This window comes from Streptomyces sp. NPDC023838, assembly GCF_040639555.1.
Lineage (GTDB): Bacteria > Actinomycetota > Actinomycetes > Streptomycetales > Streptomycetaceae > Streptomyces.
Genome location: NZ_JBFAAD010000008.1, coordinates 108,912 through 164,737, shown reverse-complemented (window position 1 = coordinate 164,737; position 55,826 = coordinate 108,912). Strand labels below are relative to the sequence as shown.

At 70.6% G+C, this 55,826-nt stretch carries 53 protein-coding genes and 2 pseudogenes (2 of these 55 cut by a window edge); 24 read left to right on the top strand and 31 right to left on the bottom strand.

Annotated elements, in window-relative coordinates:
- The 3 genes in view from AB0G17_RS13350 to AB0G17_RS13340 are tightly spaced (each overlapping or abutting the next) and all read left to right on the top strand, a layout consistent with a single transcriptional unit that may run on beyond the window.
- Positions 1-776 carry the 3' portion of an alpha/beta fold hydrolase gene (locus AB0G17_RS13350; protein ID WP_361380347.1) on the top strand. Its footprint begins 16 nt before the window's first position, so the window shows 776 of its 792 coding nt (coding positions 17-792); its start codon lies off the left edge, out of view; the stop codon is at positions 774-776.
- A complete protein-coding gene (locus AB0G17_RS13345) occupies positions 773-1,963 on the top strand; it encodes an acyl-CoA dehydrogenase family protein (protein WP_361380344.1) in 1,191 nt (396 codons plus the stop codon). The genes AB0G17_RS13350 and AB0G17_RS13345 overlap by 4 nt, the downstream gene beginning before the upstream one ends.
- A complete protein-coding gene (locus tag AB0G17_RS13340; RefSeq protein WP_361380341.1) occupies positions 1,960-3,201 on the top strand; it encodes a benzoate/H(+) symporter BenE family transporter in 1,242 nt (413 codons plus the stop codon). The genes AB0G17_RS13345 and AB0G17_RS13340 overlap by 4 nt, the downstream gene beginning before the upstream one ends.
- Positions 3,202-3,226: 25 nt before the next feature.
- Here the strand turns inward: AB0G17_RS13340 and AB0G17_RS13335 are convergent, their stop codons facing one another.
- The gene (locus AB0G17_RS13335) at positions 3,227-4,369 is read right to left on the bottom strand and encodes an SRPBCC family protein (protein ID WP_361380338.1); all 1,143 of its coding nucleotides are present in this window, start codon (positions 4,367-4,369) and stop codon (positions 3,227-3,229) included.
- A gap of 215 nt (positions 4,370-4,584) precedes the next feature.
- On the opposite strand from AB0G17_RS13335, the gene AB0G17_RS13330 reads away from it, so the two are divergent.
- Positions 4,585-5,901 (top strand): cation:proton antiporter, encoded by a 1,317-nt coding sequence (locus tag AB0G17_RS13330; RefSeq protein WP_361380335.1) that lies wholly within the window; start codon positions 4,585-4,587, stop codon positions 5,899-5,901.
- A gap of 170 nt (positions 5,902-6,071) precedes the next feature.
- Positions 6,072-7,913: a serine/threonine-protein kinase gene (locus AB0G17_RS13325; RefSeq protein WP_361380332.1), complete on the top strand. Its 1,842-nt coding sequence runs from the start codon at positions 6,072-6,074 to the stop codon at positions 7,911-7,913.
- A gap of 19 nt (positions 7,914-7,932) precedes the next feature.
- Here AB0G17_RS13325 and AB0G17_RS13320 read toward each other — a convergent pair whose 3' ends face one another.
- Complete coding sequence (locus AB0G17_RS13320; protein ID WP_361380329.1) at positions 7,933-9,087, bottom strand: PAS domain-containing protein; 1,155 nt, start codon at positions 9,085-9,087, stop codon at positions 7,933-7,935.
- Between the two features lie 377 nt (positions 9,088-9,464).
- Between AB0G17_RS13320 and AB0G17_RS13315 the strand changes: the two genes are divergently transcribed.
- From AB0G17_RS13315 to AB0G17_RS13305, 3 genes are read left to right on the top strand one after another with little or no spacing between them, the layout of a single operon-like run.
- Positions 9,465-10,838, top strand: a complete 1,374-nt coding sequence (locus AB0G17_RS13315) for an ATP-grasp domain-containing protein (protein WP_361380326.1) — start codon at positions 9,465-9,467, stop codon at positions 10,836-10,838.
- A complete protein-coding gene (locus tag AB0G17_RS13310) occupies positions 10,835-12,853 on the top strand; it encodes a PEP/pyruvate-binding domain-containing protein (RefSeq protein ID WP_361380323.1) in 2,019 nt (672 codons plus the stop codon). Before AB0G17_RS13315 ends, AB0G17_RS13310 begins: the two co-directional genes overlap by 4 nt.
- Positions 12,850-14,217, top strand: a complete 1,368-nt coding sequence (locus AB0G17_RS13305; protein ID WP_361380320.1) for an MFS transporter — start codon at positions 12,850-12,852, stop codon at positions 14,215-14,217. The genes AB0G17_RS13310 and AB0G17_RS13305 overlap by 4 nt, the downstream gene beginning before the upstream one ends.
- Here AB0G17_RS13305 and AB0G17_RS13300 read toward each other — a convergent pair.
- From AB0G17_RS13300 to AB0G17_RS13280, 5 genes are all read right to left on the bottom strand, one after another.
- Positions 14,108-14,728, bottom strand: coding sequence for a hypothetical protein (locus AB0G17_RS13300; protein ID WP_361380317.1), 621 nt, complete (start codon positions 14,726-14,728; stop codon positions 14,108-14,110). The two genes, AB0G17_RS13305 and AB0G17_RS13300, sit on opposite strands and share 110 nt — an antisense overlap.
- 103 nt (positions 14,729-14,831) lie before the next feature.
- Positions 14,832-16,127, bottom strand: coding sequence for a phosphatase PAP2 family protein (locus tag AB0G17_RS13295; RefSeq protein ID WP_361380619.1), 1,296 nt, complete (start codon positions 16,125-16,127; stop codon positions 14,832-14,834).
- A 328-nt stretch (positions 16,128-16,455) separates the two neighbouring features.
- Complete coding sequence (locus AB0G17_RS13290) at positions 16,456-16,839, bottom strand: STAS domain-containing protein (protein WP_361380314.1); 384 nt, start codon at positions 16,837-16,839, stop codon at positions 16,456-16,458.
- The gene (locus AB0G17_RS13285; RefSeq protein WP_361380311.1) at positions 16,821-17,111 is read right to left on the bottom strand and encodes a hypothetical protein; all 291 of its coding nucleotides are present in this window, start codon (positions 17,109-17,111) and stop codon (positions 16,821-16,823) included. Before AB0G17_RS13285 ends, AB0G17_RS13290 begins: the two co-directional genes overlap by 19 nt.
- Positions 17,112-17,209: 98 nt before the next feature.
- A complete protein-coding gene (locus AB0G17_RS13280; RefSeq protein WP_361380308.1) occupies positions 17,210-17,434 on the bottom strand; it encodes a DUF5994 family protein in 225 nt (74 codons plus the stop codon).
- 475 nt (positions 17,435-17,909) lie between these two features.
- Here AB0G17_RS13280 and AB0G17_RS13275 point away from each other — a divergent pair, with 475 nt between their 5' ends.
- The 3 genes from AB0G17_RS13275 to AB0G17_RS13265 all read left to right on the top strand — a co-directional run bounded on the left by AB0G17_RS13275 (position 17,910) and on the right by AB0G17_RS13265 (position 21,263).
- The gene (locus tag AB0G17_RS13275; RefSeq protein ID WP_361380305.1) at positions 17,910-19,289 is read left to right on the top strand and encodes an ice-binding family protein; all 1,380 of its coding nucleotides are present in this window, start codon (positions 17,910-17,912) and stop codon (positions 19,287-19,289) included.
- Between the two features lie 266 nt (positions 19,290-19,555).
- Positions 19,556-20,143, top strand: a complete 588-nt coding sequence (locus AB0G17_RS13270; protein WP_361380302.1) for a DUF5819 family protein — start codon at positions 19,556-19,558, stop codon at positions 20,141-20,143.
- Complete coding sequence (locus AB0G17_RS13265) at positions 20,133-21,263, top strand: HTTM domain-containing protein (RefSeq protein WP_361380299.1); 1,131 nt, start codon at positions 20,133-20,135, stop codon at positions 21,261-21,263. The genes AB0G17_RS13270 and AB0G17_RS13265 overlap by 11 nt, the downstream gene beginning before the upstream one ends.
- Before the next feature lie 134 nt (positions 21,264-21,397).
- Here AB0G17_RS13265 and AB0G17_RS13260 read toward each other — a convergent pair whose 3' ends face one another.
- The 4 genes from AB0G17_RS13260 to AB0G17_RS13245 form a co-directional block, all read right to left on the bottom strand.
- Positions 21,398-22,270, bottom strand: coding sequence for a helix-turn-helix transcriptional regulator (locus AB0G17_RS13260; RefSeq protein WP_361380296.1), 873 nt, complete (start codon positions 22,268-22,270; stop codon positions 21,398-21,400).
- 324 nt (positions 22,271-22,594) lie between these two features.
- On the bottom strand, positions 22,595-23,056 hold the full coding sequence (locus AB0G17_RS13255) for a hypothetical protein (RefSeq protein WP_361380293.1): 462 nt from the start codon (positions 23,054-23,056) through the stop codon (positions 22,595-22,597).
- Positions 23,056-23,679 carry a hypothetical protein gene (locus AB0G17_RS13250; RefSeq protein ID WP_361380290.1) on the bottom strand — a complete coding sequence of 208 codons (624 nt, stop codon included), beginning with the start codon at positions 23,677-23,679 and terminating at the stop codon, positions 23,056-23,058. Before AB0G17_RS13250 ends, AB0G17_RS13255 begins: the two co-directional genes overlap by 1 nt.
- A 91-nt stretch (positions 23,680-23,770) precedes the next feature.
- Positions 23,771-23,935, bottom strand: a complete 165-nt coding sequence (locus AB0G17_RS13245) for a hydrophobic protein (protein WP_361380287.1) — start codon at positions 23,933-23,935, stop codon at positions 23,771-23,773.
- A gap of 475 nt (positions 23,936-24,410) precedes the next feature.
- Between AB0G17_RS13245 and AB0G17_RS13240 the strand changes: the two genes are divergently transcribed.
- The 3 genes from AB0G17_RS13240 to AB0G17_RS13230 all read left to right on the top strand — a co-directional run bounded on the left by AB0G17_RS13240 (position 24,411) and on the right by AB0G17_RS13230 (position 25,582).
- Positions 24,411-24,854, top strand: a complete 444-nt coding sequence (locus tag AB0G17_RS13240) for an STAS domain-containing protein (RefSeq protein ID WP_361380284.1) — start codon at positions 24,411-24,413, stop codon at positions 24,852-24,854.
- A 184-nt stretch (positions 24,855-25,038) separates the two neighbouring features.
- On the top strand, positions 25,039-25,215 hold the full coding sequence (locus AB0G17_RS13235) for a hydrophobic protein (RefSeq protein WP_361380281.1): 177 nt from the start codon (positions 25,039-25,041) through the stop codon (positions 25,213-25,215).
- A gap of 178 nt (positions 25,216-25,393) precedes the next feature.
- A complete protein-coding gene (locus AB0G17_RS13230) occupies positions 25,394-25,582 on the top strand; it encodes a hypothetical protein (protein WP_361380278.1) in 189 nt (62 codons plus the stop codon).
- Positions 25,583-25,877: 295 nt separating this feature from the next.
- Here the strand turns inward: AB0G17_RS13230 and AB0G17_RS13225 are convergent.
- A pseudogene (locus AB0G17_RS13225) lies at positions 25,878-26,075 on the bottom strand (CorA family divalent cation transporter); the annotation flags it as partial.
- A 199-nt stretch (positions 26,076-26,274) separates the two neighbouring features.
- Here AB0G17_RS13225 and AB0G17_RS13220 point away from each other — a divergent pair.
- From AB0G17_RS13220 to AB0G17_RS13205, 4 genes are all read left to right on the top strand, one after another.
- Positions 26,275-26,469, top strand: coding sequence for a hypothetical protein (locus tag AB0G17_RS13220; protein WP_361380275.1), 195 nt, complete (start codon positions 26,275-26,277; stop codon positions 26,467-26,469).
- A gap of 236 nt (positions 26,470-26,705) precedes the next feature.
- Entirely contained in the window at positions 26,706-27,992 is a 1,287-nt protein-coding gene (locus AB0G17_RS13215) for an RNase A-like domain-containing protein (RefSeq protein ID WP_361380272.1), read from the top strand.
- 29 nt (positions 27,993-28,021) lie between these two features.
- A complete protein-coding gene (locus tag AB0G17_RS13210; protein WP_361380269.1) occupies positions 28,022-28,579 on the top strand; it encodes a hypothetical protein in 558 nt (185 codons plus the stop codon).
- Positions 28,579-29,277: a contact-dependent growth inhibition system immunity protein gene (locus tag AB0G17_RS13205; RefSeq protein WP_361380266.1), complete on the top strand. Its 699-nt coding sequence runs from the start codon at positions 28,579-28,581 to the stop codon at positions 29,275-29,277. Before AB0G17_RS13210 ends, AB0G17_RS13205 begins: the two co-directional genes overlap by 1 nt.
- 577 nt (positions 29,278-29,854) lie before the next feature.
- Here the strand turns inward: AB0G17_RS13205 and AB0G17_RS13200 are convergent.
- The 6 genes and pseudogenes from AB0G17_RS13200 to AB0G17_RS13175 form a co-directional block, all read right to left on the bottom strand.
- Positions 29,855-31,099, bottom strand: coding sequence for an SWIM zinc finger family protein (locus AB0G17_RS13200; protein ID WP_361380263.1), 1,245 nt, complete (start codon positions 31,097-31,099; stop codon positions 29,855-29,857).
- Positions 31,096-33,915, bottom strand: a complete 2,820-nt coding sequence (locus tag AB0G17_RS13195) for a DEAD/DEAH box helicase (protein ID WP_361380260.1) — start codon at positions 33,913-33,915, stop codon at positions 31,096-31,098. The genes AB0G17_RS13200 and AB0G17_RS13195 overlap by 4 nt, the downstream gene beginning before the upstream one ends.
- A 125-nt stretch (positions 33,916-34,040) precedes the next feature.
- On the bottom strand, positions 34,041-36,284 hold the full coding sequence (locus AB0G17_RS13190; RefSeq protein ID WP_361380257.1) for a plasmid pRiA4b ORF-3 family protein: 2,244 nt from the start codon (positions 36,282-36,284) through the stop codon (positions 34,041-34,043).
- A gap of 344 nt (positions 36,285-36,628) precedes the next feature.
- Positions 36,629-37,298 (bottom strand): annotated as a pseudogene (locus AB0G17_RS13185) (nucleotidyl transferase AbiEii/AbiGii toxin family protein).
- Between the two features lie 5 nt (positions 37,299-37,303).
- The gene (locus tag AB0G17_RS13180; protein ID WP_361380254.1) at positions 37,304-37,696 is read right to left on the bottom strand and encodes a hypothetical protein; all 393 of its coding nucleotides are present in this window, start codon (positions 37,694-37,696) and stop codon (positions 37,304-37,306) included.
- A gap of 330 nt (positions 37,697-38,026) precedes the next feature.
- Positions 38,027-39,196, bottom strand: a complete 1,170-nt coding sequence (locus AB0G17_RS13175; protein WP_361380251.1) for a magnesium and cobalt transport protein CorA — start codon at positions 39,194-39,196, stop codon at positions 38,027-38,029.
- Between the two features lie 318 nt (positions 39,197-39,514).
- On the opposite strand from AB0G17_RS13175, the gene AB0G17_RS13170 reads away from it, so the two are divergent.
- Positions 39,515-40,627, top strand: coding sequence for a winged helix DNA-binding domain-containing protein (locus tag AB0G17_RS13170; protein WP_361380248.1), 1,113 nt, complete (start codon positions 39,515-39,517; stop codon positions 40,625-40,627).
- Positions 40,628-40,689: 62 nt separating this feature from the next.
- On the opposite strand, the gene AB0G17_RS13165 is transcribed toward AB0G17_RS13170, so the two are convergent.
- Positions 40,690-41,106 carry an SAV_915 family protein gene (locus AB0G17_RS13165; protein ID WP_361380616.1) on the bottom strand — a complete coding sequence of 139 codons (417 nt, stop codon included), beginning with the start codon at positions 41,104-41,106 and terminating at the stop codon, positions 40,690-40,692.
- A gap of 397 nt (positions 41,107-41,503) precedes the next feature.
- On the opposite strand from AB0G17_RS13165, the gene AB0G17_RS13160 reads away from it, so the two are divergent.
- Together AB0G17_RS13160 and AB0G17_RS13155 are read left to right on the top strand one after the other, a co-directional pair.
- The gene (locus tag AB0G17_RS13160; protein ID WP_361380245.1) at positions 41,504-43,192 is read left to right on the top strand and encodes an AMP-binding protein; all 1,689 of its coding nucleotides are present in this window, start codon (positions 41,504-41,506) and stop codon (positions 43,190-43,192) included.
- A 41-nt stretch (positions 43,193-43,233) separates the two neighbouring features.
- Entirely contained in the window at positions 43,234-44,853 is a 1,620-nt protein-coding gene (locus AB0G17_RS13155; RefSeq protein WP_361380613.1) for an AMP-binding protein, read from the top strand.
- 91 nt (positions 44,854-44,944) lie between these two features.
- Here AB0G17_RS13155 and AB0G17_RS13150 read toward each other — a convergent pair whose 3' ends face one another.
- Entirely contained in the window at positions 44,945-45,625 is a 681-nt protein-coding gene (locus AB0G17_RS13150; RefSeq protein WP_361380610.1) for a hypothetical protein, read from the bottom strand.
- A gap of 499 nt (positions 45,626-46,124) precedes the next feature.
- On the opposite strand from AB0G17_RS13150, the gene gcl reads away from it, so the two are divergent.
- From gcl to AB0G17_RS13135, 3 genes are all read left to right on the top strand, one after another.
- On the top strand, positions 46,125-47,906 hold the full coding sequence (gene gcl / locus AB0G17_RS13145; protein ID WP_361380242.1) for a glyoxylate carboligase: 1,782 nt from the start codon (positions 46,125-46,127) through the stop codon (positions 47,904-47,906).
- Between the two features lie 227 nt (positions 47,907-48,133).
- Positions 48,134-48,355, top strand: a complete 222-nt coding sequence (locus AB0G17_RS13140) for a hypothetical protein (RefSeq protein ID WP_361380240.1) — start codon at positions 48,134-48,136, stop codon at positions 48,353-48,355.
- A gap of 590 nt (positions 48,356-48,945) precedes the next feature.
- The gene (locus tag AB0G17_RS13135; RefSeq protein ID WP_361380237.1) at positions 48,946-49,185 is read left to right on the top strand and encodes a helix-turn-helix transcriptional regulator; all 240 of its coding nucleotides are present in this window, start codon (positions 48,946-48,948) and stop codon (positions 49,183-49,185) included.
- 170 nt (positions 49,186-49,355) lie between these two features.
- Here the strand turns inward: AB0G17_RS13135 and AB0G17_RS13130 are convergent, their stop codons facing one another.
- The 11 genes from AB0G17_RS13130 to AB0G17_RS13080 form a co-directional block, all read right to left on the bottom strand.
- Positions 49,356-49,568 carry a hypothetical protein gene (locus tag AB0G17_RS13130; RefSeq protein WP_361380234.1) on the bottom strand — a complete coding sequence of 71 codons (213 nt, stop codon included), beginning with the start codon at positions 49,566-49,568 and terminating at the stop codon, positions 49,356-49,358.
- Between the two features lie 180 nt (positions 49,569-49,748).
- On the bottom strand, positions 49,749-49,919 hold the full coding sequence (locus AB0G17_RS13125) for a hypothetical protein (RefSeq protein ID WP_361380231.1): 171 nt from the start codon (positions 49,917-49,919) through the stop codon (positions 49,749-49,751).
- A gap of 193 nt (positions 49,920-50,112) precedes the next feature.
- The gene (locus tag AB0G17_RS13120) at positions 50,113-50,376 is read right to left on the bottom strand and encodes a hypothetical protein (protein WP_361380228.1); all 264 of its coding nucleotides are present in this window, start codon (positions 50,374-50,376) and stop codon (positions 50,113-50,115) included.
- Positions 50,377-50,387: 11 nt separating this feature from the next.
- On the bottom strand, positions 50,388-50,882 hold the full coding sequence (locus tag AB0G17_RS13115) for a hypothetical protein (protein WP_361380225.1): 495 nt from the start codon (positions 50,880-50,882) through the stop codon (positions 50,388-50,390).
- Positions 50,879-51,499 (bottom strand): hypothetical protein, encoded by a 621-nt coding sequence (locus tag AB0G17_RS13110; RefSeq protein WP_361380222.1) that lies wholly within the window; start codon positions 51,497-51,499, stop codon positions 50,879-50,881. The genes AB0G17_RS13115 and AB0G17_RS13110 overlap by 4 nt, the downstream gene beginning before the upstream one ends.
- Positions 51,500-51,602: 103 nt before the next feature.
- A complete protein-coding gene (locus AB0G17_RS13105) occupies positions 51,603-52,787 on the bottom strand; it encodes a helix-turn-helix transcriptional regulator (RefSeq protein WP_361380219.1) in 1,185 nt (394 codons plus the stop codon).
- Between the two features lie 820 nt (positions 52,788-53,607).
- A complete protein-coding gene (locus tag AB0G17_RS13100) occupies positions 53,608-53,907 on the bottom strand; it encodes a hypothetical protein (RefSeq protein ID WP_361380216.1) in 300 nt (99 codons plus the stop codon).
- Positions 53,908-53,924: 17 nt separating this feature from the next.
- Positions 53,925-54,182, bottom strand: a complete 258-nt coding sequence (locus AB0G17_RS13095; protein WP_361380213.1) for a hypothetical protein — start codon at positions 54,180-54,182, stop codon at positions 53,925-53,927.
- A gap of 39 nt (positions 54,183-54,221) precedes the next feature.
- Positions 54,222-55,106 (bottom strand): endolysin, encoded by an 885-nt coding sequence (locus AB0G17_RS13090; protein ID WP_361380210.1) that lies wholly within the window; start codon positions 55,104-55,106, stop codon positions 54,222-54,224.
- A 60-nt stretch (positions 55,107-55,166) separates the two neighbouring features.
- Positions 55,167-55,418 carry a hypothetical protein gene (locus tag AB0G17_RS13085; protein ID WP_361380207.1) on the bottom strand — a complete coding sequence of 84 codons (252 nt, stop codon included), beginning with the start codon at positions 55,416-55,418 and terminating at the stop codon, positions 55,167-55,169.
- A gap of 8 nt (positions 55,419-55,426) precedes the next feature.
- Positions 55,427-55,826: the 3' portion of a hypothetical protein gene (locus AB0G17_RS13080; protein WP_361380204.1), read on the bottom strand. The gene runs 104 nt beyond the window's last position; only the last 400 of its 504 coding nucleotides appear in the window; the start codon falls outside the window, past its right edge; its stop codon occupies positions 55,427-55,429.

Genomic DNA, 55,826 nt, shown 5'->3' with positions numbered 1-55,826 from the left:
GCTCCGCCGCGCCGCCCGGGACCGCGACGGGCAGCCCGTTCGCCCGGTTCTCCGGCGACGCCGCGGTCACCACCCGGCTGTTCTGCTTCCCGTACGCGGGCGGCGGCACCCAGGTCTTCCGCGGCTGGCAGGAGCGGGTGCCGCCGGGCGTCGGGGTGACCGGCATCCGGCTGCCCGGCCGCGAACAGCGCTTCCGTGAGCGGCCCTTCGACTCGTGGCCGCAGGCGCTCGCGGCGCTGACCGAGGCCCTGGCCCCGGAGACCGCGCGCGGGCCGTACGCCTTCTTCGGCCACAGCCTGGGTGCGCGGCTCGCGTACGAACTCACCCACCGGCTGACCGCCGACGGCCACCGCCCGCCCGAGCTCCTCGTCGTCTCGGCGTGCCGTGCGCCGACCGTGGCACCGCGCACCCCGCCCATGCACACCATGGATGGCCCCACCCTGCGCCGACGGCTGCGCGAGATGAACGGCGTCCCGCCCGAAGTCCTCGCCAGCCGCGCCCTGATGGAGCTCCTCGAGCCGGTGCTCCGGGCCGATCTGCGGCTCGCCGAGACCTGGGAGCCCTCGCCCGGCCGGATCGCGGCGCCGGTCCTGGCGCTGTGCGGCGAGCACGACGACATCGACCCGTACGAGTCCATGGTGGCCTGGAAGCACCACACGACGGCGGAGTTCACGATCCGGGCCTTTCCCGCCGGGCACTTCTTCCCGCGCGACGAGGAGGAGGCCGTGCTCGCGACCATCTGCGGACGGCTGGGGACGGGGGGCGGTGCGCGGTGACGGACCCGCTGAGCAGCCCCTCGCCCCACCTCACCCCGCGGCACGAGGAGTTCCGCGCCTCGGTCCGGACGTTCTTCCGCAAGGAGGTCGTGCCGTACGCGGCGGAGTGGGAGCGGCGGCGCGCGATGCCCCGCTCGGCCTGGCACGCCTTCGCAGCCGAAGGCCTGCTGGGCCTCAACCACCCGGTGTCGGTGGGCGGTTCGGGCCTGGACTTCTTCCACTCGGTGGTCTTCCTGGAGGAGCTGGGCCGGGCCGGCTTCGGGGGAGTGCGGTTCGCGGTGGCGCTCCACGCCTATATGGGCACCAGCTACCTCGCCACCAACGGCTCGCCCGAGCTGCAGCAGCGCTATCTGCGCCCCGCCGTCGCGGGCGATCTGATCGCCGCCCTCGCGATCACCGAACCACAAGCGGGCTCGGACCTCTCCCGGCTGGAGGCGACGGCGGTCGAGGACGGCGACCACCTGGTGGTCGACGCCGAGAAGCGCTTCATCGTCAACGGGGGCTTCGCGGACTTCTTCGTGACGGCGGTACGCACGGGGGATCACACCGGGGAGCGCCAACCACGCTCGAACCAGGGCAATGTGTCGCTCCTGGTCGTGGACCGCGCCGCCGAGGGCGTCCACGTACTCCCCAACGACTCGATCGCCTGGCGGGCCTCGGGCATGGCCGACATCAGCATGCGCGGCGTGCGGGTGCCCAGGGAGAACGTGATCGGCCGCCGCAACTCGGGCTTCGTGCAGATCATGAAGAACATGCAGCTGGAGCGGCTGGCGGCGGGGATCTCGGCGGTCGGGGACGCGGCCAACTGCCTGGACACCACCTGGAGGTATCTGAAGAGCCGCGCCATGTTCGAGTCGACGCTCAGCGCCAAGCAGGCCGTCCGCCACAGGATGGCGGACCTGCTCACCGAGGTCGAGGCGGTCCGTCAGCTCGCCCACCACGCGGCCTGGAGCTACGTCCGCGACCCGCTGTCGATCACCGCCTGCTCGATGGCTAAGCTCAAGGCCACCGAAGTGGCCCGGACCGTCGCCGAGGAATGCCGCCATCTGCACGGCTCCGAGGGCTTCCGGGAGGGCGCGCCGATCGTCCAGACCGTGCATGACGCCCAAGCCGCCACCGTCGCCGCCGGAGCGAGCGAGGTCATGCGCGACATCGTCGTACAGAGCGGTTACGAGGAGTTGTCTTGACCACGTCCGAGATGGAGGCAGCGAACGCCGGCGGTCCACCGGGCCCGGGCCCGGCCCCGCAGCCCGGCCCGAGCCTGGTGTCCGAGCTGGTCAGGGCGGGAACGGTCGGGCTGATCGCCGCGTTCGTGGGGTTCTCCAGCTCGTTCGCGATCGTCCTCGAAGGCCTCACCCGGGTGGGCGCGAGCCGCGCCGAGGCGGCGTCCGGCCTGATGGCGCTCTCGGTCGCGATGGGCGCCTGCGCGATCTTCCTCAGCCTCCGGCTGAAGATGCCGATCAGCGTCGCCTGGTCGACACCGGGCGCGGCGCTGCTGGCCGGCTCGGCCTCGGTGGACGGCGGATTCGGCGCGGCTGTCGGCGCGTTCCTGGTGACCGCCGCGCTGATCGTGGTCACCGGACTGTGGAAGCCGCTAGGCCGCTGGGTCTCGGCCATCCCGAAACCGCTGGCCAACGCCATGCTCGCGGGAATCCTGCTGCCCCTGTGTCTGGCCCCCGCCAAGGCGGTCCAGGAGAAACCGGCGCTGGGCCTGGCGATCGTTGCCGCCTGGGCGGTCGTCGGCACCTTCAAGAAGCTGTACGCGGTACCGGCCGCGGTCGTCGTCGCCGTCGTCCTGATCACCGCGACCACGCACATATCCGCCGCCGACCTCGGCCCGCTGTGGCCGAAGCCGGTCCTGGTCACCCCCGACTTCACGGCGGCGGCCGTCATCGGCATCGCCCTGCCGCTGTACGTGGTGACGATGGCGTCGCAGAACATCCCGGGCATCGCGGTCCTGAACGTCAACGGCTACGAGCCGGAGCCGGGCCCGCTGTTCGGCTGGACCGGCGCCTTCGGCCTGGTCTCGGCGCCCTTCGGCGGCCACGCGGTCAACCTCGCCGCGATCACCGCGGCCCTGTGCGCCGACGAGAACGCGGGCCCCGATCCGCGCAAGCGGTACCGGGCGGCGGCGATCGGCGGCGGCGCCTACATCCTGCTCGGCCTGGGCGCCGGCGCGGCGGTCGCGTTCGTCGGCGCGGCCCCGCCCACCCTCATCGAGGCGGTGGCGGGCCTGGCGCTGCTCGGCGCGCTGGGCAACTCGCTGGTGGGAGCGGTGACCGAGCCGGGCGACCGCGAGGCGGCGGTGGTCACGCTGGTGGTGACGGTGTCGGGGGTGCAGTTCTTCGGGGTCAGCGGTGCGTTCTGGGGGCTGCTGGCGGGGGGCGCGCTGTACGCGGCCAAGCGGCGCGTGCCGTCGAAGTGAGCGAGGCTTTCGCCTTCGCCGCGCGTCACTCGCCGAAGAGATACGCCTCGATCGCCTCGTTGTACTTCTGGAGCGCGAACTCCTGCGTACCGAAGCAGTGTTCGTCGTTGGCGCCGCTCGTCAGGCCGATCTGGATCTCACGGTAGATTTCGAGGTCCTCGTACTGCACCTGATAAGTCAGCTGCCGGTTCTCCTCCCACTGCTCGACACTGCCTTCCCGCACCGATCCCTTCGGCACGATGAGCCGCAGCTTCACGAGCGTACGTGTCGGGCCCAGCGGGTGACTGGTAATCCACAGGAAGTGGTCCGACTGGTGGAGCACGGTCTCATTGGGAAAGATGGTGTGGATCACGTTCGCCACCGACAGAAGACGCCGTTCGTCGCGTTCCGTCCTGGTGATGAAGTTTATCGATCGCTTCGGCAGGATCGACCGCAGATGGGGCCCGAAGCTGTCGAAGAAGAACGTGCTGTTCTCGAAGAGCGGGTTCGCGCTCTTCGCGTGCAGGAACGGGAAGTGGTAACCCTCCAGGGTGCCTTCCACGACCAGCTTCCAATTGATCTCCCACTCCTGGCTCTCGGCGCCGTAGATCTCGTACGAGGAGAGATCGAGATCCGCGATGTCGGGCCGGAAGTCACCCAGGAACGCGTCGAGGTCGGCCCGGCCCGGATTCTCCTCGGGCATCAGCCAGACGAACCCGTACGCCTCCACCGCCGGGAGCGCCACCAGGTTGCGCTTTCCCCGCTCGACACCGGGGAAGCAGTGCGGGCTCGGGATGGCGGCGAGGGTGCCGTCCAGGTCGTAACGCCAGGCGTGATAACCGCAGATGAACTGCTTGCGCTCGCCGGACGCGTCCTTCTCCAGGCGTGCTCCGCGATGCCGGCAGGCGTTGAGGAAGACATGCGCCACGCCGTCCTGGTCACGGCTGACGATCAGCGGCCTGCCGAAATGCTCCAGGGTCGCGAAGGTGCCGGGAGCCGGAATCTCGGAGCTGTGCACCAGCATTGAGGGCAACTTGCTGAAAATGCGATCGAGTTCCGCCCGGTACCACTGCGGTGACTGATAGCGGTCGACGCTGACCCGGGTGTCCGAGTCGGTCAGCGGAAGCCGTTTGTCGCGAAGGTGCTCCAGGGCTCGGTCAAGGATCCGGAGTTCCTCGTCGCGATCCATCCGCCAACTCCCTCCAAGTCCCGCACGGGGTTTGGGTCCTGCGGAATTCTATAGCGCTTCCCGAGGGGTGACGAGCCCTGTTCAATGTCAAAAAACGCGCGGTTGAACGGTGCGTTGAGCGATGCGTTGAGCAGTGCGTTGAACAGGAGTTGTGCGATTCCGTGAATCACCGTAGAACAGCGGGACACCCTGCGGCCCGACAGGAGTGAGCCGACGTGCAGACGCATCTCGTACTCGCCGGATCCACCGCGCCCCCCACCGGACGGTTCCTCCTCGCCCTCGCCGTCATCCTCGCGGTGGCCTTCGCCCTGGCCCGCCTGGCCCAGCGGGTGCGGCAGCCGGCCGTGATGGGCGAGATCATCGGCGGCATCCTGCTGGGCCCGAGCCTCCTCTCCCTCTTCCCGGGCGACCTGGAGACCCGGCTGGTCCCGCCCTCGACCCTGCCCTACCTCCAACTGCTGTCCCAGCTGGGCCTGGTGCTCTTCATGTTCGGCGTGGGCTACCAGTTCGACATCGGGCATCTGCGCACCCCTGCCGCGCAACGGCAGGTGGCGGCGGTCTCGCTGAGCTCGGTGGCGCTGCCGTTCGCTCTGGGCGCGGGCCTCGCGTACGGGCTCTACCCGTGGCTGAGCAAGTCCGAGCTGAAGACGGACGGCCCGCTGGGCCCGGCGCTCTTCCTCGGCACGGCGATGTCCATCACCGCCTTCCCGGTCCTCGCCCGCATTCTGGCCGAACGAGGCCTGTACAAAGACCCGTTGGGCTCGGTCTCGCTCGCCTGCGCGGCCGTCCAGGACTTTCTCGCGTGGTGCGTCCTGGCGGCGGTGGTCGTCGTGGTCCGCGCGAGCGGGCCGTGGCCGCCGGCCCGGATGGCCCTGGAGTCGGCGCTGCTGCTCGCCGCGCTCGTCCTGCTCGTACGGCCGGGTCTCGCCTGGCTGCTCGACCCGGCCCGGCCGTGGGCGGGCGGCACCGCGCTCACCCACGCCGTACTCGTCACCGGGGTCCTGCTGACCGCCGCCGCGACCGACGAGATCGGCCTGCACGCCGTCTTCGGGGCCTTCGCCTTCGGCGCCGTGGCCCCGCACCGCCAGATCGACGCGACGGCCCCGCAGGTCCCCGAGCGCATCGAGCAGACCAGCCTGCTGCTCCTGCCGGTCTTCTTCACCGTCACCGGCATGTCCGTGGACGTCTCCGGCCTCGGCGGCCGCGGCCTGGCCATGACGGCGGCCGTCCTGGTGGCGGCCTGCGCGGGCAAGTTCACCGGCGCGTTCGGCGCGGCCCGCCTCACCGGGGCGACACCCCGCGAGGCGACGGCCCTCGGCGTGCTCCTGAACGCCCGGGGCCTGACGGAACTGGTCATCCTCAACGTGGGATTGGGCCTCGGCGTCATCGACACGCGGCTGTTCACGGCGATGGTGCTGATGGCGGTCGTCACGACACTGATGACGGGCCCGCTGCTGCACCGGGTCCGCCCGCCGCACCCACCCGCCTCCGGGCGGCCCTCGGCGGTCCGGCCCGTGCGGGAGGCCGGGTGAGAAGGGGTGGTGGAGCGAGGACGCCGACGGAGGGGCGCGGCCACCGCGGGCTTCGATAGGCTCGGCGCCGTAAGCGCCGAGTAAAGGGATATGCGGGGGCAATCGTGACGGATCATCAGCATCAACCGGTGCGTGCGGGCGCAGCGGACGGGTCGGCACCGGATCCGGGAGTGTTCCAGCCTCTGGCCGAGGACGACCCCCGTTCCGTGGCCGGATACCTGCTCAGCGCTCGGCTCGGCGCCGGAGGCATGGGCAAGGTGTACCTCTCGTACACGCCCGGCGGTCGGCCCGTCGCGATCAAGGTGATCCGCCCCGAGTTCGCCGAGGACCCCGATTTCCGCCGCCGGTTCCAGCAGGAGGTGCGGGCCGCGCAGCGGGTCCAGGGCCTCTACACCGCGCCCGTGGTCGACAGCGACACCGACGGCCCGCGCCCGTGGCTGGCCACGGCCTACGTCCAGGGGCCCTCCCTGCACGCGGCCGTCGCCGCGCACGGCGCGATGCCGGTGGCGACCGTTCTGCTGCTCGTGGCCGGGATCGCCGAGGCGCTTCAGGTCATTCATCAGGCGGGCATCGTTCACCGCGACCTCAAGCCGTCCAATGTACTGCTCGCGGTCGACGGGCCGCGCGTCATCGACTTCGGCATCGCCAGGGCCGCGGACGCCACCGCGCTCACCGGTACGGGCGTCAGCGTCGGCACCCCCTCCTTCATGTCGCCCGAGCAGGCGGCCGGGACGAGTTGCACGGCGGCGACCGATGTCTTCGCGCTCGGCCAGATCGCGGTCTTCGCCGCGACAGGTGCCGCGGCCTTCGGCGACGGTTCCTCGCACGCGGTCCTCTACCGGATCGTGCACGAGGACCCGGATCTGTCGCGCCTGCCGGACGAGCTGCGGGAGATCGTCACCGGCTGCCTCAGCAAGGACCCGGCGCACCGGCCGTCCCCCGCCCGCATCATCGAGATGTGCGGCCGGGCGTCCCAGGACCCGGCGCTGCGCCGCCCGGACGGCTGGCTGCCCTCCTCGTACGCGGCCGACCTCACCCAGGCGGCCGCCCCGACCCCGCCTCCCCAGCCGGCGCACCCGCCGACGCAGGCGGCCTCGGACGCACCGCCGGCCCACCTCCCGACGCAGTCCGCCCCGCACACGCCGCCGCCCGCGCACCCCCCGACGCAGTCCGCCCCGCACACGCCGCCGCCCGCGCACCCGCCGACCCAGCCCGCGTATCCGCATCCCGTACAGCCACATCCCGTACAGCCGCAGTCCGTACAGCCTCCCGCCGCGAGCTCCTACGCCTACCCCCCGACCGCCGGCTACCCGACTCCCGCGGCGTCCGGGGCGTCCCACGGCCACCTCGGTCAGCCGGCGCCGGGGGCCGCGCCGCCGCAGCCGTCCCGCAAGCGGAACCGGGCCGCACTCGTCGTCGCGGGAGCGGTCGCCGCCGTGCTCATCGGCGTCGGCGCGTACCTGGTGGGACAACTCGCCGGGAGCGACTCGGAGGACGGCAAGGGCGGGGACCGGAACAACAGCAAGGGCAGTGCGCCGTCGCAGTCCGGCGGCTCGCCCTCGCCTTCGGCATCGGGCGCCGCCAGCGGCAGCGCCAAGGCCCCGGCGACACCGAAGGAGGCCGTGTACAACAACATCAGCATCCCCATCGGTTACTCCCTGAGCTTCGCCGACGAGCCGCCTCAGCCGCAGAAGCTGGACGTGTTCTACGAAGGCGACTTCGGTTACGCGGCGGACATGGTCAACGGAGACGCCCTCGCCACCAACCAGTCCAAGAACACCATGGCGCTGCTGGACTCCGGCGAGCCGGGGACCCTGGCCGGCTGCCGCGCCAACACCCGCTACACCACGTCCATCACGAAGGACAAGCTCGGCAAGGGCTCCCGGATCTGCGTGAAGACCGGCTCCGGGCACTACGGCCTGGTCACCGTGCGCGGCTTCGCGCCGAAGGAGTCACCGAGTCAGTTCGTCGGCGTGGACCTCACGGTGTGGCGCAACGCGGCCACCTCCTGACCGGGCCCGCCCCGGTCCGTCAGGCGGTGCTGAGCGGATGGCTCGCTGTGGCGGAGCGCGGGGGCCAGGCGCGGGGGGCGAGGATGCCGAGCACATAGGCGCGGGCGACGAGGGACGGGCGGGTCGCGGCGCCCAGGAGTTCACGCAGGCGGCTGAGGTGGTAGTCGACCGTCTGCCGGGACAGCTTCAGCGAGGTGGCGATGTCGCCGTTGCTGCTGCCCGCCGCCAGCAGGGAGAGGATGCGGACCTGCGCGGCGGTGAGTGACGGATGGGCGTCGTGGGCGAGGCTGTGGTGGGTGACGACGGCCCAGACGTGCCGGGCGCGAGCGGCGGAGTTTCCGACCGTGGTCAGGTGGAGCTGCGCGCGGCGCTGCCGCCCGTCGGCGTCGACGAGCACCGCGGACGTCTCCAGCCGTCTGGTGCGGCGCGTTATCAGACCGTTCCACCTGCGGTGCAGCCGGTCGAGGCCGGGCTCGGGGGCGAGCAGGGTGTGGGCGCGGCGGCCGACCAGCTCGGGCAGGCTGAGCTGGAACAGCTCGGCGGCCGCCGCGCTCGCCTCGACCACGCGTCCGTTCGCCGACAGCAGCGCGCAGGGCAGGCCGCTGTGGTCGCGCAGTGCCTGCAGGCTGTCCTGGGCCTCCTGCCACTGGGCCATGGCGCGGAGTTGGTCCGTGAGGTCCACGTAGATCCCGGCGACGCAGGTCCGCGTGTTCTCCCGGACGGGGAACCGGTGGCCCACCGCCTGGCCCGCGCTGCCGTCCGGGCGCCGGTAGTCGAGGGTGTGGCGCACCGGCGTCCCCCGGGTGAGGATCTCCTGGTCGAGGGCGCGGAACTGGGCGGCCTCGGCGGGGCCGTCGAAGTCCTCGATGTACTTGCCGACGAGCTCCTGCGGAACGGTGCCGTAGAGGTGCGCGTAGGCGTGGTTGGCCCACAGATAGCGGCCGTCGCCGTCCCGCAGGAAGGCGGCGGCCGGGGCGAGGTCCGCGAGGCCCGCGAAGGCGGCGTACTGGTGCGGCGTCGGGTGGGCGTCGGCGGGCGCCGTGCCCGTGTCCGCGAAGGCGCCGCCTCCCGGCTCCCGCGCCTGCCACGGCTCGTCGACCTCCCCCCAGAACACGGGGAAGTGTTCGAGCAGCGCCTTGAGACCGGCGTCGTCCACAGCGGCCCCTCCGTCCATATACGAACCGTACGCCACTGATTGACGCACAGTCACCTGGCGATGGGTATCCCGCCCCGGGCCCGCGCATGCTCGGTTCTCGGCCGAAGTGGAGGCCCGCCGTGGGCCTCGTGGAGTCCTCCCAGCGCCCCGAACGGGGCTGCTACTCAGGCATTTGCCTGAATACCAGGCACCCCCGGTGGCGTTTGGGACGCCCGATGCGTGGTCCCCTTAAGTGTGCGGGTGAACACGCCCCGACACATACGCCGGGACATTTCCCCGCGGCCCGACGCGTATCACCGATCCGTACGACGACACGTACGGCCACACATGCGACATGTGCGACACGTACCGCGCGTACGGCACGAACCGACACGGACGAATGGAGACGAGCTTCAGTGAGCAAGGTGCTGTTAGTGCATGCCAAGGGTGGTCCGCCGCTCGGTCACGTCCTTTCCCGGACGGCCGCGAGGGCGGAAGTGCACCTGCTGGCGCTCAGCGCTCTTCCTCCCACCGTGGCGGGCTCCGCCCGGAGACTGTGCGCCTCGGTCGTGACGCCCGCCGACGCGCAGCGCTCCGACCTGGTGTCCCTGATCGTCTCGCGGGCCGAGGCCGTGGGCGCGGACGCGGTGCTCACCTTCTCCGAGTACGCGGTCGTGGCCGTCGCCGAGGCGTGCGAGGCGCTCGGTCTCGCGGGAGCCGGCGGCGCCGCCGCGCTCGCCCGCGACAAGCGGCTGATGCGGCGCACCTGGCAGGAACACGGCCTGCCGCAGCCCGAGTTCCGCGCGGTCGCCACGGAGGCGGACCTGTACGAGGCGGCCGGCGCCCTGCCCTTCCCGCTGCTCCTCAAGGCGGCCTGGAGCGCGGGTTCCACCGCGCACCAGATCATCCGCTCCCCGTACGAGGTCTCGGCCGCCTGGCGCCGCTCGCGTGAAGTGATGGCCGAATCCGCGCAGTTGGGGTACGCGGAGCTCCATGTGGCGGAGGCGCAGGGGCACTATGTGGTGGAGCAGATCGTGACCGGCTCCGCGCCGGACTGGTTCGACGAGCCCGGCTGGGGCGACTACGTCAGCGTCGAGGGTGTCGTGGCGGACGGCGTCTTCCACCCCGTTTGCCTCAGCGGCCGGATGCCCACGGTCGAGCCGTTCACCGAGCGCGCGGGCATCACCCCCGCCCTGCTGTCCGACGAGGCCCAAGACCGCGTGGTGGCGCTCGCGCGGGAAGCCGTCGACGCCCTCGGCCTGCGCGACTGCGGGACGCACACCGAGATCAAGCTCGGCGCGGACGGCAGCATGTGGCTGATCGAGACGGCCGCCCGGTTCGGCGGCGCGATGACCGTGCCGCAGATCGAGGAGGTCTTCGGGCTCGACCTCGTCGGCATGCTCGTCGACCACCTCGTCGGCCGCCCGGTCGCGTGGCCCGAGCAGGCCCGCACCCCCGCGCAGGCGCGCGGCGCGGCCGGCTCCCTCGTCGTCCTCGCGGTCGACGGCGGGGGCGAGGCCTGGCGGGACCGCAGGGTCTGGGACTTCCCCGCGGTCGCGGCACGCGTGCCGCTCAGCAGGGGCAGCGAACTGTCGGTGGTCGCGGAGAGTTCGCTCGCCAACGGCAGTGTCGTGCCGGTCTACGACCCGGCCGGGGGCGCCAACACCATGGCGGCCCTGTGCCTGCTCTCCGCCACCGACGCGCGCACGGTGCTCCGCGACTTCGAGACGTTGGTGGACGCCCTGCCACGAGTCCTGCCCGCCGCGCAGCCCGAAGAGGTCTCCGTATGACCGCCCAGCTGTTCACCGAAGCCCCCGAGCCGGCCACCGACCGTACCGTCGTCGGCGAGAACCTCTCCCTGCCGCTCTTCCGCACCCTCTCCGGGGTCCTGGCCGGCCACCCCTACCTCAAAGTGGTCGTCGACCGCGCCGAGAACACCTGGCACCTGCTCGACACGGCCGTGCACCCCTTCCACGTCAACTACATCGCCACCCGCGTCCTGGGCATGGAACTGGACGAGCTGGACGCCGACCTGGACGGCTTCAACGCCTCCGTGTACATGGACCCCCGGCGCCGCTTCCTGCTCGGGGTGCTGTCGCTGCACACCGGGGAGGACGCGGAGGGCCGCGAACGCACCTTCCTCGTCCTGGAGACGACCGAAGCCGACACCATGCACGGCGAACTGCTGGCGTTCTTCTACGAGTTCGTACGGGCCCGGGTCGACGGCAGGCTCCCGCTGCTACTCAAGCCCGCCAACCACGGGCAGGAGGAGGAGCTGGCGGCGATCAGCGAACGGCGCGTGCCGCGCATCCTGAGCCACGAGCTCTTCGGCTCCAGGACCCGTACGCCGCTGAACCCCGGCGAGGCCATGGGTCGGCTGCGGTTTTTCCGTACGAACGAGGCGTACGAGGCGTACGCGGCCGCGGAGGCCGGGCTCGGCTGGGCGGACATCGTGGCCATGCCGTGCCTGCCGGACGACGTGCCCCGGGTGGCCGGCTTCCTCAACACCGCGCCGATCACCCCGCTTTCGCACACCAACGTCCTGGCGTCGGGCTGGGGGATACCCAACGCGATCGTGCTCGACCTGGAGCAGCTCGTCGAGCGGGACGGCCTGGACGGCGCGTGGGTGCGCTACCGGGTGCGCGAGGACGAGATCTCGCTGGAGCGGCTGGATGGGGAACCGGTCCTGCGGGCTCCCGACTGGCACCAGCAGCGCATACGCCTGGAACCGCCCCTGCTGGAAAACGTTCCCGTGCTGGCCCTGCACCGGCTGCGCGGCGCCGACCGCGACCGGTACGGCACCAAGGCGGCCAACCTCGGCGAGCTGCACCACGTACTCGACAGCCGTACGGCCGACCTGACCGCCTTCTACGGGCGGCCCCGTCCGCCGCGCGACGACCTCTACGGCCACCTCGCCGCCCGGCTCGGCCTCGACGCGCCCTCCACGGCCGAACTCCGCGCCGGGGCGGCGGACTTCGTGGCCGCGACGGTCGGCGCCCCGGAGGGCGTCGCGCTCCCCTTCTCCCTCCAGCAGCACTTCCTCGCCTCCTCGCCCGCCATCCAGCAGGGCATCGGCAAGCTCAAGATGGCACTCGAACTCGACGCCACCGACGTCCTGGACTCGCTCTGCCTGCAACTCCAGCAGCTGATCCGGCACACGCCCGTGCCCGACTCCGTCACCCGGCAGATCACCCAGGCGTTCCCCGCCCCGGCGGCCGCGAGCGGGCGCCTGGTGGTGCGCTCCTCGTCCAACGCCGAGGACCTTCCGGGCTTCTCCGCCGCGGGCGTCTACGACTCCGTCACCACCGTCCACGGCACCGGTGAACTCCTGGACGCGGTACGCCAGGTGTGGGCCTCCCTGGTGTCACCGCGCAGCGTGCGGCTGCGCCACCAGGTGGGGATCTCCCTCGACGACACCTACATGGGTGTGATCATCCAGGAGTACGTGCCCGCCGCGCTCGGCGGTGTCCTCGTGACCTGTGACCCGACCCGCCGCGAGGACTTCCGCAACGTCTACCTCAACTGTTCCCCCGGCTCCCCGGAGCGGGTCGTCGAGGGCTCGGTGCTGCCGCAGCAGTACCTGTACAACACGGTGGAGGGCGGCGGACGCACCGTGGCGCTGGGCTCCTGGGGCGACGGGCTGCCCGCCGCCACCCTCGCCCGGCTCGCCGACCTGTCCCTGACCGGGCGGCTCCTGCAGTCCCACTTCAGCGCGGACGATCTGGACCGGCCACTGGACATCGAGTGGCTGATGACCGACCGGGGCGACTTCCGGCTGGTCCAGATCCGCCCGTACGCGCTGTGAGCGCGGGCCTCGCGTCGGCGCGCCCCGGCAAGGGCGCGCTGACGCACACTGCCCGCCGGGTCATCCGCCTCAACTACGGCTTCCAGCTGCTGTTCAACCTGCTGTGGTGGATGCCGGTGTTCTACGCGTACCAGAAGGAGGCCGGGCTCTCGGACGGCCAGATCTTCGGCATCCAGAGCATCTACTACGTGGCCTTCTGCCTGTTCGAGATCCCCACCGGGCTGATCGCCGACCGGATCGGCACCCGCAACTGCCTGCGGGCCGGGGCGGTGGTGATGACGGCGGCCAACCTGGCCCCGGTGGCCAGCGCCTCGTACACCGGCTTCCTGGTCCACTTCCTCGCCATCGCGCTGGGCCGTTCGCTGACCTCGGGAGCGGCGAGCGCCTATCTGTACGACGGGCTGCGGGCCGAGAAGTGCGACGAGCACTATCTGAAGGCGGAGGGCACCGCACGGGCCCTGGGGCTGGCGGCGAAGGTCGTGTGCTGGCCGCTGGTCGGGCCCCTGATGGCCCTCGCCCACGCCGCCCCCTACGTCCTCAGCGCCGCCAGCGCCGCGGGCTCGCTGGCCTGCGCCGTCGCGCTGCCCCGGCTCGCCGGGACGGGGAAGGAACCCGGGCGGGCGGCCGGGCGCCGGGGCGGCGCGTTCCTGCGGGACGCGGGCTCCGCCCTGCGCTGCGTCGCCTCCTCGCCGTGGCTGGCCCTGGTGATGGTGCAGGGCGTGGCGGTCTTCACGCTCTCCCGGATCTGCCAGGTCAACCTCTTCCAGCCGATCCTGCTGCACCACGGCGTCGGAGAGGCCTCGCACGGCTCGGTGCTGGCCGCGATGACGGTGGCGGAGGCGGTGGGTTCGGCTCGTCCCCAGTGGCTGAGCCGCCGTCTGTCACCGGTCGCCTGGGTGTCGATCCTCAGCCTGGCGCTGGCGGGCACCCTGGCGGCGATGACGCTGGGCGGCCCCTGGGCGGTCGTGGCCCTGCTCTGCCTGTTCGCCGCGGCGACCGGATTCGCGTACCCGGTGCAGCGCAAGCTGATGAACGACGCGGTGCCCGCCGACGCCCCGCGCGCCACGCTGCTGTCGATCGAGAGCATCGTGGACCGCGCGGTGTGCGCGCTGGCCGCGGTGGCCGTGGGCGCCTACGTCGCCGCCGGCCACCTGGACGCGCTGCTCTGGCACAGCGCGCTGGCCACGGTGGTGCTGCTGGGGGCGGTCCAGCTGCTGCTGCGGAGCGGGGTGGTGACGGCCGCGCGGACGCCGGTCAGCGGGACCGGCGGCCCAGCAGCTCGACCAGCCCGACCGGGAGGAACGCCGGCCGATGAGCCTGCTCCACCTGGTACGGCACATAGCCCAGCGAGGCGGCGACCTTGACCTCCTCGGCCGTCTCCGCCTGGTAGACGAGCCGGCAGCGCCCCGAGCCGGCCTTCGCGCGCTCCCAGAGAGCGGGCGCGGGTTTGCGTTCCGCGTCGGTACGGGGGGTCAGGATCCGGTCGCCGAAGTCCCGCCAGGCGAAGGGCACGGAGCCCGTCCACGCGGCGTCGACCTCCTTCCTCAGCCTGGCGGCACGCTCGGCGTCGGTCGCGCCCCAGGAGGGCGGGACGTTGGTGATCAGACCGATGCTGATGTGGCGCCGGCGGAGGGCGCCCAGATAGGAGGCGGCGCCGGCCTGATAGCCGATGCCGCCGTCGTCGGCGGTGTGGACGAGGGTTTCGCCCAGGTCGAAGTAGACGACGGGGCAGCTGGGTGCGGCACCGGGACGCGCGACGGAGTCCGCGTCCCCGGGCACCGCGGCGTCCGCCGGGACGCACCACGTGGTCGCTGCCAGGACCGCGCCAAGCACGAGGCCCACCCGGCCCCAGCCCGCGGAGGAGGATCTGTTCATCGCGTCGTCACCCTTCTCGTCGCACACCGCGCACCCCGAGGATGCACGATGTCCGGCCCGAGGGATACGGCGCGGGGCGACCGCGAACCGACAACCGCACGACTCAGACCAGTTCGGGCTGCGGTTCCGGTCGGAGCGCCGGCGCGGCCTTCGGCTCCCACTCCCTGGTGGTCCGCAGGTAGCCGTGGATCACCGAGGCCATCGCCAGCAGGACAAGGGGTCCGAACACCCACGGATGTGCGGCCATCCTCATCGGCAGCCAGCGGTACGCCACCAGGAGTGCGGCGAAGACCGCCGTGCCGTGAGCGACCAGCCGGATCCCCGACCGGTCCCAGCCGCGGTCGAACGTGCGCAGACCCGCCTCGACGGTGAGCGCGAACACCAGGCCGGCGACGAGGTCCACGCCGTAGTGGTAGCCGAAGCCCAGCGTGGCGCTGACTGTGGCCACCAGCCAGAACGTCCCCGCGTGGCGCAGCAGCCGGAGGGCCCGGCGGGAGTGGATGAAGATCGCGGTGGCCCACGCCGTGTGCAGGCTGGGCATGCAGTTGCGCGGGGTGATCCCGTCGTACGGCACCGGGTGCGGGAGGGTGACCGGCGGCGGCGTGTGCGGCCACAGGTTGGCCACCGCCCACTGCACACCGCCGGTGCCGGAGGCGCCCGGGCCGTAGGCGAAGACCGGTCCGACCACCGGGAAGATCATGTAGACGGCCGGCCCGAGCAGGCCGATCACCAGGAAGGTGCGCACCAGATGGTGGCGCGGGAAGCGCCGCTCGGCCGCCACGTCGCGCAGCTGGTACAGCGCGACGACGATCGCGGCCACCGCGAGCTGGGCGTAGACCGAGCCGAGGACAAGGCTGCCGACCGGGCCGGTGGCGTCGAGCATCCGGCCGGCCACCCACGACGGGCTGCCCAGTGCGTGATCGGCCATGGCCACGTACGGGTCGAGCACGGTCGGGCGGGCCTTCGACGTGATGAGCAGCCAGGCGTCACCGGTCTTGCGCCCGGTCACCAGCAGCAGGCCGAGGCCCACGCCCTTCAGCAGCAGGACGCGTTCGCGGCCGGTGCGGCGCGTGATCGCGAAGACCGCACAGCCCAGCATCGCCCACAGCGCGCCATTGCCGAAGAGGTGCCCCTCCGGCACCTCCGCGCCGGCCGCCCACCGCACCAGCACGAAGACGACGTCGATGCCGATCGCGGCACCGGCCGCGATGAACCGCTGCCGCCAGGTGAGCACCACCATCATCAACGCCAGCCCGCCGTACAGCGGCCCCGGCTTGGGCGGGAACACCAGTTCCCGCGCCTGGGTGGTGATCGGCCCCGGCACGCCGTAGCGACGCGCCACGATCTCCACGGTGAGGAGGAATCCGAGGGTCACCACACCCGCCGTGGCCCACAGGATCACGCGTGGCTCGCACCACGGGGCGAGCTTGATTCTGCGGCGTATTCGCGAGGACGTTTGCGAGACTGTAGGTATCAATTGTTTGGCCGATGTGTTGGGTGCCGGGTGAGGAGACTCACCCTTCGCGGGGCACGGCGTCGTTCTCCGGCGACGGAAGGGTGATGCGGGGGCTTGCCGAGGGTCGATCATCCCACTTGAGCGGTACAGGTGGCTTCGCGGGCTTCCTCCGGCCCGTGAGGGGGTCGGTGCCTCGGTGAGGGGCGGCCTCCAGACCCTGGCCCTGGACTTTGTCCAGGGCTGTCGTGTACTCGCCGAAAGACTGCACCCGTCAGCGCGGGCCCGCCGGCAGCGGTGCGGGTCGCTGCGGGGCGGGCGTGACCGCGTCGGCGCCCGCCGGGCGGCCGTTGAGCAGGAAGGCGTAGCCGGTGAGGGCGAGGATCCGCCCCAGCGAGAGGGGCGGGTGGTGCAGTCGCAGGGATCCACCTGCCCCGGTGGCCTGCGCCGAGGCGTACAGGAAGGCGTTGAGCCCGCTCACGTCGCAGAAGGTGACGGTGGTCAGGTCGACGTTGATCGTGTGCACGCCCTCGTACAGACAGTCCCGCAGGGACGCGCTGACCAAGGGTGCCGTTTCGAGGTCGATCTCACCGGCCAGGGTGATCAGCGTCCGGTTCCGCCTGTCGTGCCGGTAGACGTTCAGTTGGGGCAGGGACATGGCGCGCCTCCGGTTGGGCGACCGGTGAGGGCGAGCAGGGCGTCGGAGGGCTGGATGAGGGCGCCCCACAGCAGCCAGACGGCCAGGCCGAGTGCGACGAACGGCAGGGTGACGATCACCCCCGTCACCACCACGCTCAGCCGCTCGCCGCTTCCCCGCGCCGGTGCCGGGCGGCCGTCGTCGGGGAAGGGGGCCACCCCGTCGTACCCCTGGGACGTGGTGACGCCGCGCGGCGGCGCGAGTGCTTCGGAAAGGGGAGGGTTGGGGGACATACAAGGCTCCTTCGGCCTCGGTCTGGAAGGGGGAGGAGGCCGAGGTCCGGGGCCAGGTGATCCGTGGTGGGCGACCTGGAGGTCAGGTCGTTCCCGGGTCAGGTCGTTTCACCGACGTGGGTGCGCCGTGCCGGTGAGCGGCTGTCCAACAGGGCGGTCGGAGCGGGAAGTTCACGAGCGATGCCGCGGGAACGCGGCCACCAGGCACCGTCGAGCAGCCCGGAGCGCGGACCGGGAGGCTTGAGGGAGAGCCGGGGCGGCGGGTCATCGGAAGGCTGGGCGGCCAGTGCGGATGGCGGGGTTCGTGCGGAGGGCACCGTCATGGTGTCGACCCGTCCCCGGACCTGCCGTGCCCGGCCCGGTGCTGTCGAACCGAGAGGCGTACCGACATGGGAGCCGGTCGAGGAAGTGCTCTCGACAGGGCTGAGCGTACTCCCGCGGCGGCTTTGACCACGACTGTCCGACTCTCCCCCGCCGAGCGGGCCGCGCCCGTCCGCGACGACCGTCGCGCGGCCGACCGTGTCCTTCGCTCCGGACGTACCCCTGCGGGCGACGGCGGGCAGGCCTGCCAGGGAATCGTGAGTGGCCCGCCCGTCATCGGGCCGGATAAACGGCAGGGCCATTCAGCTCATTAGTCATTTGTGTAGATCAAGAGCAGAATTCTTCCATTTCAGCGAAACCGTTCGGGGCATCCATAATTCGAGCAGCTTCCTGCGTAATATTCCAGCCGCAGAATCGGATTGTTTCTGCCCGGCGGGGAATCGCCAAGATCATCCTCTCAAAGGAGTTGGCCCCTCGATGACGCTAGATACCCCTGAAGCGCCTCCACGGCGCACATTGTCGGTGTGGATCGCGGCCGTTACGGCCGTGGTGATGGCGGGTGCCGTCCTCGCGGTCACGCCGACACGCGCAAACGCTGTTGCCAGCCCCGTGCCTTTGGGCACGGCAGCCAGTTTCGGAGTACTGGCCGGCGCCACGGTCACCAACACCGGTCCCACGGTGGTCAACGGTCTCAACGTGGGCGTCAGCCCCAAGACGGCCATCACCGGGTTCCTGACGTCCGATGGAGGGCCCGGCATTGTGACCCCGCCCGGGGTTCTGCACTCTGCCGATGCCGTCGCGGGCCAAGCCAAGACCGACCTGAATACGGCGTACACCCAGGCCGCCGGACAGACCCTGACGGACGCGATCTACAACGACGCTCCCCACGAGTTCGGTGGCCAGAAGCTGACGCCGGGCCTCTACAGGGCGAACAGCTCCGCCGGGATCACCGGCACCCTCACCCTGGACGCCCAGGGCAACCCCAATGCCGTCTGGGTGTTCCAGATCGGCTCGACGCTGACGACGGCATCCGCCAGCTCCGTGAGCTTCATCAATGGCGCCTCGCCGTGCAATGTGTACTGGAAGGTCGGCAGCTCGGCCACGCTCGGCACCTACTCCACGTTCGTGGGCACCATCCTGGCCGACACCTCGATCACCGCCACGACGGGGGCGATCATCAACGGCCGGCTGCTGGCCGATGCGGGCCTGCGCGGCGACGGCGCCGTGACGCTGGACAGCAACAGGATCTTCCAGGGGCCGTGCGGGATCGGGGTTCCTGGTGGGACCACGGGCTCCGCGACGGTCGGAGTCATCGCCGGCGTGCCGACGGGTGGGATTGTCGCCGGCGCCACGTCCGGCGGCACCACGGGATCCGCGACGGTCGGAGTCATCGCCGGCGTGCCGACCGGTGGGGTTGTCGCCGGCGTGCCCACGGGTGGGGTTGTCGCTGGCGTGCCGACGGGTGGGGTTGTCGCCGGTGTGCCGACGGGTGGGGTTGTCGCCGGTGTGCCGACGGGTGGGGTTGTCGCTGGCGTGCCGACGGGTGGGGTTGTCGCCGGTGTGCCGACCGGTGGGGTTATCGCTGGCGTGCCGACGGGTGGGACCACGGGTGCCACCACGGGCGGCGTCCACGGCGGCACGACCGGCGGGACCGGGCACGAGCACCACCACCACCACGGGAAGCCGGGCAAGCCCGGAGGCTACTACGGGACGCCGGAGAAGCCGGGAGGCTACTACGGGAAGCCGGAGAAGCCGGGTCACCACGATCACGGTGGGAAGCCCGAAAAGCATGGCGATTACGGCGGGTACGGCAACAAGCCCGGCAAGGACGACGGCTACGGCAGCGTTCGTCACTGAGTCGTGCATGCGTCCTTGAAGGGACGGGCGGCGCGCGGCGGATCGTTGTCGATTCCGTCGCGCGGCGCCGCCGAAAGCTCTGGAGAGCAGTGAGAGAAGCCGGGATCGAAAGGCCGGGAGGGGCTGTGCTGGATGGCACTGCATCGACGGATGCGGACGAATCTAGGGAAGAATTCCCACAACAATCCGCGTCACAATCCGCAGAAAGACCCGCGGAAAAATCGGAGCCTCCGCCGGGCTTCCTGCAAGCTGTAACGAGTACTGCCGTGTTCCTCTGCCTGGCGACGACCCTGGTCCATGTGCTCCTGGTCTTTCTGCATGTGGCGCCCCCGAACCCGCTCTCCCAGCAGTACAGCCGGCAAGTCAACGCATGGGTCTTCCCGCTGTTCGAGCAGAACTGGCGACTGTTCGCCCCGGATCCGGAGGCCGCCAACCGGCAGATTTCGGCGAGGACCCTGCACACCGCCCCCGACGGAACCGTGCGGGTGAGCGGCTGGTTCGATCTGACCGCCGTGGACAATTCCGCGGTGGAGCACAACCCCTTCCCGAGTCATACGACGCAGAACATGCTGCGCCGGGCCTGGAGTTCGTACCTCGACAACCACGCCGTCGACGACCAGCCGCGCTCGCAGCGGGCGCTGATGACTCAGCAGTACCTGACCAACATCGCGTCGGAGCGCGTCGCGGCCCACCGTGGCGGGAACTTCGAGGCCATCCAGCTACGGGTGGTCACCGTGCCCATCGCCGCGCCGGCACCGGCGGGCGATGCGGGCGCGGCCGCGGTCGCACCGAGGACGGCCGACAGGCGGTATCTGCCCTGGCGGAAGGTTGAGGTGGACTCCCATGGAAACTGAGCAGCTGCCCGCATCGCAGCCCCCTGCCGCCGAAAGGCCGGGGGCGGGTGCGCCGCACCGCGCAACCGACCGTGTCCGTGCGGCCCTCGACGACCTGACCGAGCGGCCGGTCTCCCTGTACGCCGCGGCGGTCCTGCGCATCGGATACGGGTCTGTCTACCTCGTCTTCCTGCTGCGCGAGTTCGCGCACCGCGACGAGATCTGGGGCCCGGGCTCACCGTGGACACCGGAACTGGCGAGGCAACTCTTCGACCAGACCGGTTGGGTCAGCATCCTCACCCTCTCCGACAACGGGGCCTACTTCGACGCCTGTTACGCACTGGCCGTCGGCACATCGGCACTGTTCGCCCTCGGCTGGCGGACCAGGGCGGTGTCCGTGCTGTTCGCGGTCGTCGTCGCCTCGTTCCACAGCAGGGCGATCTTCATGACCGACGGAGGAGACAACCTCATCCTCCTCATGTCCCTCTACCTCGTCCTCACCGCATGCGGCCGCCGCTGGTCCCTGGACGCACGCAGAACCCGGCTCCGGGCACGCGCGGCTGCCAAGGCGCGCCCGTCGGTGGACCGGACGGCGGGTGGGCTCCGGCCTCACCTCCGCGCTTCCCGGCGGACCCTGACCGCCGTGCTGCACAACTGCGGGATGTTCGTCATCGCAGCCCAGGTCTGTTTCCTCTACGGGTCCGCGGGCCTGTACAAGGTGCAGGGCGGATCCTGGGGCAACGGGACCGCCCTCCACTACGTCCTGAACCTCGACCTGTTCCGGCCCTGGCCCGGACTCTCCCGGATGGCGGACGAGCACGACGTACTGATCGCCATCGCCTGCTATCTGACGGTGCTGTTGCAGGTCGCCTTCCCGTTCGTCCTGTTCGGGCGGCTCAAGTACCCGGTCCTAGCCATGCTGTTGGGCATGCACCTGGGTATCGCGGTACTCATGGGGCTGCCCCTCTTCTCCAGCGCGATGATCATCGCCGACGCGGTGTTCCTGCCGGACCGCTTCTACCGGGCCGTGGGACGGCTGTGGCGACGCACGGCTCGGGGAGCGGATCCCGGAGGAACGCCGGACGCGTCGCCCCGGACACCCATTGGACTGGTACCTGCGCAGAGCGAGCCGGCCGGCTGAAGCCGTGTGCTCCGACAGACGTACAAAGCCCGTCAGACGTGCAAAGGGAGAGGACGACCTCTCAGGGCTCAGGGCTCAGGGCTCAGGCACAGGGCTCAGGCACAGGGCTCAGGCACAGGGCTCAGGCACAGGGCTCAGGGGCGGCTCGCTGCCTCGATGTACGTCTTGGTGGTGTCCGTGATGAGGTCGCGGGTGCGGTCGGGGCTGAGTGCCTGGGCCTGGAGATGGTCGTACAGCATGCTGAAGTGCTGCATGTCGGATCGTTTCTCCAGATAGAGGTCGCTGGTGAACCGCTCCAGGTACACCACTCCCGCGTCGGGGCTGTCGGCGAACTGCAGGATGGAGAACTGCCCTGACATGCCCGGGTGGGCGCCCACGCCGTAGGGGAGGACCTGCACGGTGATGTGCGGCTCCGTGCTGAGTGCCTTCAGGTGCTCCAGTTGTTCGCGCATGACGTCGGGACCGCTGACGACGCGGTGCAGTACCGATTCGTCCAGGACGACCCACAGACGCAACGGGCGGGCCGGGTCGTAGATCCGGTGCTGACGGCGCAGCCGCACCTTGAGGCGCTTGGCCGCCTGTTCGGCGGTGATGCGGGGGATCGTTTCCTCGATGACCGCGTGGGCGTACGCGGGGGTCTGCAGCAGCCCGGGGAGCACCATGGGCTCGAAGGTGTGGAGGCAGGTGGCGTCCGTCTCCAGGGCGATGTAGACGCTCTGGGGGATGTCGCCGTAGGCGTGCCACCAGCCTGGCTGTCCGGATTCCCTGGCCATCTGCATCAGAACGTCGATGACCCGCTGGTCCGTCACTCCGTAGAGCGCGCACAGATCGCGCACGTCGCGAGGGCTGATGGCGCGGTTGCCGTTCTCCAGATGACTGATCTTCGGCTGGGAGACCATGAGGAACTTGGCCACTTCTGTGCTCTTCAGCCCACTGGCCAGGCGGAGCCGACGGAGCTCGGCTCCCAGACGGCGCTTCCTGACGGTGGGATTGGTGTTCGCCGCCACGAGCGGTGTACCTCCGGCTTCAAGTCATCGTGCTCGCCCGCAGTTTGCCGTGGAACAAGGCCTGTTGATCGTGTGCCGTGCCGTAGTGTCGTGGAGGAGCCGAAAAGGAATCTGCCGTTGTAATGTGCCCATGGCTGGCGAACAGCTGCCCATGCGTGCTCGGCCCGGCGCCGAGACCGTCTCTGTAACGGTGACGGCTTCACCCGTCCTGAGGTCCATCCGGCGGTCCGGGGGTCCGGAAGGGCCGTGGTCCGGTGGTGTCCGGTGGTCCGCGACAGTCCAGGAACGGATGAAGCCGCGATGAACGGATGAAGCCGCGATTGCTCAGATCGCCAGCAGTCGCTCCGCGGTCTCCCGGTACTGCTGCAGGGCGACGCGCAGTTCCTCGGTCTCGGCTTGGGTGTCCTGGCTCTGCCAGTTGGCGCGGAGGGCGCGTTGGCGTTCCGCGAGGGCGTTCGTCAGGAGGGTGACCATCTCGTGGAAGGTGCCGTCGGCTTCCTCCACGGCGTGGCGCGGGCTGTCGACGAAGCTGCTGACGGCCTGCTGGAGGCGGACGGTCAGCTTGTCCCGTTCACCTGCCGGGAGCAGCTGATGTTCCGAGTTCCGGGTGCGGTCGGGGTCGGCGGAACCGGTGGACGCTTCGCGCGGAGCCGGAGCCGGAGCCGGAGCCGGAGCCGGAGCCGGAGCCGGGGCCGGTTCCGGTCCCGTCGCCTGCGGTGTGCGCTGCTTGGCGAGATCCGGGGTCTCGGCCTCGGGTTGCCTCGCGCGTTCGGAGTCGTACAGCATTACGTGCCACTTCCCTTCGCATGGTGTCGGCCACGTGCGGCAGGTGCCCGGCCGTGGTCGTCGGTGGACGGTGAACGGGGTCGGTCCGAGTCGGCCGGCTGTTCGGTGGCCAGTGCGGCGAACAACCCGCGAGCCTCGACCATGGCCTCGCGCATTTCTTCGGTGCCGCTCTGGCCGCGGACCGCGGCGTGGATGCCGCGGTAGCCGTGGACCTGGCCGGAGTGGTGGACGGAGAGCGCGGCCAACTGCTCGTCGAACTGCTCACCGCCCGGGAATCCCCGGTCCTGGACCAGCCGGGCCAGGAGCGCGTCGGCCTCGGTGACCGCCTGTTGCGGCGAGTCGACGAACTGCTCCTGGGTCCGGGCCCATTGAGTGACGTACTGCTCGCGATCCTCGGGCGACAAGGGCCGCTCCTTGAGGGACCCGTACCGCCGCACGCGCTCGCCGAGTTCGTGTCCGGCGGCTTTGGTGTCGCCGTCGTGGCGGTCCAGGGCGTGGTCGTACTCGGGGCCGAAGCGCCGCTTCAGCCCACGGCTCCCACCCCGCTGGCCGAGCCCGATGAAAAGTACTGCGGCCGCGATCACGACAACCACGGCGATCACCACGATGGCGAACATCGACATGACGTTCCTCTCTGGCTTCCGGCTCGCAAGCCGATCTGCTGCATGTGCGTCAGCTCCTGCCGACCGGTTCCCGCATCCGTGCCCGTTCCGCTTACCGACGGTTCCAGGCGTAGTGGCGCCCGCCGCCGTTGCGGTGGTGGCGGGAGAAACCGAGGATCCAGAAGACCAGCAGGACGGCTGCGGCGATCCACAGGGCGTGCAGGGTGAAGCCGGCCCCGAGTAGCAGCAGGACGAGCAGGAGAACGAGAACGATCATCGCGGGCCTCCACACGGTCACAGGACCGCAAGCCCTGTTCTCCGCGGGGTCCAGGCGAAACGGAACGCGGGCGCGTCGTCCGGAAGTTCCGGATCGGCATAGCCCAACGCCGTGCCTGTCAGTCAACTCCGCATGAACAGCCCTGTCAACGCGGCTGGCACGCTGGTGTGTTGGTGAACGGGGGCGCCGAGACGGCGCCGAGACCACGGCAGCACGGTTGACCGCGTCGGGAGGCGCCCGCAACGTCGAACTCCGGAACGTCGCCGCGGCTCTGGTCGCTGACTGGTGGTTCGTGGTTCGTGGTTCGCAGGGGACAGGAGAGGCCCCATCGGGTGACTTGCGCGAAACCCGCAGAATTACTGACTGTTACGCAGGTGAGATTCCCTGATCGTCGGGGCAGTACGACTAGCAGGGGCTTTGTGTGCCAGCCTCTGTCCGCATTCCATGCACGGTTACGGAAAGTAAGCAACTGTGTATGGTGGCGCGGTATTCCGGCACCTGGGGCAAGCGGGAGACAGGCAGGCGCGATGTGGACGCGGACGAACTCGCCTTCGGGCTGCGGACTCGCACCATGGGCAGCACCTTCATCATCGAACTGTACGGCGAGCTGGACATGCTGGCGCATCAGGAACTCGGCCCGCGCGTTCGGGCACTGGCCTGCCCGGCCGCTCACGACGTCATCATGGATCTGCGTGCGGTTACCTTCCTGGACGCCGGCGGCATCCGGCTGCTTCTGGCGGTACGCGAGCACGTAGCTCTTCAGGGAGGCGAACTGCGCCTGGTGCGCGGGATTCCCCGGGTGTGGAAGGTGCTGCGGATCGTCCGTGTCGACCGCGCCTTCACCGTACTCGACGCTCTCCCTCCGGCTCTGCTGGGAGGCTGCGACGCCGCTCGACGCGACGACAGAACCTCCGCCTGACGCCACTGCCTCGGCCCACGCGGCGTGGGCCAGGCTCATTGGCAGGGGGAGCGGTCCGTCCTTGACTGTCGGGCAGGGCGCTGGGCCACGACGCTCCGGGATCTCCGGGTGCGGCCTGCCGCCACTCGCTTCGCCGGGACCCCGCGGAACGCAGAGTGCGCTGCTGCGAACCGCAGGTTCGGCCATGCTTCTCTGGATCGTTCTGATCTTTCTGATTGTGCTGGTCCTGGCTGTGTTCGGGTTCGGCTTCGCCGTGCACACCCTGTGGTACGTGGCCGCGGTGCTGCTGGTTCTGTGGGACATCGGTTTCTTCCTACGCGGCCGCACCGGTTCGGGCCGCTCGGCCGGCAGCCGCCGGTAGCCAACCCCCGGCCGGCCCGGAGACGGCGATGTGAGCCGACCGCCCTCCCCGTCGGCACCACGCGCCATGTGTTCGGTTCCACCGGCCGGGCACACGACACCTGTCGTCGCGAGCGGACGACAGCACAGCCCCTCCCACAGGCCGGTGCGGCCGGCCACTTTCGGACAGGACAAGACAGATGCTGGCATTCGTCGCGGCCGTGTTCTTCGCCATCGCCTTCCTCATCAACGCCACCAGCACATCGACCGATGTGGTCTTCAGCCCGACCAGTCTGATGCTCGTCGGCCTGGCCTTCCTCGCCGTCCACTCAGCCGGAGTCGGCTCCGGATGGTCCGGCCGCCGCCGTGGACGCGGCCGCCGGAACTGATTCGCAGGTGGGGGCGTGCCCGCGCCCTCCCGCTGGTGCGGACCCCCGGGACATCCCAACGTGAGGCTGGCCGGGGCCGCACTGAGGTGTTCCTTGAGGCCGGCACGCTCAGTGACGGTTGGCTGAGGCCGCTCGGCTGAGCCGCGCCGTACGGCAGGTGCGAAACAGCAGGCGAGGAGGGCGATGGCACGCTCCTCAGCGCCGCGCATTCTCCCCAGATTCTCTCCAGGGCTCCGAGACGGGCCCGAATGGGCATTCGTATGAGCGAAGTTGATCCTTTGGTCTGGCGTGGCGCCTACAGCCAATCCCGCCGCTTGAAGATGAAGTAAAGGCTCACGCACACGACCGCCATCAGCCCGATCGCGAACGGATACCCGAACCCCCACCCCAGCTCCGGCATGTTCTCGAAGTTCATCCCGTAAATCGTTCCCGCCAACGTGGGAGCAAACAGAATCGCCGCCCAAGACGAGATCTTCTTGAAGTCGTCATCCTCACGCCGCTGACCTGCGAAAATCGACTGGAGAGGTGCTCTGACCTGCGGCGATACGCCTTTCAGGCTCTTTCGCCGTGCTGCCTGGTGACAGCAACCCGAACACGAACGCCCTTGCCGGCGCCGTGGTTCCACGCGGACGAACCGCCCCGTAATACGGCCCATCAGGACCTCGAACGTCTCCTCCCAGCGGCCAGGATCTATGCACCTCTCGGGCGACGAGAGCTTGCTGGCCGCTCCTACCCGCTACCCCGGCCACTACGTCGCCGGCCGGCTCACCGGCCGCCTGGGCGCCCACGTGGAGCTCCGCCCGACGGAGGGCTCCGGCATCACGGCGTACGTGGGCCTGCCGGCCGCGGTCCTCGTGGAGGAAGCGGGGGTACGGGCGGCGACATAGCGGCCGGCGCCCTTCTCCGGACCAGGGGTCAGGAGCCGGTGGGCAGCCGGAGCCGCCGCCGCAGGCGATGGCTGCCCCCGGACCCATGGCCTGTCTGGCCTGCCTTCCCCCCAAGCGGCCACAAGAGTGGTGCTACACGTTACGCGGCCGCGGACGCCGCCACGGACCCCTCGGGCGCCCCGGCCCAGACCCAGCCACAGCCGACCGTGATCGACACACCGCCGAACTACGGGTCCGTGACGGACCTCAAGTGGGCGGACGTCGACCAGAGCCAGGACATCTTCCAGTTGGCACTGGAAGCGGTGGAGGCCGGAGTCCTGGCGATCATCAGGCCCCTCCTGGAGGACGCCTACCGCATGGGCAAGGCGGCCGAGATCATGCCGTTGCCCGATTACGTGGGTTTGGACAGCATGTCCGTCGCCTGGGTGTACGCGAGCACGTTCGTCACCGCCACGGACGGAAACCTCAGCAGTGCTGTGCACAACTACACCGATAGGTCCAACGGCGAGTGGAACGCCGCGATGCGGCAATTCTGCAGCGCTGTCTGGGGTACGAGCGCGTGGGGCCAGAGTCGCGAGGGTTACGAGTGGAAACATGACTCCGCGCAGCCCGGTCAGGCCAGCAGCCACCCTGTCATGGACGTGATGGTCAAGACCTGTGACGTCATGAGCGACGCTCTGCGTGCCTGGGCGGCCGCCGCGAAGGATGTGCGAGACGACCTTCGCAGGCTCTACTACGAAGCCGTGCTGAAGGCTCTGCCGCACATCGACAGAAGCGACGGTCTGGACATGAAGGACGTCAAGAGCTTCGGCAAGGGGCTCCTCAAGATGGGGAGGAGTTTCGCGGTCGGCTTCGCCCTTGAGGTGGACGAGGAGGCGATGAACGCGGCGGTCGAGGCGTACAACAACCGCGTGCGCCGACAGGTCGCTGAGCTCAACAAACTGCACGAAGCCCTGGATGAGGCATATCTCAGTGCTCCCACGTTCCGGGCCGAGTCGGCGCGGGCGGAGTCCTTCGGCGCCCGAGCTCTGACCGATTTCAAGAACGATCCGCTCTACACGGTGGCGGGGGACGACGAAAGCAATCACAAATACCCGATCGACCTCGCGAACCAGGAGGGCATTCTCGGGTCCCATGTGGTGGACAAGCATGTGGGAAAGACGGATGAGCAACTGGAACAACGGCTGAGGGACCAGCAGATCGTCAGGCCTTCCGGCATCCGGCCCGAGGCCGTTTCGGCGTTCGGGAGCCTTACAGACGCGCAGCGGTATACTCAGGCGGCCCTGGATGAACCGAACAATCAGAGGAAGATCGACAATTGGCTCGCGGGTAACCCTGGACCCAACTCGTCACGCTCACTCCTCCTGACGACGAACGACGTCGTGGGAAGGTCGTGGGACCGGGGCGACACCGCCCCGCGTGACGTGACCAATGTATGGGTCGTTCTGAGACCCAACCCGGGGAGCCACCCGCCGTTCGTCGTTCTCACTTCCATGCCCACCGACAAGACCCAGCACCCGTAGTGCGCACGTGGAGAACTGAGGTAAGGCCCATGACTCGGATTGACGCCACCTCGTGGAGCCGTTCCCTGCGGGCCCTTTTCGGGGAGGGCATGTTCGCGGCCGTGGGGGCGCGGCGGCGCGATGACTGGCGCTTGGACGCCCTCGACATCATGCAGCTGCGGACGGACGATCCGCGTGGCTGGTCGAAGGTTGCCGCGGCACCGGGAGGGGGCGATTACGGCACCGGCCCGGACAGCCCGTTCAGTGCTGTCATGCCAGGAGACTTCAGCACGGCCTTCCCTGTGTCCAGGAGGGGCACCGAACAAATCCTGGTCACTCTCCAGGGTGAGTGGTTCCAAACAGAGGACATTCCGGATTTCGATGCGCGAGAGGCCGAGCTGACCTCGCACGCGAGAACGATCCTGGAAAGATTCGGAGAGGACGCGCTATTTTTTACCAATGCGGCGACGGCGCGAGAGAATCCCCATGCCGATATGTTCCGTCGCGAGGGCGCCTATGAGGGCTTCACCAGTCACGTAATGGATTGTGGTGTGATCGCTGTCTCCGCCACGGAAGTCGGCATCTTCTGGGGCTTCACCATCGACTGATGATCTCCCGTGCGTACCCGTTCTGCATGAAGCCGCTTGAGTTCGACCGCCGGTACGGCGAACTCGACGTCGTCGTCGCAGCCTTCGTCGGACAGGAACCCGACAGTCCGGAAGCAGGCACAGCGCCTCCGGCTCTTCAGGCGTACCTCCGGCACACCTGGCAGACCCGGCCCTGGGCGCTCTCCGTCGCCGAACAACAACTTCGGGAGTACGCGCGGAATCCGCCGGGCAGTTTGCGGCTGCGCCTCGGCGAGTTCTATTCGGTACCCGACATCGGGCTGTCCGAGTCCCGGACTCAAAGCCGGCTGTCCGAGATGGCCGACCACATCAAGCGCAGCATCGAGTCCGTCGATGTGCCTCCGCCGGCCGCGCCTCAGACCCACTGGGAGTGGCACGCCCGCTTCGGGGAGCTGGGGCAGTTCCTCGGCGGTTGGTTCTCGCAGGACATGCCCGACGAGTTCGGCGACCACGATCCGGCGGTCCGCGACTACAGGGCAACGGTCGATCCCCAGCTGACCGCCCGGCTGGTCGGCGAGATCCACGAACTGCTGGCTCTGGGGCTGGAGGAGCACGACTACGCCGTCGGCGTCGCTGAGCTCGGCATGGAGGTCGAGCCGCCGGCCCCGTTCTCGGTCGAAGCCTGGCTCCGGACGGTGGCGGAGCATCTCGGGACGGCCAGGCCCGACTACACGGACTGAACAGTCCCGTCCGGAGGGCGGTGACGACTGCACCGGGCGCCGCCCCCGTTGAGGTGACGACGCTGAGTCCGATCGCCCCCTTGCTGCGCATTCTCCCCAGCCGCTCCCCAACGGGGCTTCATTCTCCCCGGATTCTCCCCAGCCGCAGTGGGTTCTCGACGGTGCTTCCGCTGGTGAGGCGGGCCTCCTGGGGCTTGCTGAGCCGCTTCGCACAGTATCGGAAGGGGTGTGCTCGGGGCGAACACGGATCGCTCCCCGCTGGTGCATGACCTCGCATGCCGAGCGCGTCGCCAACCTGGAGCCGGCTGGACCCGCTCGGTGTCGTGACGCACGAATGACGCACGGGCTGAGGCTCCGCCAGCTCGGCTGGGACGCAAAGGGCATATCTGGAGCGGGCTGCGCGGCGTCAGATCGAGCGTGACAATCTTGACGACCTCATGGTGGACCTCGGCAAGATCCACGGCCCGGCGACCCGGAGGCGGTGGCGACGAAGGAGGCCAGGCTGACGGGTCCCGCGCCCGGGGCCGTGGCGGTTGCGTGTGGGCTGAGGAGGCGACTCACGGACCCGGCGTACGTGTCACCTCTCGGTCTGCTGCCAGACGGAGGTGAGCGCCGTGACGGGGTCGCTGTCGGGCGGCGCGGCCGGCCACCAGTCGCCGTCGTCATCCTGGAGGTAGGGGTACCAGCGAGTGTCAGGGCCCAGACGCAGCTGGATGCCGTGGTCGGTGAGAGTGAGGCGGTTGCGCCAGGCCCTGAAGGCGACCGGGGCGGTGGTCATTTCGGTGAGGGCCTCGGTCAGGGCGCTGCGGGCGGCTGTCATCGCCGTCGGGTCGGGGGCGTGGGGCTGTTCGGCGACGGTGATGCCGGTTGGACCGCCATACCGCCAGGCGCGGGTGAGGCGGGCGAACGCGGCCGGTCTGGCACCGGTGTTGTGGATGAGGCGGTGCAACCACTCGGGTCCGCAGTTGCTCGCGGCGATCCGTGCCGCGTCCTCGCGCTGGGTCAGGTGCAGGCTGGTGGTGTCGCCCGTGAGCAGCCGGGCAGCGCGTGCGGCGGTGTCCGTCATGAGGCGTTCGAGGTCCGCGGTGGACGGACCGGTGCCGGGTGGCGGGGCGGCGGGCAGTGCGGTGGTGTGGGGGGCCGGTTCGGGGAGATCCGGAAGGGGTGGAGTGTGTTCGGCCAGGGCGGCCCAGGCGGCGTAGGCGCCGACGGCCGGGAGTCCGGCTGGGGCCGGTGGGGTGGAGGTCGCTTGGGCGGCCGTACGGCGGGCGCGCAGCCGGCCGAGGACCTCCTCCCGTCCCCGGCCGCGCAGGGCGAACACCACGAAGGGGTCGGCGTCGATTGTGGAGGCGATGGCGTAGCAGAGCGCGGCGGCGTGTTTGCAGGGGTAGCCCCAGTCGGGGCAGGAGCATTCGGGGTCGAGTTCGGTGGGCTGCGGGAGCAGGGGGACGCCGGCGTGGCGGGCGTCGTCGACTAGTTCGGCGGGCATCTCGCCGTCGAGGAGTGCGGCGAGATGCCCGGCCCGGGCCGCGATGGTGTCGAGGAGGGTGTCCCACTGGGCGTCGGTGAGGACGGGCAGGTGGACGGCGGACTGGTAGGGGCGGGGCCTGCTGCCCTGGACGGCGGCTTTGACCTGGCCGGGGGCGACGGCGGTAGGGCCCACCATGCCCTGGCGGGCGTAGGTGCGTCCGCGGGACAGGCGCCCCGAGTCCATGGTGGAGTCCTCCAGAGCCGTCACCCATGCCCGGCCCCACCACGTCGCGGCGAAGGCACGCCTGCCGCGGACGGGCGTGCGGCGCGGGCCGGGGATCGAAGGGCTCATTCCTGCCTGCCCAAGGCGACGAGTTCGGCGAGATCGGCGTGGGACAGTTCGGTCAGAGCGGCCTCACCGGAGCCGACCACGGCGTCGGCGAGCGCGCGCTTGGCTTCGAGGAGCTTCGCCACCTTGTCCTCCACGGTTCCCTCGGCGAGGAGTTTGTGGACCTGGACAGGTTTGTCCTGGCCGATGCGGTAGGCGCGGTCGGTGGCCTGGTCCTCGACGGCCGGGTTCCACCAGCGGTCGTAGTGCACGACGTGGGTGGCGCGGGTGAGGTTGAGGCCGGTGCCCGCGGCCTTCAGGGAGAGCAGGAACACCGGCACCTCGCCGCGCTGGAAGCGGTCCACCATCTCCTCGCGCACGGCGACGGGGGTGCCGCCGTGCAGGAAGAGGGTGGGGACGCCTCGTTCCGCGAGATGCTTCTGCAGCAGGTTCGCCATCTGCCTGTACTGGGTGAAGACCAACACCGACTCGCCTTCGGCGGTGATGGTGTCGACCAGTTCGTCGAGCAGCGCCAGTTTGCCGGAGCGGCCGTGCAGCGGTGTGGACTGGCGCAGGTACTGGGCGGGGTGGTTGCAGATCTGCTTCAGCGCGGTGAGGAGCTTCAGGATCAGGCCGCGGCGGCGGATGCCCTCGGCTTCGGCGATCTCCGCCATGGTTTCGCGGACCACGGCCTCGTACAGGCTTGCCTGTTCGGCCGTCAGCGGCACGACGCGGTCGGTCTCGGTCTTGGCGGGCAGTTCGGGTGCGATGCCCGGGTCGGACTTCCTGCGGCGCAGCAGGAAGGGCTGCACGAGACGAGACAAGCGCTCAGCGGCCTGCGGGTCCTCGCCCGTCTCGATCGCGCGGGCGTGGCGGTCGCGGAAGACGGCGAGTGGTCCGAGGAGTGCGGGGGTGGTCCAGTCGAGGAGCGCCCACAGTTCGGAGAGGTTGTTCTCCACGGGGGTGCCGGTGAGGGCGACGCGGGCGCGGGCGGGCAGGGCGCGCAGCTCGCGGGCGGTGACGGCGTAGGGGTTCTTGACGTGCTGGGCCTCGTCGGCGGCGATCAGCGACCAGGCGTTCTCGGCGAGGGTCTCCCGGTCGCGGCGCAGGACTCCGTAGGTGACCAGGACGATCTCGTTGTCGGCGAGGTCCTTGAGGTGGCGGTCGCCACCGTGGTAGCGGCGCACGGGGGTGGACGGTGCGAACCTGGCTGCCTCGCGCTGCCAGTTGCCCAGCAGCGAGGCGGGGCAGACGACGAGCGTGGGGCCCGCGGTGGCGGGGTCGGTCTGGCGGTGCAGGTGCAGGGCGAGCAGGGTGATGGTCTTGCCCAGGCCCATGTCGTCGGCGAGGCAGCCGCCGAGACCGAGCTCGCACATCTCGGCCAGCCAGGCGAGGCCCCGTTTCTGGTAGTCGCGCAGCGTGGCCTTCAGCGCGGTGGGCTGAGGGGCGGGGGCGCGGGATCCGGGGTCGCGGATACGGGCGACGAGGTCGCCGAGCGCACCGACCGCCGCGCAGCGAAAAGTCTCCCCGTCCCGCTCCGCTTCGCCGGTCAGCGCGGCGCCCAGCGCCTCCATGGGCGTGAGCGGTTCCAGCCGGCGGCGCCTGGCGCGGGCCACCAGCTTCGGGTCGGCGACCACCCACTGGTCGCGCAGCCGGACGAGGGGGCGCCGCGTCTCCGCGAGGGCGTCCATCTCGGCCTCGGTGAGCGGGTCTCCGCCCAGCGAGAGCTGCCAGCGGAAGTCGAGGAGGGTGTCGGCGTCGAGCATGCCGCCCGCGCTGGAGCCGGGCGCGGTGCGTTGGCCGATCTCCGCGGTCGCGGTAAGTGCCTTGACGAGCTCACGCGGCCAGTGCACGTCGACACCGGCGGCGCGCAGCGTGTCGGTGGCGTCGCCCAGCAGGTCGAAGGCTTCGTCGTCGGTCAGCCGCAGCCGGTCCGGAGCGGCGTCCTTCAGCAGTCGGTCGAGCGGTGGCCAGACGCGGGCGCCGCGGCGCAGTGCGAGCAGCGTCTCGGTTTCGGCGCGCGGGCCTAGCAGGCGCTCGGTCTCGGCCGGCTCGCTCCACAGCTGTGCGGCCTCCACGACGAGCGCCGGATCCGCAGCGGTGTGCAGCTGGAGGACGGCCCGGAACTGCCGGCGGCGTCCCTCGGGTACATCGACCCGAAGCGAGACCCGGACGTCGGCGGTGAACGCGGCGGTGGTCTCCTCGGCCCACTCGTGCAGGGCGGACACGGCACGCGTCTCGCGCCAGGCGTACGGCAGGGCTCCCACGGCGAGCGGAGCGGCGGGGGTACGGACCAGCTCGTCCGCGACCGCGTCGCAGAACCGCCGCACCAGCGCGGCCGGTTCGGTGATCCGCAGCGGGGCAGGACCCGGCTCCGGCAGGCAGTGGCTGTGGGGCGGGAAGGCGGCGGCGAGGGCGTCCAGCATCCGACGCTGGGCTGCGGTGAAGGGGCCCGCCTGCCAGGTGTCGTAGCCGGCGGGGGAGAGGGCCGGGTGAAGACGGCCGTCGGCGAGCAGCCGGAGCGCGAATCGGGCGGCGGCCTGCCAGGCGGCGGCGGACGGGTGCGGTGGCTGTGCCCCGGACAGCGCGGCGACAGCGAGGGCGACGGGCAGCGCGAAACCCTCCGCCTTGCGCCGTCTGACCGAGCGGCCGTGCGGCAACACGAGCTCCGCCACCTCGGTCTCGACGCCCGCGGGTGCCGTGCCCTCGGCGCCGGCTGCCCCGGCGGGCTGCCAGAGCAGCAACCGGCCGAGGCGGGCGGGCTCGCCGGGCAGGAACACCGCCGCCCAGCCGTCGTCGAGCAGGCTCCGGGCCCAGGCAGCCGACTCCGGTGCGGCCAATGGCGGCACGCTCCTCGTGCCCGTGCCCTGCTCTCGTACGAGGACTCGTGCCACTCTCTTCGCCTCACCGTTGTCCAGGCGGTCTTCACCGCGTCTGCTTCCACCGGCAGGTTTCGCCCCTGCCGTCACCGGCGGGAGTGGGCCTTGTTCGCTGCGGTACGCATGCGTTTGGCCAGCCGCTTGTCGACGCCGTGCAGGCCCTCACCCAGTTCGGCGAGCACCTGGGCGGTGGCTGGGTGCTCCACTCGCCACAGCTCGTTCACCCGTTGTTCGAGCGCCTCCGGCGCCGTGTTCCAGTTCTCCAGGAAACCCCGGGCCAGCTCCTCGCTCTCCTGAGCACCGGCGAGGATCGACAGGCCGTCGATGAGCAGCCACAGTCCGGCCGCCTCCGCCCGCACCGGGTCCACACATGCCTCTGCCCCAAGGCGTGCGCCCAGGGTCGTGGTGGCCACCTGGCGGCACCCCTCGTCGTCGGAGTCCGCCGCCTTGCGCAGCACGCGCAGTGCCCGCGGGTCGTCGAGTTCGGCCAGCACCAGTTGAGCCACGGCGCGCTTCGCCGCCGCCTCGGAGCCGTCTCCCGCGCATGCGTCGAGCAGCCCTACCGCGGCATCCGTCGCCGAACGGTGTGCCAGCCACCCTTCGACCTCCCGGCGAATCTCCTCGGGGGAGTAGCCCAGGAGCCCCTGGAGCAGAGCACCGGCGTCCGCTTGGGCGTACTCACCGAGCAGCGGCGCGGGCACACCGCACTCCATCAGGTACTCGCGGAGCCCGTAGCGGCCGAGTGGGGTGAGCCGCATGCGGTGCCCGCCCTGGTCGTCCCACGACCGGGCCGACGCCGCCGTCGAGGTTCCCGAACCGCCGCCCAGCTCCTGTCCGACCATGGCGTTCAGGAGTGTGCGCAGATTCTCCTCGGCCGAATCGTCGCCGCCACCGCGCTCGTACTCCACCGCGCCCAGCAGGGCGAGCCCTTCCCCGAGCTCCCGGAAGGAAACCGCGAACAGCGCCTGGAAGAGATCGAACTCCGGCTCGTTCTCGCCCACTTCGCGGGCCTTCGCACGCAGGTCGTCGGCATCCACCCAGGCGTCGTCCGGGGCGTCGTACAGCAGGCCGACCAGCCCGTCGGCGATCTCGGCCGTCAGCTCGCCCAGCTCACCGTGCCACCCGTCCAGCACTCCCATCTCGCCGATCTCCTCCAGCAGATCGCCCATCGTGGCGGCCCAGAACTCAAGGAGGCCCTCACCGGTGAAGTCGGTTGCAGCGCCACCCCGAGCGCGGCCCCCGCTGATCGTGATCAACCCGCCGTCCACGGCGAGCCACCACGGGTCATCGAGTACGGCCACGTCCTTGGCGCTGCGCAGCGACTCCAACGCACGACCCCGCGCGACGGCATCGGCATACGGCGAGTCGTCGCCGGCCAGCTTCCACAGCTGGAGCTCCTCGACGGCCTCACGGGCGAGCGCGGGCCGAAGCACCCGTCCGGCGGTGACCTGCCGTCCCTCGCGGCACCAGACGGCGAGTCGCAGCGCAGCGTCGAAGAGCGGAACACCCCGCACGGCAGCGACAAGGTCCTCCCGCGGAGCCAGCGTCACCGGGCGCAGCACAGGCACATCCTCGGCCGGTCCGTCGACTCCGGCAGCGACCGGATCGCCCGCCCCGCACTGCCCGCAGGTACACAACGCCACGTCCTCGGCGGTCAGCCGACGGACACCGCCGCGCCCGGCCCCCTCACTGGTCGGCGGCTTCGCATTGCCGGACACCGTGTCCGGCGTCAGCCGGGCCAGCCGCGCGGTGACCACGTCCCGGTCGAAGGCCGCCGGATCGTATCCGGCCGCCCGCAGCTCGGCGACAAGCTCACCGTGCGGGCCATCCCCGGACCCGCCCGGGGTGTCGAGGAACTCCAGAACCTCGGCCAGCCCCCACACGCCGCCCATGTCCTCGGCCGGTACGTCGGCGCGACGCCCGCCGACGCAGCGCACCATCCGCTCCGCGCCGACCGGGCGCGGCAGTGTCTTCTCCAGCGTGATCCCGTGCTCCCAGTCGTCGCCGAAGTCGTAGACGTAGCGCAGCCGTGCCTTCTCCTCGGCCAGCACGTCGCCGAGCGCGATGGCGTCCTCGTCGCCGACCCCGTGGCCGAAGCCGAGGTCGATGCCGGTGAGTCGGGCCGCATCGCCGTACCGCCGACCGAACTCGTCGGTGAAGAGGTGCAGATGGCCACCGTGCCATCCGAAGGCGACCTGGATGGCGTCGTGCAGGCTCCCGAGCGAGGTATCGGACGGCAGCACGAGGCGCCGCCACAGGGGCGGTCTTGTGCCGTGCAGCACGATCTTCAGCTGGAGATCGGACGGGGCCGTCTTCCCGTCTCGCCGCATCTGCCGCTCCTACCGCACCGGGGCCACTCGAACGGCCCCATCATGATGCTGCCGGTGTGCCGAGCTCAAACCCGGTTGCGGCGGCCACCGTCCTTCTGGGAACACACGGTCCCGACGTCGCCCGCAGCGGATATCCTCCGCCCTCGCGACCTTGCGCAGGGCGGCACAGGTGCTCGGGAGCGCATGGCCCTACCGGCCACGGCTGTCGCAGCCCTCGACATGTGCGTACGCGGCGCGATGCCGGGTTTCGTAGCCCGTAGGGGTGTCCGAGCCGCGTGAGTCGGAGCTCTCGGGGCTGGTCGGTCTCGTCGGCAGCCTGCAGATGCGGTCTCGTCCGGATCCGATCAGTCGATGTCCGGATCATCGGACTCTTCGAGGAGTCGGGCCGCGAGGTCGTCAGCCCACTCCACGGCCCAGGTACGAAGAGCGGCGATGGTGATCTCGTCCAGGCCGTAGGCGGCGAAGGCTTCGTCATCGGTCCACTCGGCGCCCCTGAGGTTCGCCTGCAGGTCCTCGCGTCGAAGCGGCCACGGGCGTGGCGGCGGCCGAACTCCTCGAGCTCGGTATTGGTCCAGCGGCGGGAGGCAGCGAACACGTCGATCAGGTCGCGAGGCGCTCCGCGGTCGGCAAGGGCTCGGACCTTGGTCCCGATCACGTCCTCCTCCGCGAGGACGGGCCCGTACGGGCTCTGGGCGACGGGCCGCCAGAAGATCTCCTTGAGGATGTCGACTTCACAGTCCTGCCCGGTGACTGGGTCGGTCACGGTGAAGCGGGCGGACAGAGGGGCAGTCTCCAGCGCCTGCACTTTCCAGCCCCTGGCCTCAAGGCCGCGGCAGAGTGCGGCCGCGATGTCGGCCATGGGCGCCGGGTTCTCGGTGGCGACATCGAGGTCCTGGCTGGGACGGTTCACGAGGCGGTGCGCCCTCACGGCGTACCCGCCGGTGAGAACCAAGGGATACGGCGAGCCGAGGGCGATCACATCCGCCAGGAGCCGCGTGTGTGCAGCTCCGGCATGTCCGTCACGCGGCTGCCCGGGTGCGTGGGGCGAGCTGGGGGAAAGCGTCCTCCCACATGGTGCGCACGGTGCGGCCGACAAGGGAGCGCAGCACAGGCCACAGCTGGAGAAGTAGATCCTGATTGAGGTAGCGGGGCAGGTCGTCGTGCAGGCCTTCGTGCAGGACGGTGCGGTACAGACCCATGCGCTGGCGAGGTTTGCCCAGGTCGAACGAGGTCATCCCGGACCAGGCCAGGTGCAGCGGAAGCTCTACGACACCGTGCGCCGGCCCATGAAGCTCGTCCAGCGACTCCGGCAGACGGCGCCGGAACTTCTCCCGGTACAAGGCGAGGTCCTCGGCATCCGCGCCAGAGAGATCCCTCGGCGCGGCTGCGGGATGCTGTGAGCTGGAAGACATGCCTCCATTATGGCGACCGCAGAAGCGGTGCGGGCCACGATGCGCGAGCCTGCGTCCGAAGCGAGCAGGGGCGGATCCCGTCAGTGCCCCGGCCGGCTGTCGCAGCCCGTTCTTGACCAAAGCAGGAGGCACGGGCTGTCAGCCGCCCACGCATGAGACCTGGACGCGCAGACGCCGGGCTGACCGTCGGCATCGAGGGGGCCTGGAGGCAGGAAGGGGAGATCCCTCGCATCACTTCTCCCCAGGGACTCCCCCAGCGCCCCGTATGGCTTTTCGCTGGGGAGAAGCAAGAGCGAACCATGCGTGTTGCTTGAGCGGAGACGGCCGATCCTAGAGCCAGCCCCGTCGCTTGAAAATCACGTACAAACTGACGCAAACCATCCCCATCAAGCCGATCGCGAAGGGGTATCCGAAGCTCCAACTCAACTCAGGCATGACCTCGAAGTTCATGCCGTAGATCGTTCCCACCAACGTGGGTGCAAACAGGATTGCGGCCCACGAGGAGATCTTCTTGATCTCCTCGTTCTGTTCGAAGCCCGCCTCCGCCAACGCCCGCATCTCCGCGTTCTGTTGCTGCGTGACCAGCGTCGCGTTGACCGTGAGGATCTCCGTGAGGGCCTGGCGGAAGCCGTCGACGCGTTCGCTGGTGTGGGTGACGTGGTCGGCCACGTCGCGGAGGTAGCGCTGGAGTTCCTCGTCCGTGCCGTACTTGGCGAAGCCGGCCATCAGGCCGTGCAGCATGCCGACGAGGGGGCGGGTGGCGCGCTGGAACTCGACGATTTCGCGGGAGAGTTCGTAGATGCGGCGGGACACCTCGGGGTCGCCTCGAAAGACTTCCGTCTCGATCTCGTCGATGTCGTTCTGGACGCCGGAGACGACCGGCACATAGCCGTCCACCACCGCGTCCAGGATCGCGTACAGCACCGCCTCCGGGCCCAGGGCCAGCAGCTCCGGGGTTTCCTCCATGCGGCGGCGCACCGCCGACAGGTCGGGGGCGGCGCCGTGGCGGACGGTGATGAGGAAGTCGCGGCCGATGAAGACGTGCAGCTCGCCGAAGTCGACCTCCTCCGGGGCGTCCAGATAGCGGGCCGCGCGCAGGACGACGAAGAGGGTCTCTCCGTACCGTTCCAGCTTCGGGCGCTGATGTGCCTCCAGGGCGTCCTCCACCGCGAGCGGGTGGAGGTCGAACTCCTCGGCCAGGGAGAGGAGTTCGGCCTCCGACGGGCGGTGCAGGCCGATCCACGCCATGCCGTCGCGCGTCTCGCGCAGCCAGCGGAAGGTCTCCGCGAGCGTGTCGGGGGACGAGACCCGGCGGCCGTCCCGGTACAGCGCGGACTCCACGATGCTGCGGTGGTCGTGGCGTACGGGCCCGGGGGAGGTCTGTGCGGTGGCCGACGGGGGCGTGGGCGCCGGTGGGCTCGGCGGCGGGGCCGGCTGGCGTCGCCAGGAGTGCTTCCTGGAGGGCACGGACCTCTCGGGGTCCTTTCCCCGGTCGGCCATGGGTCCACCTCTCGTACCGTCCGCCGCCGCCCACTTCGTCTCGGTGCAGGATATACGGCCCAAATGTCGCAGGCTCGGCGTTCCGGACGCCCTCCGCGCCCTGGGCCCTTGGCGCCTCGCGCCCTCCGCGCCCTGGGCCCTTGGCGCCTCGCGCCCGCCGTGCCTCGCGCCCGCCGTGCCCTGCGCCCGCCGTGCCCTGCGCGTCCCGTGCCCTTCGCGCCCCGCGCCCTTCGCGCCCCGCGCCCTTCCGTGTCCTCCCTCCTTCGGGGACCCGCATCGAGGACAGGATCTGTCCTCCATGGGCGCTAGCGTGCCCGTATGGCCTCGCAGATCACCACCCGCGCCCTCAACCGCGCCACCCTCGACCGTCAGCACCTCCTGCGCCGCACTTCCGTGCTCGGGCCGAAGGAGGCTGTCTCGCACCTCGTCGGGCTGCAGGCGCAGAACGTGAAGCCGCCGTACTTCGCGCTCTGGGCCCGGCTCGCGGGGTTCCGGCCCGAGCAGCTCTCCGCGCTCATCGAAGCCCGCGAGCTCGTACGGATCGTGACCCTGCGCTCCACCATCCACCTCCACACCGCCGACGACGTCCTCACCCTGCGCCCGCTCGTCCAGGCGGCCCGGGATCGCGAGCTCAGGCAGTTCCGGGGGCAGCTGGAGGGCGTGGACCTGGCGCGGCTCGCCGCGACCGTGCGTGGGCTGGTGGAGGAGCGGCCGTACTCCATGAAGGAGATCCGGGACGTGCTGAGCGAGCAGTGGCCCGACGCCACGCCCCTCGCACTCTCCCTCGCGGCGCGCTGCTCGCTGCCGCTCGTGCAGGTCACCCCGCGCGGGCTGTGGGGGCGCAGCGGGCGGGTCGCGCTGACCACCGCCGAGCACTGGCTGGGGCGGCCGCCGGGGCCGGTCCCGGCACCTGACGACACGGTGCTGCGCTATCTCGCCGCGTTCGGGCCCGCCTCCGTCAAGGACATGCAGACCTGGGCGGGACTGACCCGGCTGGGTGAGGTCTTCGAGCGGCTGCGGCCCCGGCTCGTCACCTTCCGTGACGAGAACGGCGTCGAGCTCTTCGACCTCCCGGACGCGCCCCGCCCCGACGAGGACACCCCGGCCCAGCCGCGCTTCCTGCCGGAGTTCGACAACCTGCTGCTGTCGCATGCCGACCGTACGCGGGTGATCCCGGCCCCGTACTGGGGCCGCGCCTGGAAGGGCAATCAGGCCTTCCCCACCCTCCTCGTGGACGGCTTCCTCGCCGGGGTGTGGCGCCTGGAGGAGGCGGCGAGGGGCGGGCGCGCCGTACTCACCGTTCAGCCGTTCGGGGCGCTCGGCCGGGGCCGGCGCGACGAGGTGGCCGCCGAGGGCGAGCGGCTGCTCGCGGAGATGACCCCGGCCGCCATCACCTCGTACGAGGTCCGCTTCGGGGATGTCATGGGCTGACCCTCGTCGTGGGCTGACCCTCGTCACGGCCTCTCACGCCTCACGCCTCACGGCCTCACGCCTCACGGCCCGGATGGCACGCGCCTCACAACCCCCGCGCCCGCTGGTCCTCGCACGGCGGGCCGCACCAACCGGCGGGCACAGGGGTGCTCGACGGGTGTACGGGGTACGGCGGCGGGGGCCGCGAGCTGGGGGTCGACCGTCACCGTGGTCACGCCGAGCGGCGCGGCCAGCGACCGCAGCGCGGGCTCCGCGAGCCGGATCCAGCTCTGGCCGGGACCGAGCACCGCGTACAGCCGCTCGGGACTGGTGAAGCCGACGGCGGTCCGCACGCCCAGCGGGGTGCGCGAGAAGCGCACCTGCTGTCCTCCGGCAGAGCCGAGCCGAACCGGTACGTACAACCCGACCGGCACGTGCGGGGGCGTTGCCGGGCCGGGTTCGGCGGGGTCCGCGTCGTCGACGGTGAGAATGTCCATGATGGGTGCCCTCCGAAGGCGGAGTCGGGCCGGGCGTTCGGTCCGGCCGGGGCGACGCGTCCAAGCTATGCCTGCCGCTGTGCTGACCGGCCCCGTCCTGACGCGCTGTTGATCCCGTTCCGCCTGAAGTTGACGGACCTCTAGCGGTCGGCTCTTCGGGTGCGGACCGGCTGTGGCTGGTCGCCCCCGGGTCGCCTTCCTCCCGTTCCGCGCGCCGGGCCGCACCCCTGCCGACCGGTCTCGCCGTGCACGCACACACCGCCGCCCCTCCTCGCCGGGGGCGGGGGAATCCGCCGCGCGTACTTCCCCCGCACCCCCCTGCGGGGGTAAAGAGGCCTGGTCACAGATATGGCGGCGCACCGCAGGGTGGTAGAGAGTGGCCAGGCAATGAGGAGGGCACATGGACGCACGTGGCGCCACGCAGGAGTTCCGGGCCGGACGGGACTTCCTGCTGGAGCACCGGGAGGACTACGCGACGGCCTGTCAGGGGTTCACCTGGCCGCGCCCCGAGCGGTTCAACTGGGCGCTCGACTGGTTCGACGTCATCGCCGAGGGCAACGGCGCCACCGCCCTGCACATCGTCGAGGAGGACGGCCGCGAGGTGCGGATCTCCTACGCGGAGATGTCCGCCTACTCCGACCAGGTCGCCAACTGGCTGCGTGCCCAGGGCGTACAGGCCGGGGACCGCGTCGTCGTGATGCTCGGCAACCAGCGGGAGCTGTGGATGACCGCGCTGGCCGCGATGAAGCTGCGGGCGGTCGTCATCCCCGCGACCCCGCTTCTGGGCCCGGCCGACCTGCGGGACCGGATCGAGCGCGGACGCGCCCGGCACGTGATCGTACGGGCCGAGGACGCGGGCAAGTTCGCGGACGTGCCGGGGGAGTACACCCGGATCGCCGTCAGTCCGCCCGGCGCCGACCCCGTTCCCGGGTGGCTGGACTTCGGCGGGGCGTTCGGGGCGGACGCGGAGTTCGAGCCGGACGGTGAGACCCTGGCCGACGACCCGCTGATGCTCTACTTCACCTCCGGCACCACGGCCCGCCCCAAGCTCGTCGAGCACACCCATGTGTCGTACCCCGTGGGGCACTTGGCGACCATGTACTGGATCGGGCTCAGGCCGGGCGACGTGCACCTGAACATCTCCTCGCCCGGCTGGGCCAAGCACGCCTGGTCGAACCTCTTCGCCCCGTGGAACGCCGAGGCCACCGTCTTCATCTACAACTACACACGCTTCGACGCGGCCCGGCTCATGTCCGCGATGGACGCGGCGGGCGTCACCAGCTTCTGCGCGCCGCCCACGGTGTGGCGGATGCTCATCCAGGCGGACCTGAGCGCGCTGCGCACCCCGCCCCGCGAGGTCGTCGCGGCCGGGGAGCCGCTCAACCCGGAGGTCATCGAGACGGTCCGGCGGGAGTGGGGCCGGGTCATCCGGGACGGCTTCGGGCAGACCGAGACGGCCGTCCAAGTCGCCAACACGCCAGGTCAGTTGCTCAAGACCGGTTCGATGGGCCGGCCGAGCCCCGGCTACAAGGTGGAGCTCCTGGACCCGGTGACGGGCGAACCGGGCGCGACCGAGGGCGAGATCGCCCTCGACCTCTCGGCCCGCCCGGTCGGCCTGATGACCGGCTACCACGGCGACCCGGAGCGTACGGCCGAGTCGATGGCGGGCGGCTACTACCGCACCGGCGACATCGGCTCGCGCGACGAGGACGGCTACATCACGTATGTCGGCCGTGCGGACGACGTCTTCAAGGCATCCGACTACAAGATCTCCCCCTTCGAGCTGGAGAGCGCGCTCCTGGAGCACGAGGCGGTGGCCGAGGCCGCCGTCGTGCCCGCGCCCGACGCGCTGCGGCTGGCCGTGCCCAAGGCGTACGTCGTGCTCGCGGCGGGCTGGGAGCCGGGCCGCGACACCGCGAAGGTGCTGTTCGAGCACTCGCGCGCGGTCCTCGCCCCGTACAAGCGCATCCGCCGGATCGAGTTCGGCGAGCTGCCCAAGACGGTCTCCGGGAAGATCCGCCGCATCGAGCTGCGCGAGGCGACGGCGGCGGGCTCGACGGCCGAGTACGACGAAGGGGACCTGCGGTGACGGACCTTCCGGTGACGGACCTGCCGACGACGGACCTTCCGGTGACCGGTCTTTCGTACACCCACGGCACCAGCGGCACGCCGCTGCTCGGCGAGACCATCGGGGCCAACCTGGACCGGGCGGCCGCCGCCTGGCCGGACCGCGAGGCGCTGGTCGACGTGGAGTCCGGACGGCGCTGGACGTACGCGGAGTTCGCCGCGGCCGTCGACGAGCTGGCCCGCGCGCTGCTCGGCAGCGGGGTCGGCAGGGGCGACCGGGTCGGCATCTGGGCGGTGAACTGCCCGGAGTGGGTGCTCGTGCAGTACGCCACGGCCCGGATCGGCGCGGTCATGGTGAACATCAACCCGGCGTACCGGGCGCACGAGCTCGCGTATGTACTGAAACAGGCCGGGATCTCGCTGCTGGTCGCCTCGACGGCGTACCGGACGAGTGACTACCGGGCGCTGGTGGAGCAGGCGCGTCCGCAGTGCCCGCAGCTGCGGGCGGTGCACTACATCGGGGACCCGTCCTGGGACGCTCTGCTGTCGGCGGCCGAGTACGTGACACCGCCCGAACTGATCGCTCGTGGGGCCGAGTTGTCGTGCGACGACCCGATCAACATCCAGTACACCTCGGGTACCACCGGCTTCCCCAAGGGAGCGACGCTCTCCCACCACAACATCCTCAACAACGGCTATTTCGTGGGGGAGTTGCTCTCCTACACCGAGCAGGACCGGATCTGTGTCCCGGTGCCCTTCTACCACTGCTTCGGCATGGTGATGGGCAACCTCGCGGCCACCTCGCACGGCGCCTGCGTCGTGATCCCGGCGCCGTCCTTCGACCCGGCGGCGACCCTGCGGGCGGTGGAGCGGGAGCGGTGCACCTCGCTGTACGGGGTGCCGACGATGTTCATCGCGGAGCTGAACCTGCCTGACTTCGGCTCGTACGACCTGTCCTCACTGCGTACGGGGATCATGGCCGGGTCGCCGTGCCCGGTCGAGGTGATGAAACGGGTCGTCGCGGAGATGAACATGGCCGAGGTGTCCATCTGCTACGGCATGACGGAGACGTCCCCCGTCTCCACCCAGACGCGCGTCGAGGACGACCTGGAGCGCAGGACCGGCACGGTGGGGCGGGTCATGCCGCACATCGAGGTGAAGGTGGTGGACCCGGCCACCGGCGTCACCCTGCCGCGCGGCGAGGCGGGCGAGCTGTGCACCCGCGGCTACAGCGTGATGCTCGGCTACTGGGACGAGCCGGAGCGGACCGCCGAGGCGATCGACGCGGGGCGCTGGATGCACACGGGTGATCTGGCGGTGCTGCGCGAGGACGGTTACGTCCAGATCGTCGGCCGGATCAAGGACATGATCATCCGGGGTGGTGAGAACGTCTATCCACGCGAGATCGAGGAGTTCCTCTACGCCCACCCGAAGATCGCGGACGTCCAGGTGGTGGGCGTGCCCGACGAGAAGTACGGCGAGGAGATCCTGGCCTGCGTCATCCCTCGCGACCCCGCGGACCCGCCCACGCTGGAGGACATCGCCGCCTTCTGCCGCGACCGCCTGGCGCACTACAAGGTGCCGCGGCGGCTGCGGATCCTGACGGAGTTCCCGATGACGGTGAGCGGGAAGGTGCGGAAGGTGGAGCTGAGGGAGGGGTACGGGGAGCAGCGAGGCTCTTGAGGGGGCTCTTGAGGGGTGCGCCCCGCTCGGCTCCGGGGCCGCTTGCTGTAGTCGCAGCCCCCTCGCCGCCGGGGTGCGCCCCCGCTCTGGCTCAGGGGCCGGTCGCCACCAGCTCGTCCGCCGCGTCGTTGACGGGCTGGGGCGTGCCCGTCAGGTCCATCACGAACAGCGGGATGCACAGGTCGTCGCCCCGGGCCCGGGCGTCCTTGGTGTAGCCGGCGAGGGAGAAGTAGACGCCGGTGACCGAGCTGCTGAGCGCGTTCAGCCACAGGCACTCCACCGCGCGCAGTGACGCCGGGCGCGTCGTCGGGTCGACCTGGGCGACCAGGCCGGGCCCGCGCAGATCGATCCCGGAGGCGGGGCGCGCCTCGGACTGCAGGACGTCGCGGAAGCCGAGCCACTTCAGATAGAGCGCCGCGGCGGTCACCGCGTCCCGTGCGGTACGGATGGTCACCGGCCGGAACGCCGGGCGCGGGGGCGCGGCGGTCGGCGGGACCGGGATGTGGACCGGCAGCGGGGCGGGCGCGGAGACCGGCCGGACCGGAATCCGCAGCACCGCGCCGCACGAGCACCCGAGCTCCGGCTGCGGCCACTGGTCCTGCCGCCCGCAGGCGTCACAGCGCACGACGACCCAGTCGTCGGTCCAGGTGCGATGGGTGATCGGCTCGGGCGCGGCCCCGCGTTGCAGGGGCGGCGCGAGCGGGGCGCCGCAGGGGCAGGGGTAGGTGGTCGCGGCATACCGATGCTGCCGCCGGCACACCGGGCACCGCACCCCAAGCGTCTCCCGCCCGAGCCCGGCCCAGGGCCGGTCGGTAGGGCCGCCGGGGTAGCCGGTGCTGCCGGGGCCGGTGGAGAGGCGGAGGGGGTGCCCGTCCGGGCCGGGGCCCCTGGTCCCGCCGGGGCCCTCCGTACCGCCCCCGCGTCCGCCATCCCGCATCCCGCCCCGCCGCTCCGACCCGCCGGAGCCCCCGGCCCCGCCGCCGTACCTTCCGGTTCCGCCGTCGCCCTTGTCGTCGCCCTTGTCGTCCACGTCGTCCACCCCGTGGTCGTCCACGTCGTCCACCCCGTGCTCGCCGCCCTTACGGCCCGTCGTGCGCCCATCGTCCCCCACCCGCGCTCGCCCGGGAGGCGACTTCGGGGATCCCTTGACGCGCCTCCGTACGCCCCCTACATTATTTCCATATAGCAGAACTAAACTTCCGCATTACGGAATCTCGGCTCTCAGGTGGCGCGACAGAGCCCGATCCGCCAGGCCGAAGCAGGAGCACTCCATGCCTCGTATGACCGCTGCCCGAGCGGCAGTTGAGATCCTCAAGCGCGAAGGCGTCACCAACGCGTTCGGCGTGCCGGGCGCGGCGATCAACCCCTTCTACGCGGCCCTCGAGGCCGGCGGCGGCATCCAGCACACGCTGGCCCGCCACGTCGAGGGCGCGTCCCACATGGCCGAGGGGTACACCCGGGCCAACGCCGGGAACATCGGCGTGTGCATCGGCACGTCCGGCCCCGCCGGCACCGACATGATCACCGGCCTGTACTCGGCGATCGCCGACTCCATCCCGATCCTCTGCATCACGGGCCAGGCGCCGGTCGCCAAGCTCCACAAGGAGGACTTCCAGGCGGTCGACATCGCGAGCATCGCGAAGCCGGTCACCAAGGCCGCGACCACCGTCCTGGAGGCCGCGCAGGTCCCCGGCGTGTTCCAGCAGGCGTTCCACCTGATGCGCTCCGGCCGCCCCGGCCCGGTCCTCATCGACCTGCCGATCGACGTCCAGCTCACCGAGATCGACTTCGACCCGGACACGTACGAGCCGCTGCCGGTCTACAAGCCGGCCGCGACCCGCGCCCAGGTCGAGAAGGCGATCGGCTTCCTGCTGGAGTCCGAGCGCCCGCTGATCGTCGCGGGCGGCGGCGTCATCAACGCCGACGCGTCCGAACTGCTCGTGGAGTTCGCCGAGTTGACGGGTACGCCCGTCGTGCCGACCCTGATGGGCTGGGGCATCCTCGCCGACGACCACGAGCTGAACGCCGGCATGGTCGGCCTGCAGACCTCGCACCGCTACGGCAACGCGAACTTCCTGGAGTCCGACTTCGTCCTCGGCATCGGCAACCGCTGGGCCAACCGCCACACCGGCGAGCTGGACGTCTACACCAAGGGCCGCAAGTTCGTCCACGTCGACGTCGAGCCGACCCAGATCGGCAAGATCTTCGCGCCGGACTACGGCATCGCCTCCGACGCCAAGGCCGCGCTGACCCTCTTCGTCGAGGTGGCGAAGGAGCTGAAGGCCGCGGGCAGGCTGCCCGACCGCAGCGCGTGGGCGGCCTCCACCCAGGAGCGCAAGGCGCAGCTCCAGCGCCGTACGCACTTCGACGACGTCCCGCTGAAGCCGCAGCGCGTCTACGAGGAGATGAACCGCGCGTTCGGCCCGGAGACGCGGTACGTCACCACCATCGGCCTCTCCCAGATCGCCGGCGCGCAGATGCTGCACGTCTACAAGCCGCGCCACTGGATCAACTGCGGCCAGGCGGGCCCACTCGGCTGGACCATCCCGGCCGCGCTCGGCGTCGCGACGGCGTCCCCCGAGACCCCGGTCGTCGCGCTCTCCGGCGACTACGACTTCCAGTTCATGCTGGAGGAGCTGGCGGTCGGTGCACAGCACAACATTCCGTACGTCCACGTCCTCGTGAACAACTCCTACCTGGGCCTGATCCGCCAGGCCCAGCGCGGCCTGGACATCAACTTCCAGGTCAACCTGGAGTTCGAGAACATCAACTCCCCGGAGCTGGGCGTCTACGGCGTGGACCACGTCAAGGTCGTCGAGGGCCTGGGCTGCAAGGCGATCCGGGTGACCGAGCCGGACCAGCTGCTGCCGGCCTTCGAGGAGGCCAAGAAGCTGGCCGCCGAGTACCGCGTCCCGGTCGTCGTCGAGGCGATCCTGGAGCGGATCACCAACATCTCGATGGGCGTCAAGATCGACGCGATCAACGAGTTCGAGGAGCTGGCGACCGAGCCCGGCCACGCGCCGACGGCGATCCGCCCGCTGCAGACCTCGTAGGGCCCTGTGAGGGCCCTGAGGGCCCGTACGGACCGACGGCTCCGGAGCCACCCGTGGGGGGCCCCGGAGCCGTCGCCGTTCACTCGTTCGAGTTCACCGGAGGATGTTTCGCCGGTGTTCCGACGGCGTACTGATGGCGTTCCGAGGGCCCCGCGGGCCAATCGTGTCGAATCCGAGACGAGGTGGAGGCGGTGGAACGCGCCGCGACGGCGCATACTGGGTAGACCATGACGCAGCCGTCCGCGCCGAGGCGCCACCTGCCCACCAGTCCCTTCAAAGCTCCGGTCGACCCGCAGGCCAAGACCTTCGCCCTGGGCGATCGGGTCTCCCACGACCAGTTCGGCCTGGGCAGGATCGTCGGCGTAGAGGATGGAGTCGCCATGCTCGTCGACTTCGGTTCCCGCCGCGCCCGCATCCTGAGCCCCTACACCCGCATGCACCGTCTCTGACCGCAGAGCCGCGCGCAACACCGCAAGGCCCCGCCCGCGAGCCGTGGACGGGGCCTTAAACACGTCCGGCGCCCCGTCTGCGGCAGAGGCCGACACCCACGGAGTTCCCACGCCCGCCCCGAAACAGATCAAGGCCGCCTGAAAGCACAGGCAGGGCCTTGATCATCGAGCGCTCGATTCGGGACCGTATCCAGTTTTTTGAACCGGACTTGACCTGCGGTGATGCGGAAAACCCATCCAAATCTGTGCAGTTCGGTGACGCTCAATGTCGCTTCGAGCTGCCGATTGCGGTCCGGTTTGGCCACGGCCAAACGGTCCAGCGGGACAGTCCGGGACCTGCACCGGGTGAGTAGTAAAACCCCGAATCGCGATCAGTCTTGAACATGGCGGTGCCCCCGCCCGAAGGCAGGGGCGCCGCCGGCCACTCCCGCCCGCCTGGGGGGCAGAGGCGGGAGGGCCGTTCTGGGGCGGGGTTACCCGGCAGTCATGTGAACATGGATTCGATTGAAGGTACAAGTACTTACCTTGTAACGAGTCGATGTAGGGTCTGCCCTACATACATTCGATCATGCAGCCGCGAGCGTGGGCAGGTGCCGCGCTCCACCCCACCGCCCGCCTGGGTACTCACCCGCCGCCGGGCCATCGGCGAGCGCATCCGTACGGCACGGCTCCAACGGGACCTCACGCAGGAGCAGGTGGCCATGCGCACCGGCATCGACCGGGCGACGTACAACCGCATCGAGCAGGGCCACGCGAGCCCACTCCTCGACTCCCTGATCCTCATCGCCGACGCGATCGGCGTCCCGCTCCACGAGATCGTCACCCTGTAGCGACCGACAGCGACCTACAGACGGACTAGCACCGCCCCGGGGCGTCGGTGGTCAGGTACCGGGCGCGAGCCCCCAGTGGCCCCGGCCTGTCCGCGACGGGGGACGCAGACAGACCGGGGCTCGGGCCCTGCCCGCACCCGCAGAACGGGGTACTGAGCGCGGGCAGGGGGCTAGCGGGTGCGCTGCCATACGGGCTCAAGGGCCCGTAGTGCGTCGCGCCGTTCCTTGACCCGGGCGAAGAACAGGTCCGGGTCGGAGTCGAACGCGGCGACCAGCTCGAGGTGCAGCCGGTGCGCGTCCTCGGAGATCTCGTATCCGCAGGCGCCGCACCGGTACCAGTCGGAGCCGATCGGGGCGAGCGGAGCAGTGCACTGCGGACACATCACGAATCCTTTATCCGGGCTGGCTGGTGTTGCACGGGTAGCAGATCCACCAGCCGTCTTGCGTCCTGGTCATCGTCTGGCCGCAGCTGGAACACTGCATGATGCCTCCCTCTGTGATGGATGGGTGGTGACCCGTCCCGGCCGGGTTTCCTGGCGAGGTGCTCCGGTCGGGACGGGGGCTCAATGGGCGGCCGTAGCCGCGTAGTCGTAGCGCGGGAAGCCCCAGCTGTCCGCCGGGTGCTGGTCGAGCGGCAGGAGCCGCTGTGACGCCTTGCACGGCGGGCAGGCGTACATGGTCCAGCCGGGGCCGGAGTTCGCGTGGGCGATGCCGATGGCATTGACCTGTGCCATCTCCTGATCTGCCCGCCTGGGTACTCACCCGCCGCCGGGCCATGGGAGACCGCATCCGCGCCGCCCGACTCTGGGCAGACCTCTCCCAAGAGCAGCTCGCCGAGCTTGTTGGGACGTAGCCCCGGCCGCGCCAGCGACTGGCAGCGACCGAGACCAGCACCCACCCCCAGGTGCCCAGCCCAGGGACGGGCGGTCACCGGGGCAGAGACGGCGGTGGCTCTACGTACAGCGGATTGCCCGGGGCCGGGCTGACTCGGACGAACGAGGTCACCAGCGCCCGGAACCCGCCGTGGTCGTGATGCCGGGCAGTGTGCTTGATCGCCCAGTCCTCCGGCCCCTCCGGCGAATCAGCGGGCTCGGACGTGTCGAGGCAGGTCGTGCACTCCATCACGAAGATCGGCCCAGAGGCTCCTGGGGTGGTGTCCGTGCCGAGGATCCACTCTGCGAACCGGATCACCGACCGGACGCTCACAGCATCCGCTCCGGCGCCGGCGACTGCCGCAGCCTGCGTTGCCCGAGCGCCACCAGGTCGGCCACGGCCCGCGCCGCGCACACGCAGCCCACCGCGCTCGGCGGCAGTGCCCAGTACGGACCCGGCCGGGCGGTCAGGTCGACGCGCGGCACGCCCAGCCAGGTTCCCGGCCGCAGGCACTCGACGCGCGGCACCCGCCAGACAGCGTGCGTGCCCGGCGGGACGAGCGCGTAGTACCAGACACCGACGCCGTAGGCGTCATGGATGACCGCCCCGTCCTCCAGGACCTCGGCGAGGAACGAACCAACGACGTCCGGGTCCTCGCCGCCCGCCGCCGCGTGAACGACAGGAGCGGGCAGACGGATCACGTCGAACTTCTCGCCCACCGGCATGAGCGCGATACCCACGTCGAACTCCCGCCGGGCCTGCGCGGGCACGTCGTGGGCCGTGGCGAGCCAGTTGGTGATCGCTCTGCTGGACTGGTTCTTCACGGCGAGACCACCTCGGCGCCCTTGTGCAGGTAGTCGACGAAGGCCGGGCGCTCCAGGCCGTCGAGCCTCGCACGGCCGAGCTTCGTCGACGCGGCCACATCGGCCTCGCTGCGGGCGACGATGCCATCGATTGCGCCGTCCTCCAGCAGGCGGGCCACGCGGGCCAGGGCGTAGCGGTCCGTGGTTCGGTCCAGGGGGCCCGTGTCGTAGACGGCGGCCGTCACGGTCCAGTCGCGCGCCGAGGCGTAGGTGCGCAGCTCGTCCATGACCGGCTTGGGGTCCCGGCCATCTGAGATGCAGGCGTACAGGGCGACACGGCAACCGCCCGTGGCCCCGACGGTGGGGGCGAGCGGGGCCCAGGCCGCGCCGTCCCGAACCTCGCTGGCCCCGGTCGCCTCGGCGCAGCCACGGTGCGCATAGCTGGTCTGGGAGCCGCCGGAGTCGGCGACCATCATGCGGGTAGCGACGTCGGCGCCCGGCTCCTTGTAGACCTCGCAGCGCCGGTGCTGCGCCGGGTCGGTGGGCGGGTACGGAGACGGGTCCGTCGGCGCGAGCGTGGACGCGTCGGCGAGGGACTGCCGCCGGGCGGCTTCCTCGGCGGTGTGGCGATTGACCATGGTCGGCTCCATGTCATCGGGGCTGATGCCGACAGGGTCCACCCACGCCAAGGCCCCGACTATCACGGCATGTTGATAGCCGGGGCCAAGGATTCGCGCAGAGTTATGCGCCCAGCCAGGAGCCGTACGACAAGAAGGAGTCTGGGAGTTGGCGCTTCGCAGCCTCCAGCCCGGAGTACGTCTCCCGAACCGTGGGGTGATACCTCGCCTGTTGCGGCGCGATCTTCCGCGCCCTCACCAAATTCCGGAACGACTCGGCGAGGTCGCCCGTCCACATCTGCGCCCGCGCGACCTCGGCGAAGTGATGGCTCCGCCGCGACGCCGGCCAATCCGCAGGGATGGTCAGGCCCCGCGCGGCCTGCGCAGCATCCCCATACTCGTCCAGCTCAGCCAGCACCGAGACCCGGTGGACACCGACGTTCGTCGGCCCGAACGAAAGCCAGTGCACATCGACAGCCTCGCCCGTGGACTCGGCGAGCCGAGCCGCCTCGTCCAGGTGCCCAGTCGCCCGGCTCCCGTCCTTCGAGCGCCCAGCCATGACCGCCGCGCCAAGATGCAGCTGCCCCGTCAACACATTGCGCTCCCGGCCAGCGTCCGCCTGCTCCAGCGTGCGCAGGCCGAGGTCGACGAGCCGCTCCCCGGTGCGGTACTGCCCCGCCCGCATATAGGTCAGGGCCCGCATATACCGGTACATGCCGCCGACGACCGCGTCTGAGCCGCGCTGCGCTGCCCAGTCCATGCGCGTGAGAGCGATCGTCGCCAGGTCGTAGTAGCCGAGCTTCGAGGCGACGTCGTACGCCGTGCGGTAGGTGCTGGCGAGCAGCAGCCAGGAGTCCCGGCTCGGCGCGGCGTGGGCGGCCGTGGTCGCCTCCTGGATGAGCCCGGGAACCTGGCTCGCGACCTGCTTGATCTCGCCCGCCCGGACAGCGACGAGGAGCGCCTCGGCGTCGTCGGCCAAGAGCCGATGTGCGCGGGGCCTGATGTCCGGGTCGGCCCCGAGGTCGTAGACGTCCAGGGCCTCGCGGATCGGCCGAATCAGTATGTCCAGCTCGTCAGCGCGAAGTTCGGTGATGTACGGCTGCCCGGTGACGGTGGCGACCTCGACACCGAGGGCGCGGGCAACAGCGGCCGCAACGTACGGAGAGGCGGGGATGACGCCCTGTTCGGTCTTGGTCAGCGTGCTGTAGGAGACGAGAGAGAGGTCCGCGAGGGCCCTCTGGGTGAGATGCCGTTCGAGGCGCAGGCGCTTGATGCGCGCGCCGGTGTGGTCATGGGGCAGACCGTGCATACTGAACTCCGTTCTGACTCGACACCAGAACGGTACTCGCGGTCGGCTCCGTGAGTCACCGCCGAACGCCCCCTCCGCCCGCAGGCAGAGGGGGCGTCGTGCATCTCACCGCACCCTGGGCATGACGAAAGCGCCCCCTCCCGCCCGAAGGCGAGAGGGGGCGTTCACGATCATGGGTACTGCCTGCGGTACGGATCCAGCCCCAGCGACAACAGGCCCTTCCGTGCTGGGGCTGGCGTCGACGGCGGGGCCGCGTCCCGGCGGCACACCAGCGCATCCGGATCACTCGGCGGGGGCTGGAGCGAGTAGCCGTCCGGGCAGGTCTGGCCGTCGCGGCCGGGAGCGCCGTCGGCACCGTCGCGGCCGTCCTTGCCATCCACGCCCGGTGGTCCGGCAGGACCAGCCGGACCAGTGGGCCCGGCCGGGCCGGGAGCACCATCCGTACCCTGCTGCCCCGTCGCCGAGGTACCCGCCGCACCGGTGGCGCCGATCTTCCCCGGTGGGCCCGTCGCGCCCACTGGCCCCGTCGGCCCGACAGGCCCCGGCTCACCCTGCGCACCCGTCGGCCCCGGCGGACCAGCCTGCCCCTCACCCGCCGGACCCCGACTCCCCGGCGGCCCCGCGATGGGCGTCCCACCCATGTGCTGCACCTGCTGAGCCAGCGCATCCCGCGCGCTATTCGACGTCGCGAGATCCGCACGCAGCTGCACGATCGCCAGCAGGATTCCGGCGAGCACCATCCCCAGGAACAAAGCCCCGGCGACCGTCCAGACGTCGCCGCGCTGTCGCCGCCGGTCTTCAGTACGGATCGCAGACCGCATCACGACGACCCCGCTCCCAGAGTCAGCAACAGGATGACCGGCAACAGGATCCCGATTACGGGCACGATCACGGCACCGATGAGCCAGCGGCGCGTCGCGACGATCCTCTCGGCGTCCTTCTCGCGGAGCGCCTCCAGGGTCGTCACGCGCGTGGCGAGGGCCTCGTGCCGGAGGTCGTAGACCCGCTGGTCGACCTTGTCGTCCATGCGGCGGCCGAGCTGCTGGATGTCTTCGCGGACATCGGCGAGCCGGTCCTCAAAGCGCCTGGCGATCTCCCCGAGGGTCGGCTCGTCGGTCACGTGCTACTCCGATCCGATCAGACGCCCTTGGCGAGGGACGCGCTGTTGGTCACCGACCGGAGCCGGGCGAACAGCCCCTTCGCCAGCGCCAGTACGGCGCCGACACCGCCGGACAGCGCGGCGTACCACATGCTCCCGTCGAGCGGCTGGGACACGGCGAACCCGGCGATGAAGGCCTGGAGGAAGGTCGTGAGTACTCGCTCGGTCAGGTCACGCGCGTACGTCTTCCCCGTCTTGATCACCGTGTCGGCAGTCGGGAGAGAAGGCATGGACATGGGCAGATCCGTTCTGTGAGAGCCCGGCAGGACTACCGGTCAGGTGGTGGGGGTCGCGTCGTGCACGGTGACATCGACATCGACGACCGCGTCCGCGATGGCCTTCTGCACGGCGGCCACGAGCGTCGCGGTGTCGACTCCCGAGTGGAGATCGCCGACCGCCCGGGTCAGCGCGGTGAGCGCAGCACCTTGTGCAAGGGACTGCCGATACAGGGCGTTGAGCAGGGCCCACGCGTCGAACGTCCCGTCGCCCTTGTAGGCCCACGTCCCGAACTGGACGAGGGACCGGATCTCCGCGAGCTGCTTGGCCTGGTCAGGCGTCATGTCGTCCTCCTCGGACGTGGTGGTGAACTGGGGCCAGGAGCCGGGGTCCTGGTGGTCGTTTTCGGGGACGTGCGCGTGCGCGTACCAGCCGCCGTGCGTCTCCCACGTGGCCTCGTCGCGGTGCGAGGTGAAGTCGACCGGGCGGCCCATCGGCCACACGTCCGGCACGCCCCACGAGCGCACCCACGCGTGCAGCTGCTCCCAGCCCTTGCACGGGGTGTCCACCAGCCGCGGGTAGACCCGCCCGTCGACCCGGCAGTACGGGAAGAAGAGGCATTCGATCTGAATCACGACGCTGCCCGCGCGGTTCGTGCGCGTCCCGCCCGCCGAGTCCACGACGCTCTTCGACCGGGAGGTGGCCGGGTAGAACTGGGTGACCTCCCCTGTGAACGGGTTCCACAGGATGTGCGGGGCGGCGCTCGAACCGGACCCGCCGAAGTAGGAGCGCAGGCTGGAGAACGGCACCAGGTCGGCCGGCGCACTGGCGGACGCGTTGCGGTCCCACGTGATGTGCGCGATCGCCTTCGCCGGGCCCCCATCCGTCGGCGCCGTATCGGGCAGAGCAAGCCGGGACGCCCCCGGCATCCACAGGTCAGGCATGGTCGCCTCCAGGGCATGAAGAAACCCCGGGCCGACGGCGCGGGGCGAGGGCGGACGGAGCTATTCGACGGGGGGCGGGATCGTCGTGTCCGGCGTGATGGTCTCGCTGATCTTCCGCATGGACACGGACACGATCGTTGGCACCGCGAGGACAGCGTCCATGACGCCCTGGATGATCGCCGCCTCGGCTGTCGAGTCCATCGGCCAGCCGCCCGCGTTCTCGACGGCGATCCGGAACTCAACGGGATAGCTACCGCCGGCGTCGGCCCCGGTGATGACGTAGATCGGCGGGAGGAACTTCACTTCAAGCAAGGGTGCTCCTAGGCGATCTCGTAGGTCAGGCCCGCGTGTAGATAGTTGGTCGTGCTCGCGGCCCACGTGGTCGGCACGCCCGACGCCCACTCCGTGTTCGGCGTCTCCTTGTGCGGGTAGATCCGCGCGAGATTGGTCCCTTTCATCACGCCCACGGTGCCGCTGTACCAGGCTGCGGCGTGGCCGCGAGCTGCACCCGTGTACGTGAAGTTCGCGTCTGACCCGGGCGGACTCGCGGCAGTGAACGGGACCGTCCATGTCCACACGCCAGTGCCGAACGTGGTGGTGGTGCCCATGGTCTGGCCGAATTCGACTGTGCACGTCTTGCCGATGAGCCGGTACCGGCCCGACAGAGTTCCGTTGCCGATGTTCGGCGCGGTACCCGCGCCCCAGGCAGGTGCGTAGCTG

Coding starts and splice junctions, on each gene's coding strand:
- AB0G17_RS13335 (WP_361380338.1), bottom strand. CDS start 4,369: ATGGATCGCGACGAGGAACTCCGGATCCTTGACCGAGCCCTGGAGCAC.
- AB0G17_RS13320 (WP_361380329.1), bottom strand. CDS start 9,087: ATGGACGGAGGGGCCGCTGTGGACGACGCCGGTCTCAAGGCGCTGCTC.
- AB0G17_RS13310 (WP_361380323.1), top strand. CDS start 10,835: ATGACCGCCCAGCTGTTCACCGAAGCCCCCGAGCCGGCCACCGACCGT.
- AB0G17_RS13300 (WP_361380317.1), bottom strand. CDS start 14,728: ATGAACAGATCCTCCTCCGCGGGCTGGGGCCGGGTGGGCCTCGTGCTT.
- AB0G17_RS13290 (WP_361380314.1), bottom strand. CDS start 16,839: ATGTCCCTGCCCCAACTGAACGTCTACCGGCACGACAGGCGGAACCGG.
- AB0G17_RS13285 (WP_361380311.1), bottom strand. CDS start 17,111: ATGTCCCCCAACCCTCCCCTTTCCGAAGCACTCGCGCCGCCGCGCGGC.
- AB0G17_RS13280 (WP_361380308.1), bottom strand. CDS start 17,434: ATGACGGTGCCCTCCGCACGAACCCCGCCATCCGCACTGGCCGCCCAG.
- AB0G17_RS13275 (WP_361380305.1), top strand. CDS start 17,910: ATGACGCTAGATACCCCTGAAGCGCCTCCACGGCGCACATTGTCGGTG.
- AB0G17_RS13265 (WP_361380299.1), top strand. CDS start 20,133: ATGGAAACTGAGCAGCTGCCCGCATCGCAGCCCCCTGCCGCCGAAAGG.
- AB0G17_RS13255 (WP_361380293.1), bottom strand. CDS start 23,056: ATGCTGTACGACTCCGAACGCGCGAGGCAACCCGAGGCCGAGACCCCG.
- AB0G17_RS13250 (WP_361380290.1), bottom strand. CDS start 23,679: ATGTCGATGTTCGCCATCGTGGTGATCGCCGTGGTTGTCGTGATCGCG.
- AB0G17_RS13245 (WP_361380287.1), bottom strand. CDS start 23,935: ATGATCGTTCTCGTTCTCCTGCTCGTCCTGCTGCTACTCGGGGCCGGC.
- AB0G17_RS13240 (WP_361380284.1), top strand. CDS start 24,411: ATGGTGGCGCGGTATTCCGGCACCTGGGGCAAGCGGGAGACAGGCAGG.
- AB0G17_RS13235 (WP_361380281.1), top strand. CDS start 25,039: ATGCTTCTCTGGATCGTTCTGATCTTTCTGATTGTGCTGGTCCTGGCT.
- AB0G17_RS13230 (WP_361380278.1), top strand. CDS start 25,394: ATGCTGGCATTCGTCGCGGCCGTGTTCTTCGCCATCGCCTTCCTCATC.
- AB0G17_RS13220 (WP_361380275.1), top strand. CDS start 26,275: ATGCACCTCTCGGGCGACGAGAGCTTGCTGGCCGCTCCTACCCGCTAC.
- AB0G17_RS13210 (WP_361380269.1), top strand. CDS start 28,022: ATGACTCGGATTGACGCCACCTCGTGGAGCCGTTCCCTGCGGGCCCTT.
- AB0G17_RS13205 (WP_361380266.1), top strand. CDS start 28,579: ATGATCTCCCGTGCGTACCCGTTCTGCATGAAGCCGCTTGAGTTCGAC.
- AB0G17_RS13200 (WP_361380263.1), bottom strand. CDS start 31,099: ATGAGCCCTTCGATCCCCGGCCCGCGCCGCACGCCCGTCCGCGGCAGG.
- AB0G17_RS13190 (WP_361380257.1), bottom strand. CDS start 36,284: ATGCGGCGAGACGGGAAGACGGCCCCGTCCGATCTCCAGCTGAAGATC.
- AB0G17_RS13180 (WP_361380254.1), bottom strand. CDS start 37,696: ATGTCTTCCAGCTCACAGCATCCCGCAGCCGCGCCGAGGGATCTCTCT.
- AB0G17_RS13175 (WP_361380251.1), bottom strand. CDS start 39,196: ATGGCCGACCGGGGAAAGGACCCCGAGAGGTCCGTGCCCTCCAGGAAG.
- AB0G17_RS13170 (WP_361380248.1), top strand. CDS start 39,515: ATGGCCTCGCAGATCACCACCCGCGCCCTCAACCGCGCCACCCTCGAC.
- AB0G17_RS13160 (WP_361380245.1), top strand. CDS start 41,504: ATGGACGCACGTGGCGCCACGCAGGAGTTCCGGGCCGGACGGGACTTC.
- gcl (WP_361380242.1), top strand. CDS start 46,125: ATGCCTCGTATGACCGCTGCCCGAGCGGCAGTTGAGATCCTCAAGCGC.
- AB0G17_RS13140 (WP_361380240.1), top strand. CDS start 48,134: ATGACGCAGCCGTCCGCGCCGAGGCGCCACCTGCCCACCAGTCCCTTC.
- AB0G17_RS13130 (WP_361380234.1), bottom strand. CDS start 49,568: ATGTGTCCGCAGTGCACTGCTCCGCTCGCCCCGATCGGCTCCGACTGG.
- AB0G17_RS13125 (WP_361380231.1), bottom strand. CDS start 49,919: ATGGCACAGGTCAATGCCATCGGCATCGCCCACGCGAACTCCGGCCCC.
- AB0G17_RS13110 (WP_361380222.1), bottom strand. CDS start 51,499: ATGGTCAATCGCCACACCGCCGAGGAAGCCGCCCGGCGGCAGTCCCTC.
- AB0G17_RS13105 (WP_361380219.1), bottom strand. CDS start 52,787: ATGCACGGTCTGCCCCATGACCACACCGGCGCGCGCATCAAGCGCCTG.
- AB0G17_RS13095 (WP_361380213.1), bottom strand. CDS start 54,182: ATGTCCATGCCTTCTCTCCCGACTGCCGACACGGTGATCAAGACGGGG.
- AB0G17_RS13090 (WP_361380210.1), bottom strand. CDS start 55,106: ATGCCTGACCTGTGGATGCCGGGGGCGTCCCGGCTTGCTCTGCCCGAT.